Here is a 57,671-nt window from a genome sequence, read left to right as displayed (position 1 = left end):
TACTACCAGCGGCCCTTCTGCTGGAACGTTTTCGGCACCGTAGATGCGGCCCCGAAAGTAAAGGTGCAGCATGGGGCTGACTATTGACCACTTGAATAAATAGTAGAGAAGTAGACTTTCGACTGGTTCGCGACTTTTGCTCACGGAAAACCTAAGATTTTAAATTACATCGAATATTAGCTTATCAGATACATTTAACCCGGTAAATCCCGGACTAAGCCAGAAATAACCGTGTATGGCAAGACCGAAAAAGCAGCAAGCTCTCCCGTCAAGGAGGTATCTCTCAATGCTTTCAACAAAATGTTAAAAGCGCCATTTTTATCCCTTTCAAGGGTATGTCCGCATTCTGGACATTTAAAGATTTTAGCTCCACTTAATTTAGCGTGGATATGCCCCTATTTTGAGCAAGTTTTCGATGTATACTCTTCTGTTACGTCTACTACAATACCACTGTGTTTGGCGGCTTGATGCTTCAACGTTTGTTGAAAACGATAATGACTCAATGTGACCATCGCTCTAGCGGCTTTAGTTGCCAACCTGCGACTGCCTTTTTTAACCATTTGCTGTGTTTCAAGGTTGGCAGGAAAATTAACTTGTACTTGGCTGCAAGATATTTTGCAGCTTTTTTGTGCAATTCATTGACTAGGTTTTTGATTTTGAGCCTAATCTTAGCTGCTGACTTTCGCAGGCCATACCTCAGTCGCTTGAATTGCCTTCCTTTGCTTGCCTCAATTCGCGACATTAATTTGTCGAGATGTCTTGCTAGTCGATAGACGCGACCAATATCATTTTTCCCTATTTTGGTAAAATCACTGCCATCGAAACCGGTAAGAAAAGTTCTAACACCCGGATCTAACGCGATAGCCAAATCGCTATTGATTGGCTTTATTCCTTGTGCGTCAATTGCATAGCAGACAAACCACTGCCTGTTAATCAAGCTGAGTGTTGGTTCATGCTGCATTACCTCAACGATTGGTTCTGATGTTTTAAAGCTTAGCGCCTTGGTAGACCTTGGGTAAAAAGTACCTAACTTCCAGTTAGATGTTTGGAATCGGATAGTCTGAGATGTGTCGAAGCAGCTTCTAAACTTTGCCATTCCTTTGACTTTTTTAGCAGCTTTGTGCGCTTCAAAGGCTTGAACTACTGCCATTTGTCGCGGAGTGTACGGCTGTTCGGACACCCAGTTAGGAGCCGAGTTCATCACCTTCTTTCTTAAATCGTATTTGCCAATTCTTTCGTCTTTAAGAATAGCAATTGCTTGGTTGTAACACCACCTAGTTGCTGATAGCCAAGTCCTCCATTTCGCTGCTAGCTTAGCTTCCGGGTAAACTCGAATCTTCTTTGATAGCAGATTTGTATTTTCGGAGGCCATAGAGTCGGCAACTAAAGACGTGGATGATGGCAAGGATATCTTCAACCATCTCCCGTTCTGAAGACAACTCATTTCTACTGAGAACCAGGATTTGGCAATTGTTTTACTCGCAGATCCATTTGATAAGATCGCCGCCGAACCGGCACAGTCTGTCTTGGTGTCCGACCACAACTGCCGAGATATCTCCTGACATGACTTGTCCCAAAAGGGCAAGCAGTGCTTTTCTCTTGAAGTTGAGTCCGCCTCCGATGTCTTTGAAGACTTTAGCTTAAGGATAGAGGCTTTGGAGATAGCTGACTTGTCTGTCGAGGTCTTCTCGCTGTTTGTCGCTACTGACCCTGGCGTAGATGGCCGTAATTCGGTCGTGTCCGGTTCCAAGAACGCTGTCGATGTGGTAGCGTCGCTGGTTGGACGGGGTTCTGATTGCTGATATTTTGTCGGCAAGTTCCCAGTTGCTAAGGGTTTTGTCTGAGACTTGCAGGATTTTGCAAGCTTCTGGCGGTGTGACATATCTGGTCATCGCTAGGTGGTATTTTTCTTTTCAATATACAGTACCCGGCTTTACAAGGATTTACCAGGATTTTTTAGGCAATCATTTACTTTGTCTCAACAGTTCAGCAATCAAAATTGAACAGTATTTTGAGGTTTTTAGGATGCTGGTGGCGCACCAGCGGTATCAACTCAAGCAAAAATATCCCGGTTGTCTGCGGTTGGAAGCCGCCTCTACACAAACAAAACCCACTCCAAGGGGTTAGCAACGTAGATTTTCAATTGATATTTTCGAGCCTTCTCGATCGCCCGTACCGGCTTTGCACAACAAGCCGCAGTAAAATTTGCCTGTTGTGCTATTTATTTTTCGCCACTTTTCGGGCCAACGAACTCAATTTTAGAGCCTGCGACTTAATTAAACGTTAACAATCGATTAAGCGGGTACATCTGCAAAACTGCTCACATTTACCAAGTCTAGATCCGGACAAGTCCGTTTGATCAAACCTGTGAGAACTTTGCCGGGGCCAATTTCCAATACGCGATCGATTCCTTGTTGCGGCAATTGCAGCGAAATTTCTCGCCAGCGCACACCTTTAGTCATCTGCTGGTTCAACCGCTGCTTTAAAGTCGCCGCGCTGGTAGTCGCTGTCGGTTCTGAGTTCGAGAGCACCAGCATTTTAGCATCCGAAAATCTTGCCGCTTTTAAGGCTTGTTGAAACTCTGATGCAACTGATGCCATCAGCGGAGAGTGAAACGCACCAGAAACATTCAATTTAACGGCGCGTTTGACTTTGATTTTGGCAAGCAAATCTTCTACTGCTTCTGGAGTTCCAGAAATCACAACTTGTGCTTCGCTGTTGTCGTTGGCGAGTACCACATCTTGGCTGTATTGAATTTGCAGTTCTAGTTGCTGCCTGTCAAACCCGATCAAAGCCACCATTTTGCCACCGGAGGCTGTGTCCATGAGTTCGGCGCGACGTTTGACCAAGCGCAATCCCGTTTCAAAGTCAAACACGCCTGCTGCGTAGAGGGCAACGTATTCTCCTAAACTGTGACCTGCCACCACTGCTGGCCGATCGCTCTTTTCTCGCACTAAGTCTGCCAAAATGCTTTCTATTACGTACAAGCAAGGCTGAGTGTAGAGAGTGCGAGATAGTTTTGCTTCTTCTTTTTGGCAAACTTCTGGGACAGACCAGCCTAAAATTTCTTTGGCTAGCTCAAATTTGGCTTTGGCTGTTGGCAAGTTTAATAAATCTGCACCCATCCCGATCGCCTGGGAACCTTGTCCGGGAAATACCCATGCTGTTTTAGTCATTTTTCCGGTAATCTGCTAATTGGTGGTTGCTAAGAAAGTGATTCCAAAAATTCTTTGTTTCCCGCTTTTAATTTCGCTTGCTGGTATCCGCTATCTTTCGGTTCACGAACTATCTACTAGCGACTCACAATTATAACATATAACTGCGCTTTTTACTAGGTTTATATTTTTTTGCTACTTTAGTTCAGATCGATCGCCCTAGCGTAATTTTCCACCTGCCACGAGGGGAAAGTCGAACCCAAAATAGAGGATTTTCAATTGCAGCATACACTTTTCCAGAATTCCGGTCGGAGAATGTACGGCTTTGTGCGCGCATTACCCTATTTACAACCTATTAAAAAGGTAAAGAATTTTTATTTTTCAATCGTCGCACTCCCGAAAATCACGCTTGGCAAGTTTAAATCTGCCAAATATTATACCAGCTACCTAAAAAAATGAAACCGCAGGCCCGCGATCCCAACCCATAGTTCATCAGTAATTCCCCAATCTACAATCTAAAATCTAAAACTCGTATGCTCGCTAAGCCGAAGTATCTAAAATCCTACTACCTTCCCCATTGAAAAATCCCCGCCCCCCAAGTCAAACCAGCACCAAAACCAGCAGCAGCAATAGTCTCGCCTGCTTTAACTTTACCCTGACGCACGGCTTCGTCTAAAGCAATCGGAATTGAAGCCGCTGAGGTATTGCCGTAATTTGCCAAATTGCTAATGACTTTTTCCGGGGGAATTTTCAGCCTTTGAGCAACTGCATCAAGAATCCGCTGATTGGCTTGGTGCAACAGCAGCCAGTCTATTTCTGCCGCGCTGACATTTGCCCTAAACATAGCTTTTTCTATGACTTCCGGCACTTTTTTTACCGCAAAACGATAGATTTCTTGACCGTTCATTGTGATGGGCCCAAACCCGCCTACTCCGATATTCACCCCTTCAATTAATTCTTTTGATTCGGCGTTGAAAGCCAAATTGAGAGACGCATTTTGCGTGCCGTCGCTGCGAATTTCAAATCCCAAAAAGCGATCGACTTCGGAAGCTTGCAATACCACCGCACCTGCACCGTCTCCAAATAGAATGCAAGTACCCCGATCCGACCAATTCACCCAGCGAGATAAAATATCTGCTCCAATTAGCAAAACATTTTGATAAACCCCTGTCCGAATGAACTGCGAGGCTGTAACTAAACCAAAAACAAAACCAGAACAAGCTGCTGTCAGATCAAAAGCCACAGCTTTTGTTGCGCCTAACTGATATTGAATTTTGCCTGCACTACCAAACAAATCGTCGGGACTTGAGGTGGCCAAAATAATCAAATCGATATCTGTGGGCGAAATTTCTGCCATTTCGATCGCCCTTCGGGATGCTTCGGTTGCCAAATCGCACAAAGAAGTGCGATCGTCCGCCAACCTGCGCGATCGAATACCCGTTCGCGCCGCAATCCACTCGTCAGAAGTTTCTACTATCTGACTCAAGCCGTTATTATCAAGGGAAACCTGCGGTGTACAAGAACCGCTACCCGTGACGGCAATACCCAACCCTGATTGCTGCAACATTCCTCTCCATTTACTCGCTATTCAGTTCAAAGATTAAAAATTAAAAATTAAAAATTACAAATTAAACTTCTTTTTTAAACTACTGAAATTACTTTTTTAGCGAGTAAAACAGATTGTTTAATTTGACATTTTTAATTTTTAATTTCTACTTACTGCCTCTAATTGACAGCTTCTTGTTCCAGAGCGGTTTCGCGATTTTCAGAGCGAATTCGTTCCAGCACTTGGTTGTCAATAGCCTCTTTCGCCAAACGAATGGCATTAAAAATCGAGGCAGCTTGAGACGAACCGTGGCTGATAATGCAAACTCCAGCAACGCCCAACAGCAAACCGCCGCCGTGTTCAACGTGGTCTACCCGCTGCTTGAACCCCTTGAGGCTTTCTTGCAGGAGGGGAGCACTAATTTGATTTTTGAGTCCGGCTGCCAATTCTTCCTTAAGCACTTGCACCACGACTTCGCCCACCGCTTCGGCAAACTTCAACAACACGTTGCCTACAAACCCGTCGCAGACAATCACGTCGAACTTCCCCGACAGCACGTCGCGGCCTTCGGCATTGCCTACAAAAGGAATGTGAGGATTGTCCACCAATAATTGATGGGTGCGTACCGCCGCGTCGTTACCTTTAGAAGGTTCTTCGCCAATATTGAGCAGACCGATTTTTGGTTCGGCTACGCCCAGAACGCACTGGCTGTAAATAGTTCCCATCAGAGCAAACTGCTCCAAAAATTTAGGGCGGCAGTCCACGTTAGCGCCAACATCGAGAATGAGTACGGAGCTGCCCGATACCATTGTCGGCAAAACCGCACCGATCGCAGGGCGATCGATTCCCGGTAGCCGCCCCAACCTCAGCAGGGCCGCAGCCATCGCCGCGCCGGAGTGACCGGCGGACACCACAGCATCAGCTTGCTGCTGCTTTACCAAGTTCATGGCTACGTTAATCGAAGCCTTGGGTTTGCGTTTGAGGGCACTTAAAGGTTCTTCGTGCATTTCTACCGTTCCTTCAGAAGGAACGATTTCTAGCTGACCTTTGCAGACGCGGCCGATCGCGTCTTGAAGACGTAGCGACTCTTCTATTTGCTGCGGGTCGCCCACCAGCAAAATCTCGACGCCTAATTCTTCCTGTGCCTTAAGCGCTCCAGCTACAACTTCGGCGGGGGCATGATCCCCACCCATAGCGTCTATTGCAATTCTTGCGCGTGTCGATCCCATTGACCAATGTTTGAGAAACATTAAAAATTTTACCAGGAAGTCAGTCGATTTTAGATTTTAGATTTGAGATTTTAGATTGACTTGCAGTATTGAATCTGGGTGGAGGAACTAGGCTTTAAAATTTTGGGAGCATTCACTTCAGCAGTCGGGCGCAGGGTATCGGTTTTTTGCGGATCTGGAGTCTGAATCCAGAAAAGCGAATAAATCACTAAAATCTGCTCGCGCCCGATCGGACAATTGTCAATACCGACTACTCTGAGAGAGCTTGTTTTGTCCCTACTTTACTTTTTTGACTGCAAATTGAAAAACTCAACCGAATAGTTTACTGTGCGCCCCGCCGAAAAACGGATACTTGCTTCCACTCGTGGTGAGCCGCCCACAATTTTAGACTTTTGTTCAATCTCCCAGATTGAGTTGTGGACTAAATCTAAAATCTAAAATCTAAAATCTAAAATCGACTGACTGACTTAGGAGTAAAAAATGCTGGATTTATTTAGCTCGGGAATCATGTCTCTGTGGCTGGACATGGCTGGGGTACGCAGTGCCGCACCCAACGCCGTGTCGGTGCTGGCTTGGCGGGGAGGGATGCCCGGGTTAGTGGTGGCCGAAGAGCTGGCTTTTGGGAAAATAGATGCGGCAAATTCAGACTTGCCCGCAGAAGCTGCCGTGCAGGAATATTTAAAAGATTTGAAGGCGAAGCATCTCATCGACGGCAATCAGGGAATTTGGGTGCAAGCGGGAATGCTGCCACTGGTAAGTCAGCAGGGGACGGTGCTGATGCCTGGGGCTTCCCTGACTAAGATTGCGACTTCTCTGGCTTCCCTAGAAACTTGGGGCGCGGATCATCAGTTTGAAACGCGGTTTTGGGGAACGGGGCCCATTAGGAATGGGGTGTTGCAGGGGGATTTGGTGATCGCTGGCGGGGGCGATCCGCTGTTTGTGTGGGAGGAGGCGATCGCGGTGGGTAATGCTCTCAATCAAATGGGTATCAATCGCGTGGCGGGAAATTTGGTGGTAACTGGCAATTTTCCCATGAACTACCAGTCCGATCCTCTGGTTGCGGGGGAGGGTATGCGACAAGCTCTCGATAGTCGCAGTTGGTCGCCAGACCTGCTGGCAATCTATTCTAAGATGGCTCCGGGCACCCGAAAGCCACAAGTAACGATCGCCGGCAGCCCGATCGCTCAAAAAATTCCTGCTTCCGGGCGTTTGCTGTTGAAGCGCCGATCGCTTCCTTTAGCCGAAATTCTCAAGCAGATGAATGTCCACAGCGACAATGAAATTGCCCAAATGCTGGCCGACAATTTGGGCGGGGCAAAAGTTGTTCAGCAACAAGCGACTTGGGCTGCTGGGGTGCCGCAGGCGGAACTGCAATTAATTAACGGTTCGGGCTTGGGAGTCGAAAATCAAATGTCTCCGAGGGCGGCTTGCGCGATGATGCAGGCGATCGGGCGCAACCTTCAGACTACAGGGCTGACGATTGCTGACTTGTTTCCGGTGTCCGGGCGCGATAAAGGAACTCTAGAACACCGACACATTCCGCGATCGGCTGTGGTGAAAACTGGTACTTTGAACACGGTGATTGCTTTGGCCGGAGCCATACCCACGCGCGATCGGGGCTTAGTTTGGTTTGCAATTATCAATCGCGGCACCGATTGGGACTCTTTGAGAGAGCAGCAAGATATATTTTTGCAAAAGCTGGTGCAGCAGTGGGGCACTGCAACGGCTTTACCTATAGCAATTACACCGCATATAGACGGTGCCAGACCGGCCCTAGGCGCGGCAAATCGCAGCGATATTTTGCTCGGAGGTTGAAGAAGTCCTTAGTCAGTAGTCAGTAGTCAGTAGTCAGTAGTCAGTAGTCAGTAGTCAGTAGGTAGGTAGGTAGGTAGGGGCGGTGCCAAGAGTGCCAGCCCTCTTAACAGTTAACAGTCAGCAGTTAACAGTCAACAGTCAACAGTCAGCAGTCAACAGTCAGCAGTCAGCACTCAACAGTCAGCAGTTAACAGTCAACAGTCAGCAGTCAGCAGTCAGCAGTCAGCAGTCAGCAGTCAGCAGTCAACAGTCAACAGTTGCGGTGAATGCCCCAGAGCATAATGTGAGATTTCTCGCCTGGAGTATGTCACAATTGAGCCAGGACTATTGTGCAAGAAGATGATCAAACTGCGATTGAAAAGATACGGGAAAAAACGCGAGACCAGCTACCGGATTGTAGCGATGAACAGTTCTACCCGCCGCGACGGCCGTCCCCTAGAAGAACTCGGCTTCTACAACCCCAGAAATAACGAAACCAGGCTGGATGTTCCAGCGATTGTCAAGCGCCTCCAACAAGGCGCTCAGCCAACTGACACCGTGCGTGACATCCTGAGAAAAGCTAATGTATTTGAACAAGTCGGAGCCGGAGCCAACGTTGAGTCCAGCAGCACAACAGCAGTCAGCTAGCCCTAACTATGCTGGACTGATACAGTTTTTAATTGCACCTTTTCTGGAGTCGCCGGACTCTTTGCGGGTTGATTGCGAACTGCACCCCCGCCAATCTCGCGTCTGGGTAAGGCTCGCTTTTGAAGATCCTGACAAGGGGCGGGTTTATGGTAGGGGCGGACGCAATATTCAGGCAATTAGAACTACCCTCGAAGCGGTGGCGCAAACTGTAGGTCAGTCGCTCTACTTAGACGTATACGATAGCGAAGGAGGCGATCGAGGCTCCGGGCCACCTAGGGGCGATCGCGGTATGCGCGATCGAGGAGATTTCCGACCCCGAACTTCGCCTCCCTCGCCTACTCCCTTACCTAGCAGAGCTCCGAGAGAACAACCTCGCCGTACTAACACACCTACGTTTAGAACGAGCAGAAATACTCCCGGTTATTAACTGCAAAATCCAAAAACAATTTTAGGTTTTAGATTGCCTGTTGTAGGCTTGGTATTACAAGCCCCCTGTGATTTTAGATTGCCGATTTTGCGATCGGACACAAATCTAAAATTTTCAATCTCAAATTTCAGCAGCATCAGGTAAATCTAAAATCTAAAACTTGTTCGCGAGCGAAGTCGAAGAATCTACAATCTAAAATCTCAAGTTGTGTGACTTCAAAGAAGGGAGATTTGATTTGTGCCCCAAGCACCAAACTCATTCATTTAAACAGAAAAGACGCCTTAGATACTAGGTAAAACTTAGTACCTGGCGTCTTTTTGTTCGCCAAAGCCAGCTAATTTAACCATCGATAGTTAAAATTTCTAGCAACCGTTAAATCTGGCGCGAACGTAAATAATATCTATCAAATCTGTTAGCATCAGAATAGTAAATTCACTGTTGACAGTTGACTGTTAACCGTTAACCGTTAACATCATGAGGTGTGCAACCGGAATTGATATAACCTCACGAATCACAACTATAATCGTTACAGATAAATGGTTTGATTCCCATACATAACTGTTTACTGTTTGCTGTTTGCTATCCACTGCTACAATTGCTTATTTGGAGGAGCTCATGCTGGCATGACTGAAAAACTAACAATTGAGTTGCCGAACACTCAAAGCGCTATCTCGCTGGCCGGCAATCAAGAAGAAAACTTGAAAATTATCTCTAAGCAAACCGGCGCTAACCTGGTAATGCGAGGGCAAGAACTGCTGATTTCTGGCACAAAAACTCAAGTAGAATTGTGTCATCAATTAGTGCGATCGCTCTCCGACTTCTGGAAAGCCGGCAAAACCATTACCGGAGTAGAAATCCAAACAGCGCGCCAAGCTTTGGATAGCAACCGCCAAGAAGATTTACAAAACTTGCAGCGAGACGTGCTCGCCAAAACCCGCCGCGGCGAAGAAATCAGAGCCAAAACCTTCAAGCAGCGCCAGTACGTCCAAGCAGTACGCACCCACGACCTGACATTTTGCATCGGCCCGGCGGGTACTGGCAAAACATTTCTAGCAGCCATTTTCGCCGTACAAGCGCTATTAAGCAAGCAATACGAACGGCTGATTTTAACCAGGCCAGCCGTAGAAGCTGGCGAAAAATTAGGATTTTTGCCCGGAGATTTGCAGCAAAAAGTCGATCCCTACTTGCGTCCGCTTTACGACGCCTTGCAAGAAATGATCGAACCCGACAAAATGGCCGATTTAATGGAAAGAGGCCTGATCGAAGTAGCTCCTTTAGCTTATATGCGGGGGCGCACTCTCAGCAATGCTTTCGTCATTTTGGACGAAGCTCAAAATACGACTCCGGCTCAAATGAAAATGGTGTTGACTCGTCTCGGCTTTCGATCGAGAATGGTAGTCACCGGTGATCTAACTCAAACAGATTTGCCCGCACACCAACAGTCGGGATTGTCAGTTGCTCAAAATATTCTGGGAAACGTTGAAGGCATAGCTTTCTGCGAATTCACTCAAGCGGACGTGGTGAGACACCCGTTAGTACAGCGGATTGTCGCTGCTTACGAAATGTACGAAAAATGAATGAAGGAAGAAGGAAGAAGGAAGAAGGAAGAAGGAAGAACAAAGAATTATCCTTTTTTATCTAATTAATTTTCCTGCTTTCCAACTAACCTTTGCTTCTTGTCGATTTAATCCAAAATCCAAAATCCAAAATCCCAAAGTGATATGACTGCGACTCTTAAAGAATTCTTAGAAGCTTGCGAAAAATTGGGGACACTGCGTTTAATCGTGACTAGCAGCGCCGCAGTGCTGGAAGTGCGCGGTTCAATACACAAGCTGTTTTACGCAGAGTTGCCCAAGGGTAAGTATGCAAATATGCACGCCGAAATATTTGAATTTCACTTGAATATGGACAAAATCAAACAAGTAAAATTTGAGACTGGTGAGGCAAAAAGAGGCAATTTCACCACCTATGCAATTCGTTTTTTAGACGAACAAAATGATGCTGCTTTGAGCGCATTTTTGCAGTGGGGAAAGCCGGGAGAATATGAACCGGGACAAGTAGAAAATTGGCACGAATTGAAAGAACAATACGGTGAAGTTTGGGAGCCAGCACCGGTTGAAACACTTTAAAGCTAAACAACAATAAAAAAGGTTCGATCGTTCGGACTTTAGTCTGTAAAACAGCCCAAAACTCCTGACTAAAAAAGGTTCATAGTGAGGAATTTAGTTCGCAAAAATTAAGACTAAACTCCTCACTACGAACCTTTTTGATTAAAAAATATAATTAGCTGTTTGAATATCATTTAGTATGAAATTAATTTGGGGTTTTTGTTTGGTTTGCGCGTTAATTTTGTGGGGTAGCAGCGCGCAGGCGGGAGTTTTGGGCGATCGCATTTCCAGTTTTCCCCATTGGGAAAGCAAACCTGCTATTGCTGCTGCTAAGGGAGATTTAGTGTATCCAGACTGGATGGCTGGCGAGTGGAATGTTGCTAGCACTTTAGTAGATTTAGCCGCTCCTTTAGCGCCAAATATTGTCACGCCCGGATTTGAAAGCAACCGCCAGTATTTGCAGCAGCCAGTATTATTTAAAGTGCGATTTCAACCAGAAATAAATACTGGTTTTTTTTCTAATTATAAATCTAAGCTAGCTAAGAAGATTGTGGCCGATCGCACTTTTAACGGTTTGAACATCGCCAAAGCCTATTTAGGCGACGGCGGCGTACTTTCGGTGAAAGTCGATCCGAACAATCCCAACCGCCAGATTACCATACTCAAAGGCGATCGCCAACTAATCTCGATTGTTACCAGTCGCGGCACCCAAACGTCGAATCCCGATGAGTTTGTGTCTGCAGAAATTTCTCAGCAAGTATTTCGGGGAGAGACGGATATTTATTTAAACGAGGTGGAAACAACAACGGCTTATCGAGTGGTTGGAGGCGGGGAAAAAGGCGATTCTGCGAGTAAAAGAATCGAGGCAGATCAGGTAACAGCGATTTATTTGTCGCCGCAAGACCCGGATTATTTTGCTGCTGGGGGGCATCCTGTCGCTTTGTACCGATATCGGCTGGAGTTATTGCCGGCAGAATAAGCTAAATGGTTGTCAAAAATAGTTTCTATGTTGTTGATAATAGCGATTCCTTCATGACAACCATTCACTGAAATAGCCTCTCCCGGCACGCTACGATCGTAAATGTTGCCGTTCCAAACTATTGCCTCTCCTGTGTACATTTTTATGCGCTTTCCATGAATTCCTTGACTTGTCAAGTAATCTTTGATATTGCTGCCACACTCAACACATTTAAAATTTTCATAGTGAAATAGCTTTAATTTGCAGTATTTGCTCAGCAGTAATTTCACTCATATCCCCCCAATGCCAACAAATTTATGACTTACGCGCGGGTGGCCAGAAACCGGGTTTTTGACGAAAATAATTCGCTGTAGCCAGCAGATTTGGTGAAAAACCTGGTTTCTTCGTCGCAGTGCGCCCAATCTAAAATTGATCTCAAAAAAATAAAAGGTGAAAAATTAATTTTTCACCTTCTAACTTGCGACTTTCTGACTTCCGGTTACGGAACAAACTTCTTGAAGGCCAGCGTCACGTTGTGGCCGCCAAATCCAAAGGAATTCGACAGCGCCACATCAACTTTTAGATCGCGACTTGTATGCGGAACATAGTCTAAATCGCACTCTGGATCGGGATTCTCCAGATTGATTGTCGGCGGAATTTTGTCATTGGCGATCGCCATTACCGCAGCCACCGCCTCAATTCCCCCAGAACCGCCCAAAAGATGGCCGGTCATTGACTTGGTAGAACTAATTGCTACTTTGTAAGCGCTTTCCCCCAAAACCTTCTTAATCGCCTTCGTTTCAGTAGAGTCGTTGGGAAGCGTACTCGTGCCGTGGGCGTTGATATAACTCACCATATCCGGTGTCAAACCAGCATCCTTGAGCGCTAAAGCGATCGCCCGCGAGGCACCCTCGCCCCCCGGTACTGGGGATGTCATGTGATACGCATCGCAGGTTAAACCGTAGCCAACGATTTCTGCGTAAATTCTCGCGCCGCGCGCCAGAGCGTACTCCATTTCTTCTAAAATCAGAATGCCAGCGCCTTCGCCGACGACAAAACCATCACGATCGCGATCGAACGGACGGCAAGCATGAGTCGGGTCATCGTTGCGAGTCGAAAGCGCCCTCGCCGCCGCAAAACCCGCCACGCACAAAGGTGTCACCGCAGCTTCCGTACCACCGCAAATCATCGCTTGCGCGTAACCGCCCTGAACCATGCGAAACGCATCGCCCACGGCATTCGACCCAGCAGCGCAGGCTGTCACAGTGCAAGAGTTTGGACCTTTAGCACCCGTTTGAATCGCCGTCAGGCCCGCGGCCATATTCGCAATCATCATGGGAATCATAAACGGGCTGCACCGATCGGGGCCGCGAGTCAAATAGATCTCTTGCTGGTCTTCCAGAACCTTCAGCCCGCCAATGCCAGTGCCAAGAATGACACCCACCTGTTCTGCGTTCAGGTCGTTAATCTCAAACTTTGCATCAGCTAGAGCTTGTTTGCTCGCTGATACCCCAAATTGAGCAAAGCGATCCATCCGCTTTGCTTCCTTGCGCTCTAAATAGTCGTGTGGGTTAAAACCCTTCACCTCTCCAGCAATCCGGCAGTCGTGCCGCGACGCATCGAACAAAGTAATCGGGCCGATGCCATTTTTCCCGGCCAGCAAACCGTCCCAATATTCGGACAAGGTATTGCCGATCGGTGTAATCGCGCCGAGACCCGTGATAACAACGCGCTTACGCTCTAAATTTGTCATGATTTCAGTTTCAAAAAATTAAACACCCAGAACGCAGAACAAAAGAGGAGTTTTTAGTTTTTAAATTTCTCTCCTCTTAGGGGAAAAGACAGGTATTTTATGCTTTTGGAGCTGCAAGTTTGCTGCTGATGAAATCTACAGAAGCTTGAACCGTGGTAATTGCTTCGGCTGCTTCGTCGGGAATTTCAATATCAAACTCTTCTTCCAAAGCCATGACCAGCTCTACAGTATCTAGGGAATCTGCTCCTAAATCGTTAGCAAAGTTGGCTTCGGGCTTGACTTCGCTCGGATCGACTTCGAGTTGATCGGCCACAATTTTCTTGACTCTGGCAAAAATGTCGTCTTGACTCATAACATCCTGTCCTCATTGGTTGCTGCGTATCTAATCTTATCCGAAAGGGGGATCGGCAGGAGAAAGGGTTGCCGCTTTTCTAAGTGACACGAGGGAGATGGGGAGATGGGGAGATGGGGAGATGGGGAAATCGGGAGATGGGGAGATGGGGAAATCGGGAGATGGGGAGATGGGGAGATGGGGAGATGGGGAAATCGGGAGATGGGGAGAGAGGAAGAGGGGAGATGGGGAGAGAGGGGGGGATGGGGAGATGGGGAGAGAGGGGGAGATGGGGAGATGATTTTTGCTAAAGTCATCGAAATATACAATTTCAATCTATAGCGGTTCGATCGCGTGGTGCCATGCCCTATGCCCATTCCCTATGCCCGATGCCCTGTTTGGCCGATGCCCCATGCCCGATGCCCTGCCCTATCCCGGATAGTACCTCATAAATGAGATCTCGAAAGGCTATAGTAGCAACTTACTCATACCATTTGAGATTTGATATTTGAGATTGGGATTACTGCTGGATACGGGTTTTAAGTTTTTTTACAGTTGCATCTTTTGGGTAAATCGGTCTGAAAATTCTTGAGAAAAGCTGACAATTCACCCCTAGCTAGCCTCTGATGCGGTAATTGTGGAGAGGAAATCCGTTAGCGCAGCCCTCGAAGAGGATCGCCCTCCTTTTTTGTCCCTTGCCTTGTCTCCCCAGCAGAAACAATTATGCCATCCCCAACTCTCAAATATGCTTACTTTCCCGGTTGCGTAGCCCAAGGGGCCGCCCGCGAACTTTACCAGTCTACCCAAGCGCTGACTCAAGCCTTGGGCATTGAGCTGGTGGAACTCAAAAAAGCTTCCTGCTGCGGTTCTGGTACTTTTAAGGAAGATTCGCAGTTGCTCGAAGATACTGTCAACGCCCGGAATATTGCTTTGGCCGAGCAACTGAATCTGCCTTTACTCACCCATTGCAGCACTTGTCAAGGGGTAATCGGTCATGTGGACGATCGCCTCAAGCAATCCCAAAAGACCGATCGACCTTACCTCGAAAAAGTCAACGGTTTGCTCGAAAAACAAGGCTGTTCGCCTTATCAAGGCAGTACGGAGGTAAAACATCTGTTGTGGGCGATCGTTGCCGATTACGGCCTGGAGGAAGTGCAGAAGCGAGTCACCCGCAAGCTTTCCGGTTTGAAGTGCGCGTCTTTTTACGGATGCTATCTGCTGCGAGCTCAGGAACATTTGGCTTACGATGACCCGCACCAACCGGAATCGATGGAAAATGTATTTCGGGCGATCGGGGCAACTCCCGTTTACTATCGAGGGCGGACACAGTGCTGCGGCTGGCCGCTGGCGAGTTATGCCACTAACCAATCATTTCAGATGGCTGGAAAACACATTCAAGATGCTCTTGACAATGGCGCTGATTGTATGGTAACTCCTTGTCCGCTTTGTCATTTAAATTTGGATTCGCGACAGCCGGAGGTGGAAAAAGCTATCGATCGCAAATTGGGTTTGCCGGTGCTGCATTTGCCGCAATTGGTGGCTTTGGCTTTGGGTGTGGAGCCGAAAAAACTAGGACTCGATCGGCATATTGTTTCCACAAAGCCCGTGTTAGAAAAATTAGGCTTTTAGTCGATCGATTTGCACCAGTTTGCAGCAATACTAATTATCAAAAAAATTGCAACAGTTGGTATAGGATCTGGCTCACCCAAAATTTTGCTAAAAGCCAGAATCTCAAATAACAAGCCTTTGCAACTGTTGCACCAGTTTGGGAAATTAGCATAAAAACTTGAGTTTTTACTCAAATCAAATCCGGTTAGATCGGAATTATACAGAGCCCGCGAGCCGAAAGCCCGATCGGGCTCATACATTTTTGAGTCAATACAAGATACAGACAAAAAAACAGTATACTATTATACAAAATAGTTTTAAGACTTCCTAACTTCCTAGTTAGAGACAAGGAACAAGCAATGAAACGAAACCCAATAAATCTCACACGTTCGGTATTAATATGGGCAATGCTAGGAATAATTTGTGGTTTATTTGCTGCAAGTTATTGGATATGTTTGTCTTACATGATGCGGGGATTTGAAAATTTTAGTGGAGGTTATCTACTAATCGTCATGCCCCTTACTGGTTTGCTCATCGGTTTGCTCATTCATTGGCTGGGAAATCCTGGAGAAATTGGGTTGATTATTGACAATATTCATCTCAAGGGTGGGCGATTACCAATGAATGAAAATCCTTCGATGATTCTGTCATCGCTACTCAGTATTGCCAGTGGAGGAAGTGCTGGCCCAGAATCGCCAATGGTGCAAGTCACAGGTTCAATTGGTACCTGGTTAGCCGATCGCTTTAAATTAAGCGGAGAAGCACTACGAACTTTGAGTCTTGCTGGTATGGCATCTGGTTTTACAGTTTTGTTCGGCGCTCCTTTAGGCGGTACTTTTTTTGCTTTAGAAATCCTGCATCATCAGAATGTTGTAGAGTATTTTGAAGCAATATTGCCTGCGGTAGTGGCAAGTTGTGCAAGTTACACCATCTTTGTCGCAATTACTCAGCTTGGACTTGGGCCTACCTGGAATTTTCCTCAGTACAATGTGGAAAGCCTTTATGACTTTGGCGCAGCGATTGCTTATGGAATTGTAGGGGCGATTATGGGGTGGTTTTTTATCGCCGTATTTCGCAGTGTTGGTCGCTTGTTTGATTCGATACGCAGTCCCATTTATGTGCGAACTACTTTAGCCGGACTAGCACTTGGTGGTTTCTCAGCTTACTTTCCGCTCACACGTTTCTTTGGGGAACATCAAATAGAAAAAATTGTTGAGGGAAACTTTTCTTTGACATTTCTCTTGACTTTAGTTGTTGTTAAAGTATTGGCCATTAGTGTGACCATCAATGGGGGCTGGCGAGGGGGAATAATCATTCCGCTATTTTTTATAGGAGCCTGTTTAGGAAAGGCAATCACCATCATGAATCCCATCGGATCGAATGAGACTTTGGCAATGATTTGTGTAATGGCTGCTCTGAATTCAACGGTTACTCGCACTCCAATTAGTACAACTCTGCTCCTCGCGAAGTTGACAGGGTTAAGCACTTTTACACCGATTCTATTTGCTAGTCTCGTGGGTTTCTTCTTGGCTCCTCGATCTCCCTTCATTGCCTCACAGCGTAAAGTAGATTGACAAACGGGTACAATTCCTCTTATAGCTCGTGTAGCGGTAAGCAATGCTTGCAAATTGAGAGTTTAGAGTCTCAAGGCTTCAAAGTTTATGCCATTACAAATAAAATGTTTGCATTAAACAACATCTCGCCGTTGATATTCGTCAATTTGCGGTTTTTTATCTTCACAAAAGCCACTGTTTCCGCCGAGTCCGCCTAAAAACGGATACAAGTTTCGAGGAATTCGGCTTTGAGTCGATCGATTGGCACGGTTTGGCAGTCAGAATTTGAGTTTTTGCTCTGATCCAATCCGACGGATCGAAATCATACCGTAGTGCTGTCCCCGGTCACGTTAAGACCGAATCCGGCGATCGCAATCATACCCTAGTGCTGGAACTCGGGCACGCAAGCTCCCTAGGGCGCTCTTCAAGCTACTTCTATGGGACTGGAAGCGTGAATAACTGTGAAGTTTTGTCGCTTTTTGGGGAAGTGCTTCCAGCCACTGCGGTAAACTAACGCTTAACTCTCTGTGCAGGCTATAGCGGTGGCACGTCGCCGTCAAATCTGTTAATCCGCAGAGCTAGCAAATTTTTAGTGACTCGTTGGGAGCCTTTATTCAATGTCTCATTCAGTCAAAATTTACGATACCTGCATCGGCTGCACTCAATGCGTCCGCGCTTGTCCGACTGATGTTTTGGAGATGGTGCCCTGGGATGGCTGCAAAGCGGCTCAGATTGCCTCATCTCCGCGCACAGAAGACTGTGTAGGTTGCAAGCGTTGCGAAACTGCTTGCCCTACCGATTTTCTGAGCATCCGGGTTTACCTGGGAGCAGAAACTACTCGCAGTATGGGTCTAGCCTACTAAATATCGATCGACACGCCGATCGAATTACGGGCACGTATAGAGGGGGCGATTAAATTGCCCCCTCTCTTTTAGTCGCAAAATCTGCATTTTGTGGCACGAAGAAGCTAAAAATGATAAAACTTGGGTTTTATGGCGATCGCTAAGCAGGAGTTTTACCTTAAATGTGCGGAATCGTTGGCTATATCGGCACGCAAACAGCAAGCGAGATTTTGCTAGCAGGATTGGAGAAACTAGAATACCGGGGCTACGATTCAGCGGGCCTGGCTACCATCTCCGAAGGAGAAATTACCTGCATCCGAGCAAAGGGCAAGTTGCACAACCTCCGGGAAAAGCTAGCAGAGATAGACTCTCCGGCTACCATCGGCATCGGACACACCCGCTGGGCAACTCACGGCAAACCAGAGGAATATAACGCTCACCCTCACCTAGATAATAGTGGGCGAATTGCGGTAGTTCAAAATGGAATTGTCGAAAATTATCGCGAGTTGCGGAAAGAATTGACAGCGAAGGGACATAAATTTGTCTCGGATACCGATACAGAAGTTATTCCTCATTTAATAGCTGATTTTTTTGCGGAAGAAAGAAGGCAGAAGGCAGAAGGCAGAAGGCAGAAGGAAGAAGAAAAAGATCCCACAGCAGAGGAAATTGCTGATTTGTCGTTTTTGGAAGTGGTTTCCAAGGTTGTCAATCGGTTAGAAGGAGCTTTTGCGATCGCTGCGATTTGCGCCGACTTTCCAGACGAAATAATTGTTGCCAGACAGCAAGCTCCTTTGGTTATCGGCTTTGGTGCTGGTGAATTTTTCTGCGCTTCCGACACGCCGGCCTTAATATCTCACACCCGCACCGTTTTGTCCTTGGAAAATGGCGAATTGGCTAGGCTAACTCCAATGGGAGTCGAAGTTTACAACTTTACAGGGGAAAGGCTGAAAAAAAGCCCGCGCATCCTTGGTTGGAGTCCGGTTTTAGTCGAAAAACAAGGCTTCAAACACTTCATGCACAAGGAGATTTACGAACAGCCAGCCGTAGTTCGAGCTTGTTTGGATGCTTATTTAGACAGCGATTGGCAGCCGGGAAATCTGGGCTCTCCCATCAATCTCAACTTGCCCGAAGAACTTTGCGCCGATGTTGAACAAATTTCAATTCTAGCCTGCGGAACGAGCTGGCACGCCTCGCTAATTGGCAAATATTTGTTGGAACAGTTAGCGAATATTCCTACTGCGGTGCAGTACGCTTCTGAGTACCGTTACGCACCGGCACCGCTGACAGCAAATACTTTAATTATTGGGGTAACGCAGTCGGGAGAAACGGCGGACACCCTGGCTGCTTTGGGGATGGAACAGCAGCGCCGTGCGGGTTTTACCGATAAATTTCGCGCGAGAATGTTGGGCATTACTAACGGAACAGAAAGCTCGATCGCCCACATGATGCCGCACGTAATCAGCACCCACGCCGGTATTGAAATTGGTGTGGCTGCCACTAAAACTTTTGTCACTCAGTTGATGGCATTCTATTTATTAGCTTTGGATTTAGCGCACCGGCGACAAACAATCAGCACGGAGAGATTGACAGAAATTATTGCTGGTTTGCGCCATTTGCCAGGGCAAATTGAGAAGTTTTTGGAGATTCAAGAACAGTATGTAGAGGAATTGTCCCACCAGTTTACCGATACCCAAGATTTTATATTTTTGGGGCGGGGAATTAACTTTCCGATTGCTTTGGAAGGGGCGCTGAAATTGAAGGAAATTAGCTACATTCACGCTGAAGGATATCCGGCGGGAGAAATGAAACACGGCCCGATCGCCCTTTTGGATGCTAAAGTGCCTGTAGTGGCAATCGCCATGCCCGGAAGCGTCTACGAAAAAGTGCTTTCCAACGCTCAGGAAGCCAAGGCGCGCGACGCACGTTTAATTGGCGTTACCCCGAAGCAGGGCGCAGCGGAAGCCGAGATTTTTGACCACGTTTTGCCGGTACCTTTGGTGGATGAATTGTTGTCACCGATTGTGACAGTAATTCCGCTGCAATTGTTGGCCTATCACATTGCGGCACGTCGGGGTTTGGATGTGGATCAGCCGCGAAATTTGGCGAAGTCGGTGACGGTGGAATAAGGGAAGTTAGTTGGCAGTTGGCAGTTGGCAGTTGGCAGTTGGCAGTTGACTGTTGGCTGTTGGCTGTTACCAATGCCCAACGCCCAATTCCCAATTCCCAATGCCCAATTCCCAATGCCCAATGCCCAATTCCCAATGCCCAATTCCCAATGCCCAATGCCCTATTCCCGATGCCCTATTCCCGATGCCCGATGCCCAATTCCCCATTCCCAATTCCCAACTCCGCAAATCGCCGCTAACAGCAACCAGCTTATTGTATTGACTCGGAAATCAAACAGCGTCACGTCTACAGTGTTAAACAGCGTACAGGCGGCGAAGGCTAATAAATAACTGAAGAAAATTAGGCGATCGTCCGTTTTTTCTTCTTGACAAAATACCTGAATTGTGCTGTTAACTAGAGAGTTTTGATTGAGCAATAAAGTATTTTCCCCTACTTCCTTTGTTGCTATTTGCTCTTGTTGGATGTCCGCAGCAGAAACAGGCCAATTCATCAACAACAAAACACCTCTAGCCAAAACCCAGCCAACTAAACCCAAAAATAAAAGCGTTGCCGGTATTCCCGTTTCCGCAGTCAGCATCAATATCAAACTGTGAGGATGACCGAGCCATTCGTGCATTTGAGCTTCGTAGAGAGGAGTGAAATTTCGCAGTCCCCAACCAGTCCAAGGACGCTGCTGAGTCATCGACCAAGCAAACTCCCACTGAGTAGTTCTCAAAGTACCAGTAGGCCGATTTGGAAACATCTCATCGGTAAGTCTCGCCCAGAAAAAAGCCGGGATAATTCTTCGTAAATATTGTCGCAGCGGTTCCGGCCCAAACGCCGACAAAAACACTGCACCAACCCCACTAAATACCGCAGCTAATATTTTTTTATAACCCGCATAAAATGCAAAGCTCAAAACAGCCAAAACAGCCAATCCCCACGCATTTCGAGAATTAGTAAAAATCAAAGCAACAGCATTTCCCAGCACAGCCAAACTTAGAAATAGCAATTGGGTAGTGGGCATTGGGAATCGCGAATTGGGCATCGCGAATTGGTGACGACTTACAACTGACGACTGACAACTGCCAACTGACAACTGCCAACTGACTTCTTCCATCCACAATCCGAGTGTTAAAATAAGAGCAATTGTCAGATAGCAAGCTAAAATATTAGCGTACATAAATACAGAAGCCATGCGGCCGGGGGGATTGCCTTTGGGTTCGAGTACCCAGCCAAAAACAGGCTGCAATAAATCGATGCCACTCCAACCTAAAAATTGCTGTCCCAAACCTAAAATTATTACGGGCACTGCACTAATTGCGATCGTCCAAGACATTTGTCGCAACTGAGCAGGAGTTTGAATTAAACTGCTGAAAATGGCAAAAAATATAAAGTAAGGCCAAAAATTGCACAAGCCTAAAACAGCATCGATGCGGTTGTTAGCAAAAATTGTTGTGATGACTAGCACCGCAAAGAGGATGGCGAATCCTCGATTCAGCGGGCGGCGGCTAATTTGGCGGATTTTTTGTTTGCAAGTACCCGCCAATCCTAAGAATATTCCTAAACCTCCCAATATTGGAATTAAGGGAAAAATCAGCATCCCGATTTGAGCGAAATTCCAAGGAATTACCAAGCGGCTGTCGGGATGTTTTTGGAGGCGAGATTTGATATTTTTTGCTGTCTGTTTAACAGCTAATTTGCACCGATTTTTTATATTCACTCACACTCCAATTCTTCAATTCTTCAATTCTTCAATTCTTCAATCCAAAATCGTTAGGCTAGTTCCCAAGCGCATTCCGATCGCGTTAATCGAATTTGAGCTAAGGCAAAAATGGTCGGGATAATCCGCCCGTAATTCGTGGAAATTGATCGCCAACCCAAATCCGCCACAAACCAAGTCCACATCACCGGGCCGAGCAGCGAAAACACGCTCCGCGTCGCACCGTAACGAGCAGCACTGACGGCCATCCCGCGCCGCGCCGCCTGAATTGCGACATAATTTTGAAACTGGGTGGCTGCGGTTGCACTCCCTGCAAGCACTCCTTGTCTGGCCATTTGATAGGTGGCAAAATGCAGCGCAAATTGATTGGCCATCAGTTTGAGCAACATGGGTTTTAAGATAGAACTCACAGCTAAAGCGCTGCCACCTTTGAACAGCAAACCCAGCGGGTCTTTTTCTGCAGAAATTGGCAGGGGTTGGGAGAGTTTAGAATCAACAATTGCTCGCTGTACGCGCAGTGTTAGCGCTTGCTGTTCGTCGGCGGGTAAGCGCTTCCAAGCGCGGCCCATTAAATGCAGAAATACTTCGGCTTCTAAGTCGGTGGTTGACAACTGTTTGGGATAAGGAATTTTGAGATAGCGACAAACTTGAATTAGTGCTTGTCTGTAGGTTACTTGTTCGGTTCGCCCTCTGAGTACCGTCACCCCGTCGGCTGCAAGATACCGAAACCGCTGTTCTACGGCGTCTAGCCATGCTTCGCGATCGCGGCTTTGTACGTCTGTGGGTGCGGGGGTTTGCACGTAATCTAAGGGGTTAAACTTGCGGCTGAACAAGAGTTCTGTTAGTTGCTGCAATTCTTCTTCTGTTGTCAATTCTAATGCTGCTCTGAGTTCGTCCAAGATTTTGCCCTCCGCTAAAGTTATTTTAGATTTTAGATTTTAGATTTTAGATTGTTGCTGCTTGACAACCATCGGGGTTGGGAATTTGCCTGCAGTGGCATTTTTTTTAAGCTAATCTCAATCACAGATTCCTGCTGTCCCTTATTCTACTACTTGGTGCAGGGCGATGGCGTTGGGCTTGCAACCTGTGCTACGGCTCTCAGGGTTTGGCCGCAAACTGAAACACTGCACAGAAACTTCCCCCGCAGCTTTAAACTGATAAGTATTGACTGTTGAGTGTTGACTGTTGACTAATTATTAATGACAACTGACAACTGACAACTGACAACTGACCACTGACAACTGACCACTGACTAATTATGTTCGATGTTGTGGCGATCGGTGCGGGGATGGCGGGGCTGATTTGCGCTCGGCAGTTGCGCCTCGCTGGCTATTCTGTGGCTGTTGTTGAGAAATCTCGCGGCCCCGGCGGACGAGTCGCTACTCGCCGCGTACAGGGCGCTAGGGCCGATCACGGGGCTCGCTATCTGGAGCCGCAGGGAGAGGCGGTGCAGGCGTTAATTGATGTTTTGGTCGATCGACAGATCCTGAAACTCTGGACGGATAGTGTGGCAGAATTCCGACAAGGAGAAATATCTGCTATTCCCTGTTCTTATTATGTCGCACCTGCTGGGATGAATACTGTCGGTAAGTATATCGCAGAGGGTTTAGATATTTGGTACGGCCGCCGAGTCAAAGCTATTGCTCGTACCGACAATCAAATGTGGCATCTTTCTCTGGAAGTTACGGACGACAATTTAGAGATACCTCAAGAATTGTTTGCTAAGGCTGTGGTTGTAGCAATTCCTGCTCCTCAAGCTTTAATGTTTTTGGATTCGGAAATCGGTTTGTCGCCTGATTCTATTGACAAATTGCGTTCTGTGGAGTACGACCCTTGCATTACAGTTATGGCTGGCTATCCTGCAGCACGAAATTCAGAGTTGAGCGATCTCAATCCGCAGTGGAAATCTGTTTCTTTTCCCGATGATTCTGATTTAGCTTGGGTTGGCCTCGACAGCAGCAAGCGAATCAATCCGCAGCAGCCTGTGTTTGTGGTTCACAGCAGCGCTAATTTTGCGGAACGTTATTTAGAAGCTAGTGATTTGAATACTGTTGGCGGGGAATTGCTCGATCGCACTTCTGAATATTTAATGCCTTGGCTGAATCAGCCGGAATGGTTGCAAGTTCACCGCTGGCGCTATGCTTTTTGTCGAAATCCTTTGCCTGTTGATTGTTTGCCTGCGGCAGGGACTTTGCCGCTGGTTTGTGCGGGGGATTTGTGCGGCGAAGGTCAAATTGATGCTGCTTTGCGATCGGGAGTGGCGGCGGCTGCTTGGATAAATTCTCAGTTACAGAATTTGCCGTTAGATGCAAACTTTCAATAGGTGATTAACACCGAAATTAAGGCGCGGCTGGGAGGACAATCAAAATTAAGCTTGATGTTAGGTTGGGTTCTGCAGTCATAGCTGGTACGCGATCGAACTGATGCTCTGTTACAGCATAGCGATTGTCGATCGATTTGTGTGGCACAGGATAGGCATCCTTCTGAAAAATCGATCGTACTACTTACAAAAAAAGGGAAAATGGCGCTTAATTCCACTCTCCCAATTTTTTATTTTTTTGCTGTTTTTTGCTCCTTTAACTCTTCTTCTTGCATCTCCAATAACTCAGGAACCGTTACAAATTTGTACCCTTGCTTTTTCAATTTAGCAATAATATTGGGCAAAGCTTGTACAGTCTTTGATCGATTGCCGCCGCCGTCGTGCATCAACACAATGCCGCCGGAACTTGCTTGCCGCAGTACGTTGTCCATCAACGATTGCGTAGCACTCCGCCAATCTAAAGAATCGGCCGACCACATCACAATTGTATAATTTTTCTTCTGTGCGTAAGCTGCTAATCCATTGTTTAAAATGCCTCCCGGCGGGCGGAAAAGCGATGTTTTTACCCCGGTCAATTCTTCAATTAACGATGACGTGCGATCGATCTCCCGAGCTGCACTGTTTTTGTTGTACTTAATGTATTGGTGGTTCCAACTGTGGTTGCCGATCGCGTGACCTGCAGCCACTACTTGTTTGCCAAGTTCGGGATAAGTGTGCAGATACCTTCCTACCCAGAAGAATGTAGCTTTAATATTGTTTTTCTTGAGAATATCTAGGATTTGTGTAGTTGTTGTCGGCCAGGGGCCGTCGTCAAATGTCAGGGCGATCGCTTTGTGCCGCGAGTCGAGTTTCGCCTGACGGATGGTTGCACCTTTCAACTCGGAGGGCAGGCTTGATTGAAAGCGCTTTTCCTCCAAAGAGGCGATCGCCTTTTGGGAAAACTCAACTCGACTGGCGATCGCCCCTTTGATTCCGTTAACATTGGCGATCGGCTTTTGTTCTGAGGGTTCGGATACCGCCAACACTTGCGACTGCATCGGTGTCACTGGCCCAGTAGCCCGCAAGTTCATTGGCAACGTCACGCCCAGTAAAAAACTGGCGGCCGCGGCCGTAAAAGCAACGATTAAATTTTTGCGCCGCCTCAACAGCCGTTTCAATTTTGTCACGTCATTCTCTCCTTCGCACCTTGCACAGTTAATTTGAGATTTTATGTCTATGTCCTAGTAATCCACTTAAGAGAATTATCTTAAATCGGATTGCGTCTAAAAATGCTAATACTGCAAATAACCGATCGCGCAGAACTCCGACAGGATAAAAAAATTTAAGACTTGTGTACAAAAAGCCACCAAACCAATAAAAATCGGCGAAATTTTAACAGGATTTACGCTCTTAAACCGGGTTTATTTGAAAAATCTGGGTTTCTCAACTAAAAAACTAGATCTAAACCCGGTTTAAGAGTCCTCATGCTTAATATCGTCTCCAATCAACGGTTTACAGCGATAAGATTCGATCGCGCGTGTCCCATGTAGTACGATCTCATGTTGCGGACTTAAGTCCGCACTACGAACCGCTTTTTTTATGGTAATCTGACCCGACATCAAATAAGGATAGAAAACTTAATAACTTAAACATCTGCCACACTTCTCTCTCTCCAGAAGCTCAGGGTAAAGAGAGGCAGAGCCTCCGGATCTGCATTACCAGGCAGAGCCTGGTAACGAGCCAATCGCTTAAGTTATTAAATTTTTATTCCTAAGCACAATTACTAGGGTGCGTCAGACACGAAAGCCGAAATTCTATCGATCGTTGCACCTGACGCACCCTACAAGTTGATTTCAAGGTGACACTAGCATTCTGGACTGTCTTCGTTATATTCTGGGGGACTTAGGAGCCGGACTCTTCTCTTTTCCTGACGCTACAAGTTGATTCAACTTCAAATATTGCACCTATAGCGGTTCTCAAGCGTGGTGAGGTATGCCCACGGAAGCCTTGCCCTATGCCCTACGCGCTATGCCCTACGCGCTGTGCCCAATGGCCTGCGCGGGCCAATGGCCTGCGCGGGCCAATGGCCTGCGCGGGCTAATACCGGATAGGGCCTCATATGAGAGCACAGAAATGCTATATATCAATCAAAGTCTTTTTGTGGGTGGGGCGGGCCAATTCTCTGTTTGTACAAGCCGACAATCCGATCGATCACTTCGTCAGCAGTCAGATTGTCTGTTTGAATTTCCACAGCATCGGCAGCTTTTCGCAAAGGTGCAACCTCCCTGGTGCTGTCCATTTCGTCCCGCAGGGCGATGTCTTGTTCCAACTGCGCCAAACTGATATTAGCCCGATCGCTCTCTTTAAGTTGTAACAGTCGCCGGCGCGATCGCTCTTGTACCGAAGCCGTCAAAAAAATCTTCAACTCCGCATCGGGAAACACATTAGTGCCGATATCCCTGCCTTCTGCCACAATTCCGCCTTTTTTGCCACAGCGCCGCTGTTCCTCCACCAGAAACTGCCGCACGGCCGGAATCGCTGCCATTTCTGAGACGCGGGATGTCACTTCCAAACTGCGAATTGCTTCGGTTACGTCTTCCCCGTTAATCTTTAGTGTCAAAGCTCCGGGATCGAGGTTGTATTCTAAATAGCTGTAACTGACTAATTCGGCGATCGCGCATTCGTCAGAAATCGGCGTCCCCGTTTTCAAAGCCAGCCAAGTCAGCGCCCGATACATCGCCCCGGTATCCAGATAAAACAGCGAGAGAGCTTTTGCTGCTTGGCGAGTTACGGTGGATTTGCCAGCGCCCGCCGGGCCGTCGATCGCCACAATCGGCCGTCGGTTCAGCAGAATTATATTGTCAATCAACCGAGTAGAGCCTACTCTGGCTGCTACGGCTAAAAGTCCTGCTGTTTCCACAACCTGCAACGGTGCGAGAGTTTCGGGATCGACGAGTTCGGCGTATTCGAGCTTAACAGCAGGCTCTCTGGCGACTTCGGCGCGCGTGGCAGCAAGTGCGGCGGAGGCAGTGCGGTCGCCTGAAGCAAAAGTTTTTGAGGCTTGTTGCAGCGCGCGGTAGAGGGCGCAGGCTTGCTGTTTTTGCTCTGCTGTTAAATACTGATTGCGAGAACTCATCGCCAGTCCAGACTCTTCGCGGGCGATCGGGCAAGCAACAATCTCTACAGGCAAATTAAAATCAACAGCCAGTTGGCGGATAATTGCTAGCTGCTGAGCATCTTTCTGACCGAAATAAGCTTTTGTCGGCTGCACTAAACCCAAAAGTTTAGTCACAATTGTCGCGACACCCTGAAAATGACCGGGCCGAACTAGGCCGCACAATACTGATGTCATCGCCGGTGGCGGTACTACTTGAGTTAAGGATGAAAGCTGAATTTGTGTTTGGGCGGTTTTGTGTGTTTCTGCACGCGCGGCGAAGCTATCCCGTAGGGAATTGACCCCTGAGTTGCCGAACATTTCCGTTGCTGGGGGAGCAAAAATGGCATCAACCCCAGCTTCCGAACACAGCAATTGGTCTTGCTCCAAATTCCGGGGATAATCTTGAAAATCTTCTCTCGGCCCAAATTGCAGCGGGTTGACAAAAATGCTCACCACGACGATCGCATTTTCTTGTCTTGCTCGCTGGAGCAAGCTCAGATGTCCTCGGTGCAAAGCTCCCATCGTCGGAACTAAACCGACTGTCAAATGAGGTGCAGCAGATTTTTGTGAATTTAAGTAGCAGCGAAGTGCTGCAATCGCAGTAAACAGACGCACCGTTATTTTCTCCTGAAGGCCTTTGACAGAAGCCAGATTTGTTGACTCAGAATTTGTTTCATCTGATATCTTGCACCGATGTTAGCAACAAGTTCGCCCCCAAGAGAGCGCGATTTTGGCCGCGAGAGCCAGATATTAGTGTCGATCGGAGATCTGGCATCACTATACCTCTGGCATTCATAAAAAAGCTCGGTAAGTGGGAAACTGAGCGACTTCAGTCCTGAGAGGAAAACGGCTCGGCGGTTTCAACCGCCTTGAATCCCCTTTCGGGGTTAGAGGGGTATGGTTGCTCCTCTGTGGAGATATGGTTGTCTCCGAAAAATCCCTTTCGGGTGATGTTCGCTTGTCGGTCAATGTTATAAAGGTTTGTTAGGCTAGCAGCACTGTCGAGCGTGACTTTAAGACTGTTTAACTACTAGCGACAGAGCGGAAAACTAGCGTCGCATTCAAGGAGTGTCGTGACCTAAATAACGTAGTCAGTTAAGACTCAGGCCCGTCAGTATAGCTTGCTCAATTTCTCTGACAAGCTCAGTGGCTAAAGCCCTGAGTTACTGACTCACAAGTTATCTGAAATTATCTGCGTTGAGCCGCGTTGCATCTACCTGAAATCTGCGGTTGAAAGATCGAGGACTTGTGCAATCCAAGTCTATTCTCGATCGCCTTTTGATGAACGGACTCTCATGCGGGCTCCACAAGAAAATTAATTCTTTGTGCAGCAGGCCAGAAACCCTTTGCGAGGCAGAATGCTGCAATATCTGGCCTTTTACTGTACTGTCTTCCGTTTACTGTCCCACAGTTGTTGGCTGCTGCGGTTCCATTACTTCGATTTCCACTCTCGCCACACCGCTGCCGATCATTCCCAGGACGCTGGCGGCACCTGCGGACAAGTCAATCAGCCGATCGCCCACATAGGGGCCGCGGTCATTAATGCGGACGACTACGGTGCGGCCGTTGTCGAGATTTCGCACCATCACTCTAGTTCCGAAGGGCAAGTTGCGGTGGGCTGCGGTTAAATCATTTTGGTTGAAACGCTCGCCGCTGGCGCTGAGGTTGCCGTTAAAGCCCGGGCCGTACCAGGAAGCCCAGCCGTTGAGCCGCACTTGAACGGGGCCCACAGAGAGCAGGGGGCGTTCTGGTTGGGGTTGGCCTGCTACTGCTGCCAGGGGTGGAGCGTTCCCCAGCAGTCGGCGGAGGCGATTGGTTACTTGCAGCGCGTCTCGACTAAAGTCGCTGGTGGTGTCGGGGAGGATGGTTTCGGCGTTGATGTTTACCAAGTCCTCGCCGTTTGCCTGGATCAGGTAGCGGTCTCGTTCTTCCCACTTCACTGTAATGCTGTTGGGATCGATGTTGTTGCGGGCTAACTGGTTGAGTCTTGCTGCTAAGCTCGATGCCCGCGACACAGGATCTGCTTGGACGCTGATTGCGTTGCTGGCGATGTTTCCTACTTTGGGATTGTCTTTTTGGTCTGCTACTTTTAACTGACTGCGAGCATCGGCTTGGCTGTCGCCTGTTTCTCCGATTTTGGCATTTTTTTCCGGACTGGCGTTGAGAAAGGTGATGACTGGAATGTTTCGCACGTAGACTGTCGCTGCTTGTCGCCCGCCTAAGTCGTGGGACTGAATTTTGGCGATCGAGTCTCGGTTAATCTCAGCTCTTGCTTGATACTGATACTGTCCGACTTTTTGTGCTTCGACCCGCTTCGCGTTTAACTGCGGGGACGGTTGGGTGGCAATTGCTTGCTGGGACTGAGAGTTTTGCTTGACGGCATCTGTTGCTTGTGCGTGACAAGAAGAGGCCGTTCCTACGACAGGAACTAACAGGACAGCGAGTAGACCACCAACAAATTTTTCCTTCATACGTCCATTTTTGTGAAGAGCCATTGCCAAGCGAGATTGGAGGATTTGCCAAGATGCGATCGGGCGCTACAGATTTTTCTGTTTGCTTTTCGCGATTCCTCCTAGAGTCACAGCAGAGTATCGGGCTGCTTTGAGTGCTTTTATGCTTCTGACCCAAAAATTTTGGTCGAAACTTTCCCGATACTTGACAACTCATACTCGATCCGCAATTTGTGTTTTGGTAACGAACTGCAACAGACTACCACAAACTTTTGCGCTTGGGGATCGCTCACAGCACGAAATTTACCAAAAATCGAGGGATTTTTCACAAATTTATGTCTCAGATAATGCTTTGATTCCAGTGTTTGCAGAGGTTTTCGCAATTCCTGAAAAATTTACAAAACTTTACAAAAATTCACCGGATTTTATTGCTGTGTACTAGACCTCTCCCATAATTATTCTGGAAGAGGCTTTTCGAGCCTGTTCTAGACAGGCCTTTGGAGGAAGGGTCTAATGCTTAGCCTGAAAAAAGCTGTTTGTCCACTGTTAAGCGTTAACCGTTATGGGCATACACTAAAACTTAGAAATCGATTTGGCGGATTTATGGATTATCGAGAAGCAGGTGTGGATGTTGAGGCGGGCAGAGCTTTTGTCTCGCGCATCAAAAATACGGTCAAAAGCACCCACAGAGCGGGAGTTTTGGGCGGATTCGGCGGATTTAGCGGGTTTTTCAGCGTCCCGGAGGGTTTAAAAGAGCCGGTGATGGTTTCGGGCACTGACGGCGTTGGGACTAAGTTGAAGTTGGCCAGCGAGCTCGATCGCCACGACACGGTAGGTATCGACTTGGTGGCGATGTGCGTCAACGACGTGCTGACATCCGGGGCGGAACCCCTCTTTTTTCTCGATTATTTAGCCACGGGAAAGTTAAATTCTGAACAATTAGCTGCTGTGGTGACAGGGATTGCTGAGGGTTGCAAGCAAGCAGGCTGTGCTTTGCTCGGAGGTGAAACCGCAGAAATGCCCGGTTTTTATCAAGCGGGTGAGTACGATTTGGCTGGTTTTTGTGTGGGAATTGTCGAAAAAAGCAAGTTGCTTGATGGTTCGCAGGTGCGGGTGGGAGATGTGGCTGTGGGGCTCGCTAGTTCTGGCGTCCACAGCAACGGTTTTAGTTTGGTAAGGAAAATTGCGGGCGTGAGGGGTTTTGATTGGCATTCCCAACCCTCTGAGTTGGGCGGCCAAAGTTTGGGAGAGGTTCTTCTCACTCCGACTGCGATTTATGTTAAGCCTGTCCTCGCAGCCATTAACAGCGGTTTAAAAATTCACGGGATGGCTCACATTACTGGTGGCGGTTTGCCGGAAAATTTGCCCCGCTGTTTGGGCGCAAATCAATCTGTGAAAATTGACATTAATAGCTGGCCGAGTTTGCCGATTTTTGACTGGATTGCTGAAGCTGGGCAAGTTGCGATCGCAGATATGTTCAATACTTTTAATATGGGTGTTGGGTTTGTCCTGTTGGTCGATCGCGCCCAAGTCGCAGCCACCGTTCAATGGTTTGAGTCTCAGGAAATTGCTGCTTGGGCGATCGGCGAAGTTATTGACGGAAACGGGGAATTGGTAATCAACGCAGACTAATTTTAGTTGAAGAAATTAAAAAAAAACGCCTTTTTTTTTCGGCTTAATGCTTGACTTTGAGTAATCGATGAGGTATTATTAAATAATGGGAATGGTGAGATTTTTAAAATCCAAGTTAACACTCCCATTATTTAAAATATACCATAGAATTTCTGGAAAAGTCAATAGGTAATACCTCTTTTTTAAGCCGATTTTTTTCACAAAATTTTAGGAAAGTTGGTTTATTTTACAAGATAAATTTTTGTCCGATGGAGCGATCGCAGATTTCAGGCAGATGAACGCTGATTGACGCAAATAATTTTGAATCGATCGATCGCATCAATGCAATTGCAGTCTAATATCAATTCCGGTTGCACTCATACATGATGTTAACAGTCAACAGTGAATTTACTATTCCGATGAATAGAGGATTTGATATAATTTATCCAGCGGCTTAAAAACCAGTGCAAGTCCGCCTTAAATTGTGCAGAGACTTTGCTCGCTGGGCGAGAAACAAATAATCTCAAAATCCAGAAGCTTTCTGCTAGTTTTGATGAATTACATATTTAGCCTGTCCTACCGTAAATCAGCAACGCCACGAAAAATAAACTTTATCTGCTGAAAATTGCCACAGCTACGTGACAAATTTACTCGACAATTAAAATGGCTCAATGCTTGTGAATGTTGCCTTCATTTTTTCTCTCAAAAATTAGTATTGAAGGCTTGCTTAAACTCAAAATTCTAAGCTGTGTCAGTCTAAACTTAACGCAGCTTCGTCGCCAGCTTTAGACTCTGGGGAGGCTGTTCCTCGGGATCTACCTCCCCAGGCAGATCCGGGGAATGAGAAAAAATGCAATAAAATTTTAAAAATATTTATGTAGTTTTGTTACAATAGGCAAAACCTAATATTTTAAACCACACTGGATGACCTTTTTCAACGTCTCCGAACCCCTAATCCGCAGCAAACAGGAACATCTCGACGTACAAGACCGATCGGGCTTGTTGCAACTAAACTGGCAAATTGGAAATATTACTCTTTTCTCAGGATTTTATACCCGGATTGACCAAACTTTTCTGCTTTGGGGTTTGGTGACGGCGGGGATTTTTTTCACGGCTCAATTTGTGCCGCTTAGTTGGAGCTTTCAGGCGATTCTGTGGTCAACACTGACGATTATTGGCACTGCTGGGATGGCTGTGTTAACTTTGTTTTGGGTAAAAGTCGAGCGAGTTAGCTGGATTCTGTATTGTTGGGCGATGCTGATGATAACTGGTTTGGTGCTGACGGATTGCAGTATTTTTCTGGGTTGGGGTGGTTTGTTGCAGCACTTGTGCGATTTGTGGTTGGGGTTGAGCGCGATCGGCTATTTTTGTACTGGACTCGGTTTGCGATCGCGCACTTTTATCGCGATCGGATTAGCTCATCTATTTGCGATCGGAATATTGCCTTTTGTCGCACCTTGGCAATATCTAACCACAGGCATAATTATGGCCGGTTGTTTGCTGTTATTGTCTGAATTGCAGTGGGATATGCGATCGCCGATCGACAATACTTTGCTAAGCGAAGAACAGAAAGAATTTAACCGAATTCAACATCAACTACGACAACTAAGCGCCACAGTCAACAAATAGGTCAAAAACAAACCACTGACTTTTCTTCTACTTTTAGCAAAAGGTGCAGAAGACATAAACAATAATTATTGTGGGTAGGCATATATCTTGCCTTTGATTCGCTGTTCTGGCAAAGTCTAATAGCTGAAAAATGTAAAGTTTTTTGTACGATCGCTAACATTTTTCCAAAATCGTACAGAATAGAACAATACAGCATAAATAAACAACCAACTTTAGCCAGAACAGGTGTTTTGCTGTTTGACCTGTAAATCGCCAACCATAGGAGAACGGTGTCCGGGAAGCGACTGGCGAACAATGCTGTAACTGCGGCGATAAAAGCTAATTCTGGTTGACCTTCGTGGTTAAAACAAAAAAAGTGGTGCAGGGTTTTTACCGTTTCCCCTGCTTTGCAGTCTCCGAGGAGAGGCTAAACCCTCTACTAGAACAGTCTGAGGAGATTGGCACAGAATTTGACAATTGGTCAGGCGGATTTTTGAGTCAGCCTGTTTAATAAAATTTAGAAAATGCTCCCTTAGCAGCCTAGCAGGACTTACAATTAAATAAGTCCTGCTTTATCATATGTTCGCAGTCAGGACTTTAGTCTACCCTCTTGAATTTATACCATTTAGAAAAAATGTTGCAACAATAAAATTGTTGGGCGGAGTGAAACGAAGGGTTGTTTTGTTCGCCCAATGTGTAAGGTGCGTCGCTATTAGATTGTCACTCTTTTTGAGAAATTTTCGATGTATCCACACCCTACATATACTGTTACATTAATTTGGAAGATTGGTATTACTTGCTTACCTTTTTACCTGTTAATGTAGCGCGCGCGGCAGGGCACTTTACCTAACTATAATTATGCCACAATATACCGCAGCCCGCGCCGCCATCGACATGGCAACCCACAACTGGCTGGGTAAAAAAGCAGGCTTGCCGCATCACCTGCGGGTATCGATTCCGAGTTTGTTGAAAGTGGTTGAATTGTACGAATGGTGGCTGCTGCTGGTACTTTTTTTGGGGCAAAAGTGAGCGCGATCGCCCTTAACACCGAGCACTTAAATGAGGCAGATGCGCTGTTAGCAATAGCTGAAATTCAAGCAGAAACGGGATTATCTTGTACCTATCCGGTGCGGTTTGGTGCGGAGGTGTTGCTGGGGGCGATCGACAATCGATCTGCTACAATCAGTTACAACTAGCTAAGAGCTACAGAAAATTATGACACAAAGCATTCAAGCAAAAGCACTGACACTCGGTGATGTCAAGACAAAATTCAACTTCCAACTTGCTGAAGATGAACAATTTTTTCGGGAATGGATTGACGATTTACCAGAAATTACTGAGGAAGAAAAGCGATATTTAGACAAAGTAAATGTTGGGTATATTAACAGTGCCGAGTACCCCATGATAGAAGATACCGTAAAAGCTGAGTAACCCCAATCCTGATAGACCAACTTTTGGGCTTCTGACAAATGGCAGCAACTTCAGATTGATTAAATTGGTTAAATAAGACAATCCGCAGTACGCTTTATCTTATGAGTTCGTAATCGCGCCAAGGATTGTTACGAAGTGTTTCGCATTTTGAAGCGCGTCGCTGGTATAATTTTTATTAACACCTCTTCTACTTAAATAGATAATATGGAACTAGATTCTGAAAATAACAATAAATTCAGTAAAGCTCACTTTGATTTTAAGAATTTGCCCCAACTCACCAACCCTTGGCGACAGCTAAATCTGCAAGGAGTAGCTTTAGGTTTGATTCGCTTGCCGGCTGGCGAGGGCTACACCTTTACTCACAGCCACGCAGAACAAGAAGAAGTCTATATTGTAGTTGAAGGCAAGGGCTTGATGGTTGTAGATGGGGAACTATTGACACTTGAGGGCGGCGATATTGTGAGAGTTTCTCCTGCTGCAAAGAGAGCATTAAAAGCTGCTGAAAATACAGCTTTATTTGCGATCTGTACTGGAGGATTGGCCGCAGGTTATCCCAGGCAACCCAACGCGCGCTATCTGATAGATGATGGAATCCCCGATTATGACGATGTTCCGCCTTGGTATGAGGGAAATCCCGAAATTGCCGAGAGAAATGCACGGTTAAAAGAAAGGATGTTGAAAGCCCAAGCCAAACGAGAAAGCCAACAGGAATCATCATGAATGAAAGTCATTTTTCCTTACCCCCAAAATGCACAATCCGACCAGCGTTGAAACAAGATATCAAATCAATTAGAAGGTTGGTGTGGAGCGCTAAACTCGATCCTACTCAGTTGCGCTGGGAGCAATTCTGGGTCATCGAATGTGAGGGAAAGTTGGCTGCTTGCGGACAGTTGCGGAACTTTTCCGGCGCGCAAGAGTTGGGTAGTTTGGTGGTGGCGAAGGATTGGCGCGATCGCAGTTTGGGCACCTATCTCACACAATATTTAATTCAACAGGCTACGGAACCGCTATATTTAGAATGTTTGGGAAAGCGACTCGCAGCATTTTACAGTCGCTTTGGCTTTGTAGCAGTTTCTGTGCAAGATTTGCCACAGTCCCTGAAATTCAAGTTTGGTTTGTCTCAGTTAGCTAAATTTTTATTCAGAATTCCTGTAACTATTATGCAGTATCGAGAAGGTTCTTGATAATTAGGACTTTTATGAATTTAAGATGCTGAATTTATGAATTGATTTTAAGTTCGATTTGTTGAATAATTGCGATTACAGCCTCGGTTCGTAGTGATGACTTTAGTGCTCATCATCAGACGAGAGAGGACTGAAGTCCGAACGATCGAACTTAAAATCGGTTCGCAGCATCGCACTTCAGTCCCGATCAGATGAAAGGGGGCTGAAATCCGAACGATCGCACCTATGAGTCACGGGCTAGATATGTACGGATGTTCCGGATTGGCCGATCGACATTGCGTAAACTTAGAATTCACCGCCTGCGGTAGTCCACTTTGCTAAATTGGCACAGCCACCAGCCAGAGAATCAGCCTCAAACCATTGATTAATCGTTGTTTTACCGTTGCTTACTGTCCTGTGCCAGTACCAGAGACGGAAAGTGTCAGATCGATCGCACCACATACCTTCGACTTTTTATAAATTAGTAAGTGTAAAGCAAGCGAGTCACAACCGATTCAAAAAATCCTCAAATCCAAAAACAAAACATCTTCACAGCAGTAGTAATGCGGAATCAGCCAAGCGCTAATGTAGCTAACAACATCTACCAGTGAGACAAATCCCAGCAACTAAGCGACAGCTAAATCCTTAATTCAATACCTTGGAATTACTCAATTTAGACTCCCCGCAACCGTCGCTCAAATCCCCCAAAAAAATCAAAAGATTTTTATTTTTGATCCGGATGAAAGCACCCCAGACAAGAACAATGAAATATCTGGGCAATTAATCAATCTTAACCAGGAAATGCAGCCTCTCAAATAGCAGAAACAGACAATTACACATCCATATATTTTAACACAACCGGAGTAAATATCATGTTCAACGTATTAAAAGCTTTCGGCTCAATCTTTTCTACTCAAGGATACAACACCGCCAACAATATGTTAATCAAAAATTACGTCAACACCAATTTTCACTACTTCAACGAAGAAGCCGTGGTCGATGAATCGATTTACCCGAACCAAACAGGTCGCGTCCGCTTTCAAGGTAGCTGGTGGCCCGCACGGTGCGATCGCCAAATCACCCTCACACCGGGAGACACCGTTTATGTCATCGGCGTTGACAGCATCACTCTGTTAGTTTCCCTCGCTCCCGCCGACTAAATCACAGCATCGAAAATCAGGAAATGCAGCCTTTTAAATAGCAGAAACAGCATCTAAAAATTTCCTATATTTTAACACAAAAGGAGTTCGTAAAATGTTCAATTTAGCAAAAGCTTTCGGTTCTATTTTTTCTGTCCACACCTACAGCACAGCAAATAATATGTTAATCGACAACTACATCAATACCAACTTTCACTACTTCAACGAAGAAGCAATCGTCGATGAATCGATTTATCCGAATCAAACAGGTCGCGTCCGCTTTCAAGGTAGCTGGTGGCCCGCACGTTGCGATCGCCAAATCACGCTCACACCGGGAGACACCGTTTATGTCATCGGCGTTGACAACATCACCCTATTAGTTTCCCTCACTCCCGCAGACTAAATCACAACTCGATTCAAACGACCTAACTTTTTACACCTCACATGACTTTGGCAGGGTTTATGCAAATAAACCCTGCCTTTTTTATGCTTAAATAAGTTGAGATACATACTAGCCCTATTTAAACCAGTGAACTTTCAATCAATCATTGCAACTTTAAATCAATTCTGGAGCGATCGCGGTTGCCTGATCGCCCAATCCTACGACACAGAAAAAGGTGCAGGAACCATGAATCCCCACACCTTCCTCAGAGCAATTGGCCCCGAACCTTGGTCAGTCGCCTATGTCGAACCCTGTCGCCGCCCCACCGACGGACGCTACGGCGAAAATCCCAATCGCTTCCAACATTACTATCAATATCAAGTCCTGATTAAACCATCTCCTCCCAACATTCAAGAAGTTTATTTAGACTCCCTGAGAGCATTAGGAATTCGCCCCGAAGACCACGACATTCGCTTTGTAGAAGACAACTGGGAATCGCCTACCCTCGGAGCTTGGGGTGTGGGCTGGGAAGTCTGGCTCGACGGCATGGAAATTACTCAATTTACCTATTTTCAACAGTGCGGTAGCATAGATTGTCGCCCGGTATCTATTGAAATTACCTACGGACTAGAACGTCTCGCAATGTATCTCCAAGAAGTTGATGCCATGACCAAAATTCAGTGGAAAGATGGCGTAACTTACGGCGACGTTCACCTGCAAGGAGAAATAGAACAGTGTACTTATAACTTTGAAGATTCCAATCCTGAATTGCTGTTTACTTTGTTTGGATTGTACGAGCAAGAAGCCGAACAACTGACAAAAAAAGGATTGGTTTTGCCCAGTCTTGATTATGTGTTAAAATGTTCTCACACTTTCAATTTACTCGATGCTAGAGGCGTGATTTCGGTAACGGAAAGAACTCGCTACATTACCAAAATTAGGAATTTGGCGCGACGGGTGGCTCAGCTTTATTTGGAACAGCGCGAACAGTTGGGTTTTCCATTGGAAAAAACAGTAAAAGTTTGAGAATGAAGAGCGGCAATACAAGGATGCGGACACGGATACACGGATAAATTTATTAGATTTCCGACTTCTTAAAGAAGTTGGAAATCTGGCTATTATTTTTCCGATCTTCTTCCTGATTCTGACTTCGTGTGGGAGCCTCTCATATTTGTAAAAAGACTTCTTTTGACTGCTTCTTTCTTCCTCTTTCCTCCTGTCTCCTACCTCCGACCTCCAATTTTTATCTGGGCTGCTTTCATTGAGATGCTCCCCCTCGTGTCCTTTGCGTCTTCGCGGTTCAATAAGACTAATTATTCCCTATTTTAAATAAATTAAATGCTTAATTATTCAGAAAATAATACAGAAACAATTCCTCAATTGCGCGTTGATGATGTAAGTTTGAAAACACCGATCGCCTCTAGCTACTTATTAAACAATATCTCGTTTGATGTGCACTCTGGCGATCGCGTCGCAATTGTCGGCCCTTCGGGGGCTGGGAAAACTACGCTGTTGCGGTTGTTAAACCGACTCAGCAGCCCCACCAGCGGCTCGATTTATCTGGAAAATCGGGATTACCGACAAATACCTGCGATCGAACTCCGCAGACAAATCACCCTAATCCTGCAAGAATCCAAGCTTTTGGGGATGTCGGTGCGAGAAGCTTTGGCTTATCCTTTGAAGCTGCGGGGCGTTGCTGCATCAAACATTGCTGAGAGAATTAGCGGGGCGATCGCACAATTACACATACCCCAAGAATGGCTCGATCGCACCGAATTGCAGCTTTCCACAGGCCAAAAACAGTTAGTGACGATCGCCCGCGGCATCATTTTGGAACCCAAAATCTTGCTTTTAGACGAACCAACATCCGCCCTAGACGCAGGAAAAGCCGCCCACATTTTGCAAGTATTGACACAGCTAACTAACAATCAAACCACAATTTTAATGGTCAATCACCAATTAGAATTAGCCGAACAGTTTAGCACGCGAGTCCTGCATTTACAGCGCGGAAAACTCCTCGAATATTCCGCATCTCATCAAATAAATTGGGTGCAACTGCGGCAAAATTTAATCCAAGCAGAAGCAGAAGCAGAACAAGAATGGTGAACATTTGTAGGGTGCGCCGAAGCGCTACAGAATCAATGAGCGCCCCCTCCACCACCAGCACCCGGTTTCACCTTTTTAAAACCCAAAATAGCAATCCCACTTAACAACAAAGCAATTCCCACAAAGTAAAAACAATCATTAAAAGCCATGACATAAGCTTCCCGACGAACCAGACCATCAATTGCCTGAATTGCTTGGTTATGCGCCACACTTGCATCAGCACCGCGACTCACAAAATACTGAGTCATTTGATTCATTCTCTCCTGCGTTGCCTGATTGTACAAAGAAACAGATTCCCCTAATCGATTCGAGTGAAATTGCTCGCGCATCGTCACCAAAGTTCCTAGGGCCGCAATCCCCATCGAACCTCCCAGATTTCGCATCATATTAAACAAACCCGAAGCAGAACCAGCCTCGTGTTTTGCCATACCAGCCGTGGCAATACTTGACAGCGGCACCATAATCAAAGGCTGTCCCATTGCTCGCACTAATTGCGACCAACGCAACTGATCGATGCCCGTCTCGTGAGTCATGCTGGCATTCATAAAACAACTCACCGCAAACAAACTCACACCGATGCCAATCATCAGCCGCGTATCTATTCGCTGCATCAATTTCGGCACCATCGGCACGAGGAATAACTGCGGCACGCCGCCCCACATAATCACCTCGCCAATTTGCATGGCATTATACTGCTGAATCTGACCTAAATACAGGGGCAAAATGAACACCGAACCGTACAATCCCACCCCCAAAGAAACATTCACAACAGTTGCTAAAGCGAAATTGCGGCGAGTCAATAATCGTAGGTTAATAAACGGTTTTTTTCTAGTTAGTTCAATCCAGAAAAAAGCGCTGAGAAATATGGCAGAAACTATGCTTAAACGCAAAACCAAATCAGAACTAAACCAGTCTTTGCGACTGCCTTCTTCTAACACAACTTGCAGGGAACCCAGGCCGATCGCCATTGAGGTAATTCCCCACCAGTCGCCCCCTTTTAGCAGTTCGAGCCGCATCGGCGTCGGGACGACGGCATACCACACACCTGCTAGCAGCAGCAGCCCCGGAACCAAATTTAAATAAAAGACATATTGCCAGCCGTAATTCTCCGTCAGCCAACCTCCCAATGTCGGCCCGATGGATGGTGCAAAAGTAGCTGTGAGTGCAAACATCGCCATGCCGACTGGTTGCTTTTTGGGCGGTAAATTTGTCAGCAAAAACGTAAAAGCCATCGGAATTAAAATGCCGCCCGTAAACCCCTGCAAAGCTCGAAAAACAATCATTGAATTCAAATCCCACGCCCAAGCGCAGCACATAGAAAAGAATACAAAGAAAGCGGCATTTACCAAAATGTAGCGGCGGACAGAAAACACCTGCGATAGCCAACCAGTCAGCGGAATTACTACAATTTCTGCGACTAGATAAGAGGTAGAAATCCAAGATCCTTCTTCTAAAGTTGCGCCTAAAGCTGCTTGGATATCTTTCAGAGAAGCGTTGGTGATTTGGATGTCCAAAACCGCCATGAAAGCGCCGATCATTGTTGCCATGACGCCGATCCAGGTTTTTAAGGGAACGTGATCGTCGCTTTGCTGTTGGGGAATTGCACTGGTATTTGCCATTGGTTTAACCTCTGGTTGCGTATTTAATTTGGATTTTTTTACCGCAGAGGGCGCAGAGGGCGCTGAGAAAGAGATGGGAAGAGGGAAGGATAGAAGTTTACAGGTTGTTTAGGAAATTAAACCCATTTTTTGATAAATTGGTCGGACTAAGTGTTTTAAAGCGGGCAACTGTTTGCTGAAAACTACTGCTGCTAAAATACAAATTATACCGCCAAGTATGACTGTGTTGGGAGAGCCGATATAATTGGCCAATCCGCCGGCTACTAAATTGCCAAATGGTGTGACTCCAAAAAATGCCATTGTGTAGATGCTCATCACTCTGCCGCGTTTGTCGTCTTCTACAATTGTTTGCAAGAATGTGTTTCCTGCTGCAAATTGGATGATGAAACCCCACCCCACGAATAACATCATGATTAATGACAGCCACAAGACTCGGGATAAACCAAAACCGATCAGTCCGAATCCCATGACGGCGGGGGAAATAGCAATTAATTTGCCGAGACCGACGACACTTTTTCGTCCAATTAAATAAATCGCGCCTGAAAATGCTCCGACTCCAGAAGCTGCCATCAAAAAGCCGAGGGTTTCTGCGTCGCCGTGGAGTATTTTTGTGGCAAAAATTGGGACTAATATTGTGTGTGACATTCCGGCGAAGCTGACTAATGATAATAAGATGAGAATTGCTCTAATCGGCGGAAAGCCGAAGGCGTAAACAAATCCTTCTTTTAATCTTTGTAAGGGTTTTGTATTAGTTGCGGCAATTTGGCGCGGCTTGATTTTCATCGCTAATAAGCCTGCAATTACGGCGATGTAGCTGAGTCCGTCAATCAGGAAACAATAACTAGAGCCGATTGTCGCTATCAGCAAACCTGCAATTGCCGGCCCGATCAATCTGGCTCCGTTGAACATGGAAGCGTTGAGGGCGATCGCATTTGCTAAGTCTTCTTTTTTGTCTACGATTTCGGGCACGAAAGCTTGTCGTGCTGGTGCGTCAAACGCATTAATTGCCCCTTGAAAGAAACTCAATACTAGAATTTGCCAGATGTTCACGACTCCTGTTAGCGCTAAAAATGCTAGAGCTAAGGATTGAACCATTGCTAATACTTGAGTGGCAATTATGACTCTGTGCCGGTTCCAGCGATCGATGAAAACTCCTGCAAAAGGCAATAAAATTAATGTGGGAATTTGACTGGTAAATCCCACTACGCCCAGCATCCAAGGTGAATCGCTCAAATGGTATACAAGCCAAATAGTAGCGACTTGGGTCATCCAATTGCCAATGAGTGAGATGCCTTGTCCTGCAAAAAACAGGCGATAATTTCGAGATTTGAGGGCCGGAGGAAGTTTTATGGATTTGATTTTTGCTTGTAGATTCATGTATCAGTAGGGATCGAGCAATCCTATTTGATTGGTAAATATTTTGTAGCTAGCGCCTCTGGGCTATTGATTTCCACAATCGCCTAAAAACCTTTGTATTTATTGTTTATAGCGGAGTCTCCCTCCGCCTCGCATCCCCCAATCGAATGGGGAATTTAACTGTGTTGTTGACTCCTTCTTAAGGTATAGAGGATGCTCGTTGATTTGGGAGTCCGATCGCCCAAAAATAATACTTTTGACGTATTTGTGGACATTTGAGTATTCAGGATTTATGCGCTCCGATCGCAGAAACCGGGTTTTTTGGGGAATTTGCGGGCTGTTACCGCGTATTTTTCGACAAAAAGCCCGGTTTCTGGGCGATCGCGGGTTGCTCAGAAACCGGGTTTTTTGGGGAATTTGCGGGCTGTTACCGCGTATTTTGTCGAAACAAACTCGGTTTCTGCCCTTTTCCTCACTCAATGCTTAACAGCCAAGTCCCCAGGTAACGCATCAATGGAACGTCCCCTGGGGTGCGGATGCGGAGGTTGAAATTGTACATTCCGCCGGGACTTGGGTTCTGGACGTTGGAGAGCACAACTTCAACGTTGCTACCTGCTGGAATTGGTTCTGCAGGATAAATTTCTATGAATCGATTTTCTTTATCCCAGATTACTTCTTGCAATTGTATTGTTTTGTCTTTGACGCGCACTTTAATATCTTTTTGGTCGAATTCGCCTTTGTAGTAGTCTGGATAGGATATGTTCAGTTGGGCGATCGCCAAACTTACTTTTTTGGAAGGAATTCGCAGCCGGTATCTGTCACCGTTCATCCCTGCTTTGCCGTAATCCAAGCGATAGTTTAATTGGTTGGCGCGCTCGGGGCCGCCGAAAATTGTGAATCCCGGCATTCCTTGGGCTAAACTGATGGCGGGTAAGCCTGTCAGCAAACAACCTGTAACTGCTAGTGCTGAAAATAATCGTCTCATAATCGCTCCTCTGACCAAAATTAGAATGGAACCTTAAATATTTACTGCGGGCAATTGGCAATGAATGCCTTTAATATAGCGATTGTTTTGGCAATTTGATGAGTGCGATCGCCCGAATTCAATCAATTTTTTTTTTGCGTAATACTGACAACAGACATTTACACTACAGAATTAGGCAGCGTTTTATTATACCATACTCGGCTGCAAATTGAATAGTTTAACGAAATTGAATCTATAAGACAAGTTAAAGAAGCGAGTGTATTTTTGGCGATCGGCTTTACTATCAACGTGAGAAGCCAGCAGAATAGATTTCAACCGCCACCGGGCCAGCAATTGAAATCGCTTCTTGTCAAACGATGTCCGCGACTCGGCTTCCCTCGCCGAACACCTCTGCGGACTGGGAAATTTGAATTTCCACCTGCGTCTGCAGGTTTTGTCTGACTTTCTGCTGGCGGTTTCAACCGCCCTGTCTCGTCCAGGCGCGGTTGAAACCGCCATGTCTCGTCCAGGCGCGGTTGAAACCGCCATGTATGCGTGCGGTTGAAACCGCCCTGTCTATGTCTAGAGTAAAGGAGAGTTAGTCAGGAACTCAGGGCTAAAGCCGCTGAGCTTGTAAGAAATTACAAGCTATTCTGACCAGCCTAAGTCTTAACTGACTACGTTATTCAGGTCACGACACCGGAGAATGCGACGCTAGTTTTCTGCTCTGTCGCTAGTTGTTAAACAGTCTTAAAGTCACTGAGACAGTGCTGCTAGCCTAACAAGCCTTTATAACCTTGGCCGACAAGCGAACATTACCCCAGAAATGGGAGTTTGAGGCAACCATACCTCATCGGAGAGGTTAATTAAATTTCCTCTCCGACCCCCGAAAGGGGATTCAAGGCGATTGAAATCGCCGAGCCGTTTTCCTCTCAGGACTGAAGTCGCTGAGTTTCCCACTTGCCGAGTTTTTCTTATGAAATTAGCGATCGCCAAAGAATTTAAAGCAGAGGAACGCCGGGTGGCCTTAGTGCCCGACGCTGTAGCCCGATTAGTCAAACAGGGCGTAGAAGTTTGGGTTGAGGCCGGTGCCGGGGAAAAATCGTTTTTCTCGGATCTTGCTTACGAAGAAGCCGGAGCTCGTGTTATCGGTGATACCGCTACGCTGTGGGGCGAAGCCGATGTCGTCGTCAAAATCGGGGAGATCCAAGAATCTGAAGTTCATCAACTCCGCGAAGGAGGCGTTTTCATCGGATTTTTGAATCCTTTGGGAAATCCGGCTTTAGTGCAGCGGTTGGCCGATCGCAAAGTAACGGCATTCAGCATGGAAATGATCCCGCGCACCAGCCGCGCCCAAAGCATGGATGCACTGTCATCCCAAGCCAACGTCGCCGGTTACAAAGCCGTACTGATCGCAGCCTGTGCATTGCCAAAATATTTCCCAATGCTGACAACGGCGGCGGGTACAATTCGCCCCGCGAAAATATTGGTAATGGGTGTGGGCGTTGCGGGCTTGCAGGCGATCGCCACAGCGCGCCGTTTGGGTGCAGTTGTCGAAGCCTTCGACATCCGCCCGGAAACCAAAGAACAAGTGCAAAGCTTGGGTGCTAAATTCGTTGATGTCGAACTAAAAGAAGAAACCGTCGCCGCCGGTGGCTATGCAAAAGAGCTATCAGAAGCCGCTAAAGAATACACCCGCCAAGTGCTCACCCAACACGTCAGCGCCTCCGATGCAGTGATTACCACCGCTCAAGTTCCCGGCAGAAAAGCACCTATTTTAGTTACCCGAGAAATGGTTTCTCAAATGAAACCGGGATCGATAATTGTTGACCTCGCGGCGGAACAAGGCGGCAATTGCGAGTGTTCGGAAGCAGGGAAAGATGTTGAATGGAACGGTGTTAATGTCATCGGGCCGATTAATTTGCCGTCCTCGATGCCGGTACACGCTAGCGAAACTTACTCGAAGAATATCTCGGCTTTGGTTCAGTTGATGCTGAAAGATAAGGAACTCAATTTGAATTTTGAAGACGATATCATTGCTGGTGCTTGCGTCGCCCGCGATGGCGAAATTAGCAACCAGCGAGTTCGGGATGCTTTGGCTGCTGAGGCTTCAGCCGTTAGTTAGTTAATAGTCAACAGTCATTAGTCATTAGTAGGAAAATGGGTGATTTCATTAGTGTCAGCTTAAATCTAAAACCGTTGATAAATCTCGTTGGTAGTCAAGGCCAGATCCCCCTAAATCCCCCTTAAGAAGGGGAGTAGGGGTTGACTTTGAATGCTTCTTGTCCCCCCCTTCTTAAGGGGGAGTAGGGGGCAAGCTAAGGGGGGATCTGATCTCGGCAGTAAACAGCAGTCTGTGAAGACGTTTGACCTGGTTGGGAAACGGTAAAGCTTTTACAGTTGATGACTAAGGACTAATGACTATTGACTAACAACTAACAACTAATGACTAATGACTAATGACTAATGACTAATAACCAATTACCAATTACCAATTGTCATGGCAGAAGGATTGATTGCAGGTTTAGTAGTGTTTACGCTAGCGTCGTTTGTGGGATTTGAAGTAATTAATAAAGTCCCGCCGACGCTGCACACACCTTTGATGTCGGGATCGAATGCGATTTCAGGAATTGCAGTTTTAGGCGCAATTCTGATTTCGGGCCAGGGAAATGTGACTGTTACTTCGATTTTGGGGACGATCGCGATCGCCCTGGCCACAATTAACGTTGTCGCCGGTTTTTTAGTAACCGATCGAATGCTGCAAATGTTCAAGAAAAAAGAGGTTAAAGCGTGAGCGATTTTCTGCCCAGTGGCATTCAGCTAGGCTATCTAGTGGCTGCATCTTTATTTATCGTCGGTTTGAAACAATTGGGTTCTCCGGCTACTGCGCGTCAAGGAAACGTGTTAGCTGCGATCGGGATGTTTATTGCGATCGTCGGTACTTTACTCGAAAGGCAAGTTATCAGCTACGAATTGATTGCTGTCGGAATAATCATCGGTTCCATTGTGGGAACAATTATGGCGAAAACCGTTGCAATGACGGATATGCCGCAGATGGTGGGTTTGCTTAACGGTTTTGGGGGCGCGGCTTCTGCACTCGTTGCTGTGGGCGAATTCTGGCGCTATCTCAGCATCCCGGAATCGCCAACTCCAGACGCGACAATCACGATCCTTTTGGGTGTGCTCATTGGCGGGATTACTTTCACTGGTAGCCTTGTGGCGTTTGCGAAGCTGCAAGAATTGCTACCGGGTGCGCCCATGACGTTTCCGCTGCAACAGCCGTTTAATGCGATGCTGGCGATCGCGCTTTTAGCCGGCAGCGGTTATATGGTGTTTCACCCGGAAGATGTACCGGTATTCCTGGCTTTGGTGGCTATTTCTAATATCCTGGGTATCATGTTTGTGCTCCCGATTGGCGGTGGCGATATGCCGGTTGTGGTGTCGCTGCTTAACTCCTATTCGGGGATTGCGGCGAGTGTGGCTGGGTTCATTTTGATGAACAATATGCTGATTATCGCTGGTGCACTTGTTGGCGCGTCTGGAATCATTTTGACGCAGATCATGTGTAAGGCGATGAATCGATCGCTTGGTAGTGTGTTGTTTAGCGCCTTTGGTAGCGGTGGTGCTAGTGCTGGGGCTGCTGGGGCTGCTGCTGGTGCTACTGACAAAACTGTTCGCAGTATCAATCTCGAAGAAAGTGCGATGATGTTGGGTTATGCGCGATCGGTGGTAATTATTCCCGGTTACGGAATGGCTGTAGCGCAAGCCCAGCATTCGGTACGCGAGTTAGCCGACGGTTTGGAAAAAATGGGTGTTGACGTGAAATACGCGATTCACCCGGTGGCTGGGCGGATGCCGGGGCACATGAATGTGTTGTTGGCGGAAGCAAACGTGCCTTATCCGCAGTTGTACGATATGGACGATATCAACCCGCAATTTGAAGAAACGGATGTGGCGTTGGTAATCGGCGCGAATGATGTGGTGAATCCGGCGGCGCGTCACGATACGGCGAGCCCGATTTACGGGATGCCGATTTTGGAGGTTGATAAGGCTAAGCATACTATCGTGATCAAGCGCGGGATGAGTGCTGGTTTTTCCGGTGTTGACAATGAGTTGTTTTACAAGGATAAGACGATGATGTTGTTTGGTAGCGCTAAGGATGTGGTTGCGAAATTAGTTGCTGAGGTGAAGCAGTTGTAGGATTTTTCCGATCGCACATTAACGCACATTAACGCAGATAATTAAACCCGGTTTCTCCAAGAAACCGGGTTTGTGTTTTGATTGGGTTTTGATATCAATACTCTTCAGTCGGCGGAGGCTGACTTCGTTTGTCTAGTCGCGATTTCAATCGCCGAGTCTTCTAATATCAAATCCGGTAGCATCGGAATGATTCAGATATATATTCTCGGACTCTGTGTACTCTGTGTTCTAGCGCCGATTAAATCATTCCGATCCAACCGGAAACGATATAACTTGTGGGAAGGCAGAAACCGGGTTTTTTGCAAAAATATTTCCTAAAATTTTTGAACTACAATTTTTATCATATATTTATGGCATAACCGAAGCTTAAGCTATGATAATAACCGAATTAAAAGTCAATCTTGCTTCCTTAACGATCGCAGATAAAGCAGCAGCTATAGAAATTTTACTTCAAACTTTAACCAACGGTTCCCTCGGCATAAAAAAAACTCCCGGCTGGTGCGGCGGTGATGCTGGTGTTGGCAATACTCGCATACCCGTTTGGTCGCTCGTGGGCGATCGCCGTTTAGGTGCTTCCGATGGTATCATTCTATAATCATTTCCCCATTTAACCGCCGCTGACTTGGTAAATGCTTGGGCTTATGCTGATGCTGATCCAGAGGAAATTGAACAAGCAATCAAAGAAAATGAGGAAGCCTAAAAGATGGCGTAAATATCCCATAACAGAACTTACCGACTCCGACAAAGAAACGGGGTTTTTTATCTAATCTGTCGGTAGCAACAAAGTATTTTTGAGAAAAACCCGGTTTCTCGGCCCCATGCTAAGTCCTATTCGCCCAAATCACCGTAAAATCTTACCAAAGGCACCAAGATTAGGTAAAATAATTTGTGTGTCAGAGGATAAACTATATGCGCTGGGTTAAATATATTACGATCGCGATTGTCAATACTTTCGGTGTCGTCATCGGTATTATTTGGGTTGCTGTGCCCGCAACAGTGGCTCAACCTTCCCTCAACTACCAACTCGCACTCTCAGGGCGAGAGTCAGACGGCGACACTCCGCAATCGCTCCCGGAACTATACAAATTGCGCGATCGCCTCAAGGTAGAATTAGATAACAGCACCAAAAATCCCGACAACAACCTATTTTCTCCAGAACATTGGAACCGCCAGCAATCCAAAAATCTGGCCGAGCAACTCCAAAACGCTCAAAGTCAGATTCAAACAGAAGAAAGAGCTAAAAATAATTGGGACGATGCTGCTAAAATAGCCGCCAGAGCTGTTGTAATTGGACGCACTTCTAAAGCCGACCCTGCTACTTGGGAAGAGTCACAACGCCTGTGGCAAATGGCGCTCAACCACCTGCGACTCATCCCTCACGGTTCTTTTTTGACTGAGCGGGCGATCGACAAAACCATCGAATATCAAGGAAACCTCACTGTCGCTACCTACGAATGGCAAGTAGCACGTTCTCAACAGAAAATTAGAGCCGAGGAAGAACAGGTAAGAGAGCTAGCCAGAAAAGAGCAAGAGAAAAAAGAACTCGCCCGCCGAGAAATAGAGAGAAAAGAACAAGAGAAAAAAGAAATCGCCCGCCAAGAAATAGAAAGACAAGAATTTGCCCGACAAGAATTAATCCGTCAAGAACGAGAAAAACAAGAATTGGCCCGCCAAGAACTCGCCCGCCAAGAATTAGAAAAGCAGGAACGAGAAAAACAAGAATTAGCCCGCCAAGAACAAGAAAAGCAGGAATTAGCCCGCCAAGAACAAGAAAAGCAGGAATTAGCCCGCCAAGAACTAGCCCGCCAAGAATTAGAAAAGCAGGAATTAGCCCGCCAAGAACTCGCCCGCCAAGAATTAGAAATAAATCAGCAAGCAACTCCTCAACCAACTCCTGAGTCAACCGCAACTGCAACTCCCGCCCCTGTAGACCTCGCAGCCTCGCCGACCAACTTCTTCTTTGCGGGAGATACTAACAGAGACGGCGAAATTAATCAACTAGACGAAGCCGGAAAAGAACAATGGTCATTGTCTAACGGCGCGCTAATTGTGTTTAATGATCCCAAGAACGATCGCACAAAAATAGCCCCTTGGAAACAAACCAAAGTTAGCGTCCCCCGCCGCGCCGCCATGCTTTCTCAAGTTAACTTAACGTTGTCTGAAAACTTCAAAACCTCTCAATTATTTATCACTGCTGATAGCATCGCCAGCCCTCATGTCAACGTTTTTCAGAAAATAGGCGATGGATGGCAAGCTGTAGATATATCCGGTACAAAACCCCTAGTTTTCAGCACGAATATTGTTTTAGGTGTCGAAGCAAAACAATTTGCCGATCGCAATTGGAACGGCAAAGTCAATCTCAAAGCAACTGCCGAAAACAACGGTCAACAAATCGCCGCCACCACAATCCAAATGGGTGTCAGTCCTTGGATAATACCAGCCAATACCGCACCAGTAACAGAAGTTCAAGTCAGCGACAGAGGGGCCGCCAACAGTGAATTTATCTCGCAACTGAAACAAGCAGTAGAACCCACTGGCGCTCAATTAAAAATCATCCAGGGCGAGAATGCTTGGATGCAAAATATTCAGAAAAACGGTTACATTCAACTTCCCGAAAAATCTGATATACGCCAATTGAATGTGGCTCTCAAAAGCACTGACGAACCCAATAAAAACCCGCCGGATAAATCAAGTGAAGAGCGTAACTTGAGAGTAATTAAAATTGGCAACTCTCGCGACGACAACCCCGTAAGTCAGTGGTCAAATGGCTACGGAAATTTGCAGGTGACACCGCCGATTCCCGGATATCCAATGGGTAGAGCTTATTACGGAAATTCGGGAAATGCTAGTTTTAATCCAGAGGTACTTGATTTTATTCAAGCTCAAAGAATTCAAGGGCCTGCGGTGGATATTGATACTTCTTGGCTTTTGACTCGCCAAGTCGATGAAATTATCAATTTTATTCCCAGTCAAACTCCCGGAAAATATGTAATGGCGATCGCCAGTCCAGAAGCAGGAGTTAGACTGTTAGAAGAATTGTCAAAAACAGGTTACGGCGAGGTTACTATCAATCGCGGTTTGAGCAATGAAACTACAGTCAGCGCCGCCTTGAAAAATCAAGCTTTAATGCAACACAATCTCAATTTGCAAAAGCAGAAAATTAACCCGATATTAGACAAGTTGAAAAGAGAGTTTTCACTGACAGACGACCAAATCGTTCAAGTTCCAGCGATGTTTGGCTACAGCGGTTATGCTTGGTGGCCGAATATGGTCAATTCGGTACCAGTCAACGGCAATTTGTTAGTTTCTAATCCGCGCGGCCCGATGATTGACGGCAGAGATTACACTCAAGAAAGATTGCGCCAACTGCTGCTTCCTGCTGGTGTTAGTGTGAGTTTTCTAAACGATCGCTATTATCAAGAATTGAAAGGAAACGTGCAGTCGGCAACGAATACTGTGAGGAAGCCTGAACTGCAGCCTTTTTGGCAGACTTTGCCTAATAATTAGTAATCGGGAATTGGGAGTCGGAAATTGGTAATTTGTAGGGGCGGATTTCACCAACAATACTCGCCTGTAACGAATAATCTCATAAACCCGCCCCCACCCCACCGCAAATCCCGACTCGCATTCCTCTGCTAATATTTAGCAAAACTCTGCTTAGGAGTTTAAGAGATGGCTACCCTGCAAAAAGCTCGATCGCTATAATATAGATACGACATTCCCAGCAGCCAAACCCGCCATAGACTATGACACTAAAAGAATTAGAACCGCAACTGCTTTCCCTGACTCCGCCTGAGAAAGCTCTAGCAATACAGATATTAGCTCAAAGTTTAGCCAACACCTGGCAGGGAATTGAAAAAACTCCCGGTACTGTCGGCGGTAATGCCAGGATTGCAGGCACTAGAATTTCTGTTTGGGGACTGGTAGAGTCTCGCCGATTAGGTGCAACTGATGCTCAACTTTTAGAAGATTATCCGCATCTTAGCGCTAGCGACTTGAAAAATGCCTGGGCTTATGCTGAAGCATTTCCTGACGAGATTGAAGCAGCAATTAATTTGAACGATATAGATTAACAGAATGGCACGTTTGTATGCAGATGAACAATTCCCTAGGGTAGTAGTTGAATTACTTCGCGCTCTAGGTCACGATGTGTTTACCGTACAACAAGCGAGGAATGCAAATCTGGGCATTCCTGATGAAGATGTCCTGGCTTTTGCTGTTACAAAGGAACGCGCAGTTTTAACACTCAATAGAATCGATTTTATCCGACTGCACGCTTCACAACCCAACCATTCTGGTATCATTGTCTGTAAAGACGACCAACAAGACAGACAGAGGATGGCTGCACGAATTTCGGAGGCTATTGCTAATGTGGAAACACTCAAAGGAATGCTGGTTCGAGTCAATCGTCCATCTCGATAAATATCATAGGTTTTAAAAGTTCGTAAATTTCCGATCGCCCCAGCCGACAGATTACTCGATCGCGTTTTCGGGCAGTTTGTCAATCGCCTTGCGGTATTATTTCACTGCAGCCGATCGCACAGATCGCGTAAAATGCTAAAAAGCAATCTTTATACGAGAATTTTATCCCATGAGTGAAGAACTTGAAAAAAATCAAATATTGACTCAGCAGCCAGAAACAATTGGCAGTTTCGATGCAGATTCCGCACCAGCAGAAACTCCAATGAAAAATGCCGCTATCGAAGATGATTTAACTGTCACTTCTGAAGCAGCAGAAATTTCCAGTGAAACACCCCAAACCGAAAATAGTTTAACTACCAATACCGCCACACAAAGTCCGACTAAAACTGCCGTCAAACAAGATATTTTCATTACCAATCTTGAAACAGAAACAGAAGCAATTCCATTTGCCGCCGATATCGCTGCGGAAACAACTCAACCCGCAACTTATCCGCCTCCAATAATTCACACAGCAAATCCTGAACCAAAACCAACTAAAATTTGGCAAATTTTGGCTATTTTTTTCAGCGGAATGTTAGTCGGTTCAGTGCTCAGTCTCGGCAGTTTCCTAGCGTGGAAAATGTATCAGGAAAGAGCGAACATTCAAATCAGACTACCCGCTGACGTACCCCTGCGGGAAAGCCCTCCGCCTGTCCCAGCAGCGCGCCTCAACCGCCGGCCCGGACTTCCCCCAGCACCCCAGCAGACACTGCCCCTCACCATCCCGCCGTCGGCCGGTCAGACTCCAATTCCCTCGCTCTCAGGGGTTCCGCCACTTGCTTCGCCGTTGCCGAACTCTTCTCCATCTCCTTCTGGCGCTGCGGTGGAAACTCCTGTAACTGAGCGAGTTAACTTTCCAGGAGGTGCTACGGGAACTACTCTCAACAATAGTTTGCGAGCCAATATATCCAAGCGCTACTTGGTAGAATGCAATAGCGGCCAAAGCATGACAATCAAGGTTCAAGAAGGTCAAGTTAATGCGGCAATCAGTGCTCCTAACGGTGAAAAAATCGGCACTGCAGATAGCGCGAGTCAGTGGCAAGGTCAGCTACCAAGCAGCGGCGATTATACTATTGAAATTTCGGGCGATCGCCAAGCAAACTACGTTGTTAAAATAGAAGTAAAATAGTAAGTATAATTTGCTCGGGCGGTAGTTGCCAAATATATCAACCCGCCCCGCCAATTACCAATTACTAATTACTAATTACCAATGGTCGCACAAGTATCTCCAAGCATCTACGAAGCCAAGACTCAGGAAATAGCTAAAGAAATCCTGAAGGCTACTCAAGACAAAAAGCGATCGTTTTTCGGCCAACTGCAAGACCAAATGCGCTGGGACGACAAACTGATGGATTGGGCAATGGCCAGCCCCGGACTGCGCGTCCAATTGTTTCGATTTATTGACTGTTTGCCCGCCCTCCGCAGCAAGCCGGAAATTGCCCGCCACTTGCAAGAATACCTGACTGTGGAAGAGGTAGAATTGCCCGAAGCTTTGAAAAAATTGCTCAGCTTTGCTAACGCTGATTCTGTCCCCGGTCAATTGGCTGCGACAACGGTTGCGCCTGCGGTGGAAACTTTGGCACACAAGTATATTTCTGGGGAAAATATCAAGCAGGTAATTAAAACCTTAGAACGACTTCGCAAAGATAAAATGGGTTTTACAGTTGACCTTTTGGGGGAAGCTGTGATTACAGAAGCTGAAGCGGAAAGTTATCTCAACCGCTATTTGGAATTGATGGCGGAACTGGCGAAGGCAGCGAATAATTGGTCGCAGGTAGATGCCATTGACAAAGCTGATGGCGAAACTTTGCCGCGAGTGCAAGTATCTGTCAAGTTAACGGCTTTTTATTCTCAGTTTGACCCGCTGGATGCTAAAGGCAGCGAGGAGAAAGTCAGCGATAAAATTCGCCTGTTATTGCGCCGCGCCCAGGAGTTGGGAACTGCCGTTCACTTCGACATGGAACAGTACGCCTATAAGAGTTTAACTCTCAGCATTCTCAAAGACTTATTGTTAGAGGAAGAGTTTCGCAGTCGCACGGATATTGGTATCACATTGCAGGCATATTTGCGCGACAGCAAACAAGATTTGCAAGATATTATTGCGTGGGCTAAGAAACGCGGCAATCCCATAACTGTACGGCTGGTGAAAGGCGCTTATTGGGATCAGGAAACTATCAAGGCGATGCAGAAAGATTGGCCACAACCTGTATACAATGACAAGGTTGCTACGGATGCAAATTTTGAAGCAATGACGCAGTTGCTTCTAGAAAATCATGATTTTTTGTATGCAGCAATTGGCAGTCACAACGTGCGATCGCAAGCCAGGGCGATCGCGATTGCCGAAACTCTCAACATACCGCGCCGCCGCTTTGAAATGCAGGTATTGTACGGTATGGGCGACAAATTGGCGAAGCTTTTGGTCGATCGGGGTTATCGCGTCCGAGTATACTGTCCCTACGGCGATTTGTTGCCGGGAATGGCTTATTTAATCCGCCGATTGCTGGAAAATACCGCCAACAGTTCGTTTATCCGGCAAAGTTCCGAAGAAATGCCGATCGAACAATTATTAGCCGCCCCAGTAGCCAACGGCAACGACCAGCTAGTTTACAGCAAAGTATTCCCCAACGTCGCCGATACCGACTACGCCAATACCAAATTGCGGCAACAAGCAGAAACAGCCATCAAATCAGTGCGCGCCAACCTAGGAAAAACCTATTTACCCCTAATCGATGGCGAGTACCAAAATACCGAAACCACAGTCAATTCCCTCAACCCTTCCAATCCCGCAGAAATAGTCGGCAAAATCGGATTGCTTTCGGAACAGCAAGCCAAACAAGCCCTAGAAGCAGCAAAAGCAGCCTCTACGAGTTGGCGGAAAACCCCCGTCCGCCAGCGCGCCGGAGTTTTGCGAAAAGCAGCAGAATTGATGGAACAGCGGCGGCACGAACTGTCAGCTTGGATGGTATTTGAAGTCGGGAAACCAGTCAGAGAATGCGATGCCGAAGTTTCCGAAGCTATCGATTTTTGTCGCTACTACGCCGACGAAATGGAACGGTTGGAACAAGGGCAAAATTACGATATAGCCGGAGAAAATAACCGCTATACCTATCAGCCGCGCGGCATTTCTTTGATTATTTCTCCTTGGAATTTTCCCCTCGCAATTCCCGTAGGCATGACAGTTGCATCGCTGGTTGCTGGTAATTGTACTTTACTCAAACCAGCGGAATTTTCCTCAGTAATTGCTGCCAAAATAGCCGAGATTTTGCTAGAATCCGGGATTCCTAAAGGCGTATTTCAATACGTGCCTTGCAAAGGTTCAACCGTGGGGGCGTATATGGTGAAACACCCAGATGTTCACATGATTACCTTCACCGGTTCTCAGGAAGTTGGCTGTCAGATTTATGCGGATGCTGCGATTTTGCAACCTGGCCAAAAACACCTGAAGCGAGTAATTGCGGAAATGGGCGGCAAGAATGCAATTATTGTCGATGAAAGTGCGGATTTAGACCAAGCCGTGGCGGGGGTGGTTTATTCGGCATTTGGATATAGCGGTCAAAAATGTTCTGCTTGTTCGCGCGTAATTGCGATCGAATCGGTGTACGATACTTTTGTGGAAAGATTGATAGAAGCTGCGCGATCGCTCAACGTCGGTGCAGCCGAAAATCCCAGCACTCAAGTCGGGCCAGTCATCGATGCCACCGCCCAGTCGCGCATCCGCGAATACATCGAAAAAGGTCGCGCCGAAGCTAAGATAGCCTTAGAAATGGCGGCACCCGAAACCGGTTATTTTGTCGGCCCAGTGATTGTTACGGAAGTATCGCCGACTGCAACTCTCGCCCAAGAAGAAATTTTTGGCCCGGTGTTGTCGGTGATTCGGGCAAAAAATTTCAGCGAAGCGATTGTTATTGCTAACGGTACTAATTTCGCTTTAACCGGCGGATTGTATTCTCGCACGCCTTCGCATATCGATCGCGCCCAAGCCGATTTTGAAGTCGGAAACCTGTACATAAATCGCGGAATCACCGGCGCAGTGGTATCGCGGCAACCCTTCGGAGGATTCAAACTTTCGGGAGTTGGTTCCAAAGCCGGCGGCCCGGATTACTTGCTGCAATTCCTCGAACCGCGCACAATAACCGAAAATATTCAGCGACAAGGTTTTGCGCCGATTGAAGGAGTAGACGATTAATCATTCTTTGATTCGATGGTTCGGATTTGTGTCCTCTGAATAGAAGTTCGTAACAACCATAAATCGTAAAAACTAGAATTTGTAGGGGTGGGTTCGCCAAAATTTTTGACACCTAACCAGGTATCTTAAAAACCCGCCCCCACCAACCTAAAAATTCAGAATTCATTGAATTTAACCTGTGGCGGAACATTTCGAGAGGTTATATCAAATCCTCTCTTCATCGGAATAGTAAATTCACTGTTGACTGTTAACTGTTGTTATTTGTTATTTGTTATTTGTTACTTGTTACTTGTTACTTGTTGGTTGCGATGCCCTATGCCCTATGCCCTATGCCCACTCCTAGCACCTCATCTTTCTGAGAAAGGGTATATATTGTTAAATAAATCCATCGTCGCCATTAAAATTTAATTAATTATTGATTTATGGAAATTCCTAAAAACAGCCATAGCGCGAAACTTTCCCCTGCGATTCCCCCACAATGGCTGCGATATTTAATCGTTGTTTTATTACTTTTAGGCATATTTTTTCGCTTCGGCAATCTCGGAGGAAAAGTATACTGGATAGATGAAGCTTATACCTCTTTGCGGATGTCCGGTTATACAGAATCAGAGTTTATTGAGCAAGTAGTTGACGGAAAAATTCGAGAAATTCAATACTTACAAAAATACCAGCGGATTAATTCAGAAAAAAGCGTAGTCGATACTGTCAAAGGTCTAGCATTAGAAGAACCTCAACTCGCTCCCCTGTATTTTATCACAACCAGATTTTGGGTGCAACTGTTCGGCGATTCAATAGCTGTAACTAGAAGTATGTCGGCAGTTTTTAGCCTGCTGGCCTTGCCTTGTATGTATTGGTTGTGCTTAGAATTATTTGAATCCTCCCTAACAGCTTGGTTGGGAGTTTCTTTACTAGCTGTATCGCCTTTTCAAATAGTTTACGCTCAAGAAGCTCGACCTTACAGTTTATTTGTCTTAGTAATTTTGCTGTCGGGCGCTGCTTTGCTGCGGGCAATGCGTCTAAAAACTAACAGTAGTTGGGCAATTTATGCCGTAACAGTAGCGCTGGGATTTTATTCTCACCTATTATTTGCACTGGTAGCACTAGGACATGGAATATATGTAGCTATCTCGGAAAAGCTGCGGTTTAAAAAAAATATAATTGGCTATTTACTAGCATCAATAACCGGAATTATTGCTTTTTCTCCTTGGATTTTAGTTTTTATAATCAACTCCCAAAATGTCAATCAAAAAACATCTTGGCAGTCTTTAAAGATTCCCCTTCCAGACTTAGCTGTCAATTGGGTGTATAACATTGCTAAGCAATTTTTTGATCTAGGAATAGACTCCAATGTACCGCGATTATATTCGAGATTGCTCCTACTTTTGATTTTAATAATTGTTGCATATTCTTTTTATTTACTCCTGAAGTATACAGAACAGCGTGTTTGGTTGTTTGTTATGACATTAACCTGCGTGATAGTCGTGATTTTTTTACCCGCAGATATAATTTTTGGCGGAATTAGATCGCTCAACACGCGCTACATGATTCCCTGTTATCTAGGAATGCAAATAGCTGTTGCCTATCTTTTTGCTTCCAAAATCACATCTCCTCAAGTTACAGTGCAGTTGCAAAAGCTGTGGAGGCTGGCTTTTGCTGCTGTGCTATCTGTTGGGATTATCTCTTGCTGCATCTATTTGCCGGCAGACACTTGGTGGAATAAAGACCGTTCTTATATTAACATCCCGATCGCCCGCACGG

General features: G+C 46.4%; 49 protein-coding genes and 4 pseudogenes (2 of these 53 cut by a window edge). 34 read left to right on the top strand and 19 right to left on the bottom strand.

Translation table 11 applies throughout. From position 1 onward, the window contains the following. The 7 genes and pseudogenes from QUA01_RS08700 to plsX all read right to left on the bottom strand — a co-directional run. Nucleotides 1–144: the start of a lysophospholipid acyltransferase family protein gene (locus tag QUA01_RS08700; protein WP_333089192.1), read on the bottom strand. Its footprint begins 495 nt before the window's first position; only the first 144 of its 639 coding nucleotides appear in the window; the start codon lies at nt 142–144; the stop codon falls past the left edge of the window. A gap of 50 nt (nt 145–194) precedes the next feature. Further along, a pseudogene (locus QUA01_RS27350) lies at nt 195–961 on the bottom strand (RNA-guided endonuclease InsQ/TnpB family protein). 327 nt (nt 962–1,288) lie between these two features. Continuing rightward, nucleotides 1,289–1,336 (bottom strand): annotated as a pseudogene (locus QUA01_RS08685) (hypothetical protein); the annotation flags it as partial. Next, nucleotides 1,314–1,892 (bottom strand): annotated as a pseudogene (locus QUA01_RS08680) (IS607 family transposase). The pseudogenes QUA01_RS08680 and QUA01_RS08685, both read right to left, overlap by 23 nt. 402 nt (nt 1,893–2,294) lie before the next feature. Then, the gene (gene fabD, locus QUA01_RS08675) at nt 2,295–3,176 is read right to left on the bottom strand and encodes an ACP S-malonyltransferase (RefSeq protein WP_194010200.1); all 882 of its coding nucleotides are present in this window, start codon (nt 3,174–3,176) and stop codon (nt 2,295–2,297) included. Between the two features lie 544 nt (nt 3,177–3,720). Further along, nucleotides 3,721–4,722, bottom strand: coding sequence for a beta-ketoacyl-ACP synthase 3 (locus QUA01_RS08670; RefSeq protein ID WP_333089191.1), 1,002 nt, complete (start codon nt 4,720–4,722; stop codon nt 3,721–3,723). Nucleotides 4,723–4,880: 158 nt separating this feature from the next. Beyond that, the gene (plsX, locus tag QUA01_RS08665; protein WP_194010202.1) at nt 4,881–5,930 is read right to left on the bottom strand and encodes a phosphate acyltransferase PlsX; all 1,050 of its coding nucleotides are present in this window, start codon (nt 5,928–5,930) and stop codon (nt 4,881–4,883) included. Nucleotides 5,931–6,410: 480 nt separating this feature from the next. On the opposite strand from plsX, the gene QUA01_RS08660 reads away from it, so the two are divergent. From QUA01_RS08660 to QUA01_RS08630, 7 genes are all read left to right on the top strand, one after another. Then, nucleotides 6,411–7,745 carry a D-alanyl-D-alanine carboxypeptidase gene (locus tag QUA01_RS08660; protein WP_333089189.1) on the top strand — a complete coding sequence of 445 codons (1,335 nt, stop codon included), beginning with the start codon at nt 6,411–6,413 and terminating at the stop codon, nt 7,743–7,745. Between the two features lie 91 nt (nt 7,746–7,836). Beyond that, a complete protein-coding gene (locus QUA01_RS08655; RefSeq protein WP_333089187.1) occupies nt 7,837–8,088 on the top strand; it encodes a hypothetical protein in 252 nt (83 codons plus the stop codon). Further along, on the top strand, nt 8,085–8,372 hold the full coding sequence (gene rpsP / locus QUA01_RS08650) for a 30S ribosomal protein S16 (protein ID WP_194010205.1): 288 nt from the start codon (nt 8,085–8,087) through the stop codon (nt 8,370–8,372). The genes QUA01_RS08655 and rpsP overlap by 4 nt, the downstream gene beginning before the upstream one ends. Beyond that, nucleotides 8,308–8,799: a KH domain-containing protein gene (locus QUA01_RS08645; RefSeq protein WP_194010206.1), complete on the top strand. Its 492-nt coding sequence runs from the start codon at nt 8,308–8,310 to the stop codon at nt 8,797–8,799. The genes rpsP and QUA01_RS08645 overlap by 65 nt, the downstream gene beginning before the upstream one ends. Before the next feature lie 623 nt (nt 8,800–9,422). Beyond that, nucleotides 9,423–10,376, top strand: a complete 954-nt coding sequence (locus QUA01_RS08640) for a PhoH family protein (protein ID WP_194010207.1) — start codon at nt 9,423–9,425, stop codon at nt 10,374–10,376. A 144-nt stretch (nt 10,377–10,520) separates the two neighbouring features. Then, nucleotides 10,521–10,928, top strand: a complete 408-nt coding sequence (locus QUA01_RS08635; RefSeq protein ID WP_333089181.1) for a ChuX/HutX family heme-like substrate-binding protein — start codon at nt 10,521–10,523, stop codon at nt 10,926–10,928. A 178-nt stretch (nt 10,929–11,106) separates the two neighbouring features. Then, nucleotides 11,107–11,886 carry a DUF6816 family protein gene (locus tag QUA01_RS08630; RefSeq protein WP_333089179.1) on the top strand — a complete coding sequence of 260 codons (780 nt, stop codon included), beginning with the start codon at nt 11,107–11,109 and terminating at the stop codon, nt 11,884–11,886. Here QUA01_RS08630 and QUA01_RS27345 read toward each other — a convergent pair. The 3 genes from QUA01_RS27345 to acpP all read right to left on the bottom strand — a co-directional run bounded on the left by QUA01_RS27345 (nt 11,817) and on the right by acpP (nt 13,970). Further along, complete coding sequence (locus QUA01_RS27345; protein WP_442921536.1) at nt 11,817–12,155, bottom strand: papain fold toxin domain-containing protein; 339 nt, start codon at nt 12,153–12,155, stop codon at nt 11,817–11,819. The two genes, QUA01_RS08630 and QUA01_RS27345, sit on opposite strands and share 70 nt — an antisense overlap. A 209-nt stretch (nt 12,156–12,364) precedes the next feature. Next, nucleotides 12,365–13,618, bottom strand: coding sequence for a beta-ketoacyl-ACP synthase II (gene fabF, locus QUA01_RS08625; protein WP_333089177.1), 1,254 nt, complete (start codon nt 13,616–13,618; stop codon nt 12,365–12,367). A 97-nt stretch (nt 13,619–13,715) separates the two neighbouring features. Further along, a complete protein-coding gene (acpP, locus tag QUA01_RS08620; protein WP_194068168.1) occupies nt 13,716–13,970 on the bottom strand; it encodes an acyl carrier protein in 255 nt (84 codons plus the stop codon). 105 nt (nt 13,971–14,075) lie between these two features. Between acpP and QUA01_RS08615 the strand changes: the two genes are divergently transcribed. The 5 genes from QUA01_RS08615 (at nt 14,076) to glmS (ending at nt 20,078) form a co-directional block, all read left to right on the top strand. Then, the gene (locus QUA01_RS08615; RefSeq protein WP_333089175.1) at nt 14,076–14,291 is read left to right on the top strand and encodes a hypothetical protein; all 216 of its coding nucleotides are present in this window, start codon (nt 14,076–14,078) and stop codon (nt 14,289–14,291) included. A gap of 381 nt (nt 14,292–14,672) precedes the next feature. Beyond that, nucleotides 14,673–15,578 (top strand): CoB--CoM heterodisulfide reductase iron-sulfur subunit B family protein, encoded by a 906-nt coding sequence (locus QUA01_RS08610; RefSeq protein WP_333089174.1) that lies wholly within the window; start codon nt 14,673–14,675, stop codon nt 15,576–15,578. Nucleotides 15,579–15,916: 338 nt separating this feature from the next. Then, a complete protein-coding gene (locus QUA01_RS08605) occupies nt 15,917–17,131 on the top strand; it encodes a chloride channel protein (protein WP_333089173.1) in 1,215 nt (404 codons plus the stop codon). Between the two features lie 596 nt (nt 17,132–17,727). Next, on the top strand, nt 17,728–17,973 hold the full coding sequence (gene psaC, locus QUA01_RS08600; protein ID WP_015175986.1) for a photosystem I iron-sulfur center protein PsaC: 246 nt from the start codon (nt 17,728–17,730) through the stop codon (nt 17,971–17,973). Nucleotides 17,974–18,134: 161 nt separating this feature from the next. Then, a complete protein-coding gene (gene glmS / locus QUA01_RS08595) occupies nt 18,135–20,078 on the top strand; it encodes a glutamine--fructose-6-phosphate transaminase (isomerizing) (protein WP_333089170.1) in 1,944 nt (647 codons plus the stop codon). A 161-nt stretch (nt 20,079–20,239) separates the two neighbouring features. Here glmS and QUA01_RS08590 read toward each other — a convergent pair whose 3' ends face one another. Beyond that, nucleotides 20,240–21,781 carry an O-antigen ligase family protein gene (locus tag QUA01_RS08590; protein ID WP_333089167.1) on the bottom strand — a complete coding sequence of 514 codons (1,542 nt, stop codon included), beginning with the start codon at nt 21,779–21,781 and terminating at the stop codon, nt 20,240–20,242. Between the two features lie 53 nt (nt 21,782–21,834). Continuing rightward, nucleotides 21,835–22,680, bottom strand: a complete 846-nt coding sequence (locus tag QUA01_RS08585; RefSeq protein WP_333089165.1) for a YaaW family protein — start codon at nt 22,678–22,680, stop codon at nt 21,835–21,837. Between the two features lie 359 nt (nt 22,681–23,039). Here QUA01_RS08585 and QUA01_RS08580 point away from each other — a divergent pair, with 359 nt between their 5' ends. Then, complete coding sequence (locus QUA01_RS08580; protein ID WP_333089163.1) at nt 23,040–24,104, top strand: NAD(P)/FAD-dependent oxidoreductase; 1,065 nt, start codon at nt 23,040–23,042, stop codon at nt 24,102–24,104. A 16-nt stretch (nt 24,105–24,120) separates the two neighbouring features. Here QUA01_RS08580 and QUA01_RS08575 read toward each other — a convergent pair whose 3' ends face one another. The 4 genes from QUA01_RS08575 to QUA01_RS08560 all read right to left on the bottom strand — a co-directional run bounded on the left by QUA01_RS08575 (nt 24,121) and on the right by QUA01_RS08560 (nt 29,708). Next, complete coding sequence (locus QUA01_RS08575) at nt 24,121–24,249, bottom strand: hypothetical protein (RefSeq protein WP_333089160.1); 129 nt, start codon at nt 24,247–24,249, stop codon at nt 24,121–24,123. 82 nt (nt 24,250–24,331) lie between these two features. Further along, complete coding sequence (locus QUA01_RS08570; protein ID WP_333089159.1) at nt 24,332–25,267, bottom strand: polysaccharide deacetylase family protein; 936 nt, start codon at nt 25,265–25,267, stop codon at nt 24,332–24,334. A 956-nt stretch (nt 25,268–26,223) separates the two neighbouring features. Continuing rightward, a complete protein-coding gene (locus QUA01_RS08565; RefSeq protein WP_333089158.1) occupies nt 26,224–27,852 on the bottom strand; it encodes a bifunctional pantoate--beta-alanine ligase/(d)CMP kinase in 1,629 nt (542 codons plus the stop codon). A 782-nt stretch (nt 27,853–28,634) separates the two neighbouring features. Next, nucleotides 28,635–29,708: a septal ring lytic transglycosylase RlpA family protein gene (locus QUA01_RS08560; RefSeq protein ID WP_333089155.1), complete on the bottom strand. Its 1,074-nt coding sequence runs from the start codon at nt 29,706–29,708 to the stop codon at nt 28,635–28,637. Nucleotides 29,709–30,290: 582 nt separating this feature from the next. Here QUA01_RS08560 and purM point away from each other — a divergent pair. The 11 genes from purM (at nt 30,291) to QUA01_RS08505 (ending at nt 39,127) form a co-directional block, all read left to right on the top strand. Further along, nucleotides 30,291–31,319, top strand: coding sequence for a phosphoribosylformylglycinamidine cyclo-ligase (gene purM / locus QUA01_RS08555; protein WP_333089153.1), 1,029 nt, complete (start codon nt 30,291–30,293; stop codon nt 31,317–31,319). Between the two features lie 903 nt (nt 31,320–32,222). After that, on the top strand, nt 32,223–32,927 hold the full coding sequence (locus QUA01_RS08550) for a hypothetical protein (protein WP_333089151.1): 705 nt from the start codon (nt 32,223–32,225) through the stop codon (nt 32,925–32,927). Nucleotides 32,928–33,764: 837 nt separating this feature from the next. Further along, entirely contained in the window at nt 33,765–33,935 is a 171-nt protein-coding gene (locus QUA01_RS08545) for a hypothetical protein (protein ID WP_333089149.1), read from the top strand. Continuing rightward, nucleotides 33,896–34,102, top strand: a complete 207-nt coding sequence (locus QUA01_RS08540; RefSeq protein WP_333089146.1) for a DUF1611 domain-containing protein — start codon at nt 33,896–33,898, stop codon at nt 34,100–34,102. The genes QUA01_RS08545 and QUA01_RS08540 overlap by 40 nt, the downstream gene beginning before the upstream one ends. 19 nt (nt 34,103–34,121) lie before the next feature. Further along, nucleotides 34,122–34,337: a hypothetical protein gene (locus tag QUA01_RS08535; protein ID WP_333089145.1), complete on the top strand. Its 216-nt coding sequence runs from the start codon at nt 34,122–34,124 to the stop codon at nt 34,335–34,337. A gap of 204 nt (nt 34,338–34,541) precedes the next feature. Further along, nucleotides 34,542–35,057, top strand: a complete 516-nt coding sequence (locus tag QUA01_RS08530; protein ID WP_333089144.1) for a cupin domain-containing protein — start codon at nt 34,542–34,544, stop codon at nt 35,055–35,057. Continuing rightward, complete coding sequence (locus QUA01_RS08525) at nt 35,054–35,521, top strand: GNAT family N-acetyltransferase (protein ID WP_333089141.1); 468 nt, start codon at nt 35,054–35,056, stop codon at nt 35,519–35,521. The genes QUA01_RS08530 and QUA01_RS08525 overlap by 4 nt, the downstream gene beginning before the upstream one ends. Before the next feature lie 851 nt (nt 35,522–36,372). Then, on the top strand, nt 36,373–36,660 hold the full coding sequence (locus QUA01_RS08520) for an NfeD family protein (protein ID WP_194067885.1): 288 nt from the start codon (nt 36,373–36,375) through the stop codon (nt 36,658–36,660). Between the two features lie 94 nt (nt 36,661–36,754). Beyond that, nucleotides 36,755–37,042, top strand: a complete 288-nt coding sequence (locus tag QUA01_RS08515; protein ID WP_194067886.1) for an NfeD family protein — start codon at nt 36,755–36,757, stop codon at nt 37,040–37,042. Nucleotides 37,043–37,168: 126 nt separating this feature from the next. Beyond that, complete coding sequence (gene glyQ, locus QUA01_RS08510; protein WP_333089136.1) at nt 37,169–38,047, top strand: glycine--tRNA ligase subunit alpha; 879 nt, start codon at nt 37,169–37,171, stop codon at nt 38,045–38,047. A 312-nt stretch (nt 38,048–38,359) separates the two neighbouring features. Continuing rightward, entirely contained in the window at nt 38,360–39,127 is a 768-nt protein-coding gene (locus QUA01_RS08505) for an ABC transporter ATP-binding protein (protein WP_333089135.1), read from the top strand. A 32-nt stretch (nt 39,128–39,159) separates the two neighbouring features. Here the strand turns inward: QUA01_RS08505 and QUA01_RS08500 are convergent, their stop codons facing one another. The 3 genes from QUA01_RS08500 to QUA01_RS08490 all read right to left on the bottom strand — a co-directional run bounded on the left by QUA01_RS08500 (nt 39,160) and on the right by QUA01_RS08490 (nt 43,087). Beyond that, nucleotides 39,160–40,746 carry an MDR family MFS transporter gene (locus QUA01_RS08500; protein ID WP_333089133.1) on the bottom strand — a complete coding sequence of 529 codons (1,587 nt, stop codon included), beginning with the start codon at nt 40,744–40,746 and terminating at the stop codon, nt 39,160–39,162. A gap of 108 nt (nt 40,747–40,854) precedes the next feature. Then, nucleotides 40,855–42,123: an MFS transporter gene (locus QUA01_RS08495; RefSeq protein ID WP_333089132.1), complete on the bottom strand. Its 1,269-nt coding sequence runs from the start codon at nt 42,121–42,123 to the stop codon at nt 40,855–40,857. Between the two features lie 451 nt (nt 42,124–42,574). Next, nucleotides 42,575–43,087, bottom strand: coding sequence for a DUF2808 domain-containing protein (locus QUA01_RS08490; protein ID WP_194067891.1), 513 nt, complete (start codon nt 43,085–43,087; stop codon nt 42,575–42,577). Nucleotides 43,088–44,042: 955 nt separating this feature from the next. Between QUA01_RS08490 and QUA01_RS08485 the strand changes: the two genes are divergently transcribed. The 10 genes and pseudogenes from QUA01_RS08485 to QUA01_RS08440 all read left to right on the top strand — a co-directional run. After that, complete coding sequence (locus tag QUA01_RS08485) at nt 44,043–45,191, top strand: Re/Si-specific NAD(P)(+) transhydrogenase subunit alpha (RefSeq protein WP_333089129.1); 1,149 nt, start codon at nt 44,043–44,045, stop codon at nt 45,189–45,191. Between the two features lie 375 nt (nt 45,192–45,566). Next, nucleotides 45,567–45,860 carry an NAD(P) transhydrogenase subunit alpha gene (locus QUA01_RS08480; protein WP_106150865.1) on the top strand — a complete coding sequence of 98 codons (294 nt, stop codon included), beginning with the start codon at nt 45,567–45,569 and terminating at the stop codon, nt 45,858–45,860. Then, nucleotides 45,857–47,266, top strand: coding sequence for an NAD(P)(+) transhydrogenase (Re/Si-specific) subunit beta (locus QUA01_RS08475; protein WP_333089126.1), 1,410 nt, complete (start codon nt 45,857–45,859; stop codon nt 47,264–47,266). Before QUA01_RS08480 ends, QUA01_RS08475 begins: the two co-directional genes overlap by 4 nt. Before the next feature lie 373 nt (nt 47,267–47,639). Beyond that, a pseudogene (locus QUA01_RS08470) lies at nt 47,640–47,966 on the top strand (DUF433 domain-containing protein). A gap of 209 nt (nt 47,967–48,175) precedes the next feature. Then, nucleotides 48,176–50,773 carry a protein-arginine deiminase family protein gene (locus QUA01_RS08465; protein WP_333089124.1) on the top strand — a complete coding sequence of 866 codons (2,598 nt, stop codon included), beginning with the start codon at nt 48,176–48,178 and terminating at the stop codon, nt 50,771–50,773. 239 nt (nt 50,774–51,012) lie between these two features. Beyond that, entirely contained in the window at nt 51,013–51,339 is a 327-nt protein-coding gene (locus tag QUA01_RS08460) for a DUF433 domain-containing protein (protein WP_333089123.1), read from the top strand. Between the two features lie 4 nt (nt 51,340–51,343). Next, a complete protein-coding gene (locus QUA01_RS08455) occupies nt 51,344–51,688 on the top strand; it encodes a DUF5615 family PIN-like protein (RefSeq protein ID WP_333089121.1) in 345 nt (114 codons plus the stop codon). Nucleotides 51,689–51,857: 169 nt separating this feature from the next. Continuing rightward, nucleotides 51,858–52,856, top strand: a complete 999-nt coding sequence (locus tag QUA01_RS08450) for a hypothetical protein (protein ID WP_333089118.1) — start codon at nt 51,858–51,860, stop codon at nt 52,854–52,856. A gap of 81 nt (nt 52,857–52,937) precedes the next feature. Further along, a complete protein-coding gene (pruA, locus tag QUA01_RS08445; RefSeq protein ID WP_333089115.1) occupies nt 52,938–55,913 on the top strand; it encodes an L-glutamate gamma-semialdehyde dehydrogenase in 2,976 nt (991 codons plus the stop codon). Nucleotides 55,914–56,335: 422 nt separating this feature from the next. After that, nucleotides 56,336–57,671, top strand: the 5' portion of a protein-coding gene (locus QUA01_RS08440; protein WP_333089113.1) for a glycosyltransferase family 39 protein. Its footprint extends 284 nt past the window's final position; only the first 1,336 of its 1,620 coding nucleotides appear in the window; the start codon lies at nt 56,336–56,338; the stop codon falls past the right edge of the window.

Origin of the sequence: Microcoleus sp. S36a_B3 (assembly GCF_036700745.1) — a bacterium.
Classification (GTDB): Bacteria; Cyanobacteriota; Cyanobacteriia; order Cyanobacteriales; family Microcoleaceae; genus Microcoleus.
This window is presented reverse-complemented; position numbering and strand designations above follow the sequence as displayed.

Excerpts from the sequence above, each read along its gene's own strand:
- fabD (WP_194010200.1), bottom strand. The coding sequence starts at position 3,176 with ATGACTAAAACAGCATGGGTATTTCCCGGACAAGGTTCCCAGGCGATC.
- QUA01_RS08670 (WP_333089191.1), bottom strand. The coding sequence starts at position 4,722 with ATGTTGCAGCAATCAGGGTTGGGTATTGCCGTCACGGGTAGCGGTTCT.
- plsX (WP_194010202.1), bottom strand. The coding sequence starts at position 5,930 with ATGGGATCGACACGCGCAAGAATTGCAATAGACGCTATGGGTGGGGAT.
- QUA01_RS08660 (WP_333089189.1), top strand. The coding sequence starts at position 6,411 with ATGCTGGATTTATTTAGCTCGGGAATCATGTCTCTGTGGCTGGACATG.
- rpsP (WP_194010205.1), top strand. The coding sequence starts at position 8,085 with ATGATCAAACTGCGATTGAAAAGATACGGGAAAAAACGCGAGACCAGC.
- QUA01_RS08645 (WP_194010206.1), top strand. The coding sequence starts at position 8,308 with ATGTATTTGAACAAGTCGGAGCCGGAGCCAACGTTGAGTCCAGCAGCA.
- QUA01_RS08640 (WP_194010207.1), top strand. The coding sequence starts at position 9,423 with ATGACTGAAAAACTAACAATTGAGTTGCCGAACACTCAAAGCGCTATC.
- QUA01_RS08635 (WP_333089181.1), top strand. The coding sequence starts at position 10,521 with ATGACTGCGACTCTTAAAGAATTCTTAGAAGCTTGCGAAAAATTGGGG.
- QUA01_RS08630 (WP_333089179.1), top strand. The coding sequence starts at position 11,107 with ATGAAATTAATTTGGGGTTTTTGTTTGGTTTGCGCGTTAATTTTGTGG.
- fabF (WP_333089177.1), bottom strand. The coding sequence starts at position 13,618 with ATGACAAATTTAGAGCGTAAGCGCGTTGTTATCACGGGTCTCGGCGCG.
- acpP (WP_194068168.1), bottom strand. The coding sequence starts at position 13,970 with ATGAGTCAAGACGACATTTTTGCCAGAGTCAAGAAAATTGTGGCCGAT.
- QUA01_RS08615 (WP_333089175.1), top strand. The coding sequence starts at position 14,076 with ATGGGGAGATGGGGAGATGGGGAAATCGGGAGATGGGGAGATGGGGAA.
- QUA01_RS08610 (WP_333089174.1), top strand. The coding sequence starts at position 14,673 with ATGCCATCCCCAACTCTCAAATATGCTTACTTTCCCGGTTGCGTAGCC.
- QUA01_RS08605 (WP_333089173.1), top strand. The coding sequence starts at position 15,917 with ATGAAACGAAACCCAATAAATCTCACACGTTCGGTATTAATATGGGCA.
- psaC (WP_015175986.1), top strand. The coding sequence starts at position 17,728 with ATGTCTCATTCAGTCAAAATTTACGATACCTGCATCGGCTGCACTCAA.
- glmS (WP_333089170.1), top strand. The coding sequence starts at position 18,135 with ATGTGCGGAATCGTTGGCTATATCGGCACGCAAACAGCAAGCGAGATT.
- QUA01_RS08580 (WP_333089163.1), top strand. The coding sequence starts at position 23,040 with ATGTTCGATGTTGTGGCGATCGGTGCGGGGATGGCGGGGCTGATTTGC.
- QUA01_RS08560 (WP_333089155.1), bottom strand. The coding sequence starts at position 29,708 with ATGAAGGAAAAATTTGTTGGTGGTCTACTCGCTGTCCTGTTAGTTCCT.
- purM (WP_333089153.1), top strand. The coding sequence starts at position 30,291 with ATGGATTATCGAGAAGCAGGTGTGGATGTTGAGGCGGGCAGAGCTTTT.
- QUA01_RS08550 (WP_333089151.1), top strand. The coding sequence starts at position 32,223 with ATGACCTTTTTCAACGTCTCCGAACCCCTAATCCGCAGCAAACAGGAA.
- QUA01_RS08545 (WP_333089149.1), top strand. The coding sequence starts at position 33,765 with ATGCCACAATATACCGCAGCCCGCGCCGCCATCGACATGGCAACCCAC.
- QUA01_RS08540 (WP_333089146.1), top strand. The coding sequence starts at position 33,896 with ATGGTGGCTGCTGCTGGTACTTTTTTTGGGGCAAAAGTGAGCGCGATC.
- QUA01_RS08535 (WP_333089145.1), top strand. The coding sequence starts at position 34,122 with ATGACACAAAGCATTCAAGCAAAAGCACTGACACTCGGTGATGTCAAG.
- QUA01_RS08530 (WP_333089144.1), top strand. The coding sequence starts at position 34,542 with ATGGAACTAGATTCTGAAAATAACAATAAATTCAGTAAAGCTCACTTT.
- QUA01_RS08525 (WP_333089141.1), top strand. The coding sequence starts at position 35,054 with ATGAATGAAAGTCATTTTTCCTTACCCCCAAAATGCACAATCCGACCA.
- QUA01_RS08520 (WP_194067885.1), top strand. The coding sequence starts at position 36,373 with ATGTTCAACGTATTAAAAGCTTTCGGCTCAATCTTTTCTACTCAAGGA.
- QUA01_RS08515 (WP_194067886.1), top strand. The coding sequence starts at position 36,755 with ATGTTCAATTTAGCAAAAGCTTTCGGTTCTATTTTTTCTGTCCACACC.
- QUA01_RS08505 (WP_333089135.1), top strand. The coding sequence starts at position 38,360 with ATGCTTAATTATTCAGAAAATAATACAGAAACAATTCCTCAATTGCGC.
- QUA01_RS08500 (WP_333089133.1), bottom strand. The coding sequence starts at position 40,746 with ATGGCAAATACCAGTGCAATTCCCCAACAGCAAAGCGACGATCACGTT.
- QUA01_RS08495 (WP_333089132.1), bottom strand. The coding sequence starts at position 42,123 with ATGAATCTACAAGCAAAAATCAAATCCATAAAACTTCCTCCGGCCCTC.
- QUA01_RS08490 (WP_194067891.1), bottom strand. The coding sequence starts at position 43,087 with ATGAGACGATTATTTTCAGCACTAGCAGTTACAGGTTGTTTGCTGACA.
- QUA01_RS08485 (WP_333089129.1), top strand. The coding sequence starts at position 44,043 with ATGAAATTAGCGATCGCCAAAGAATTTAAAGCAGAGGAACGCCGGGTG.
- QUA01_RS08480 (WP_106150865.1), top strand. The coding sequence starts at position 45,567 with ATGGCAGAAGGATTGATTGCAGGTTTAGTAGTGTTTACGCTAGCGTCG.
- QUA01_RS08465 (WP_333089124.1), top strand. The coding sequence starts at position 48,176 with ATGCGCTGGGTTAAATATATTACGATCGCGATTGTCAATACTTTCGGT.
- QUA01_RS08460 (WP_333089123.1), top strand. The coding sequence starts at position 51,013 with ATGACACTAAAAGAATTAGAACCGCAACTGCTTTCCCTGACTCCGCCT.
- QUA01_RS08455 (WP_333089121.1), top strand. The coding sequence starts at position 51,344 with ATGGCACGTTTGTATGCAGATGAACAATTCCCTAGGGTAGTAGTTGAA.
- QUA01_RS08450 (WP_333089118.1), top strand. The coding sequence starts at position 51,858 with ATGAGTGAAGAACTTGAAAAAAATCAAATATTGACTCAGCAGCCAGAA.
- pruA (WP_333089115.1), top strand. The coding sequence starts at position 52,938 with ATGGTCGCACAAGTATCTCCAAGCATCTACGAAGCCAAGACTCAGGAA.